Raw genomic sequence first — 56042 nt, 5'->3', positions numbered from 1 at the left:
AATGACAAGAGTGTGATGAATCATGATGAAGAAATTGGCAAGTACAGGACTAACTTTTGGATTGCTATTAGGTGGAGTACTGCGGCCATTGCTCAAGATGACACCACCACTGTAGACCTTAGCACGAAGCTCGACGCTGCGATTGAAAATAATGAAACCGTTACTTCAGGTGATTTGCAGCTTGGGCAAAAGCAAATCACTAGGAGATGTCAGATCTTCAAGCGTGGGCAAAAGCAAAAGGAATGACAGAAACTGAGATTCAAGATTGGGCAGAAGATAATGGTTGGAGTGATGAGGACAGAGCTTCCTAAGACTTGAACTTAGATTCCAGCCTGGATCTAGATACCATTCTGGATGGTAATGACCATAACCAATGGGAAGAAGATAAACATGATGACGAAGGAATCTTAGATGGTATCCTTGGTGATCTATTATAAAATAAAGAATAGAAAAAACCGTTCCCAATGGGAGCGGTTTTTTCACGACCAGAAAGTATACCTCGTTGCCTTTTTGAAATTTTTTTCATAGCAGCAAGTATAAGACGATTGCATAAGTACACCTAAGCTCCTATATCAACCAGTACAAATGAAGTTTCGAATTTGTGAGAATCCGTATCTTACACGCTGGCGGCGACCGCCGACCCAGATATAGCCGGTTACACTGTTTTGGCGAATGGCTACTGGGAAGAACCAAAAGTCACGGCCAAACTGACCTGGACTACGAAGACCTAAAAGGCCCCAGTTTCCTAAACAGTTGCACAATCTAGCGCGAATTTGTGGCGGTTGGAAAGTTTGTGTGAAAAAAGGTTGTGGAATCTGGCTTTGTGCAAATTGTTGGGGCGGTGGTGAAAATGGACCTGCTTCATCTTCTTGCATCTGACGCTCCGTATAATTTGATTCGTCAAGGGAGTACTGATGTTGATGATTATATGGATGATTGTTCATGGGATTATTGTTCATAAAGGCTTTTCCTCCTTCCGCAAAACAGTTTGTTCGATATATGAATATGATAGCCACTCCTTTATAGTAGCTTGTTCGTTGTACATAATAGTAAAATCATAAAGAAATGGGCGAAATGCTGGAGGTTTAATGAATCATATGAGAGCAATGATAATCGAACGCTATGGGAAGGACGTAACACTCCAAGAAACGGAAGTGGATAAACCCGAATTAGAAGAGCAGGATCTTTTAGTCCGAATACACGCTGCAAGTATTAATCCAATTGATTTTAAAATAAGAGATGGAAAAGTAAAGATGTTGTTATCCTACAAAATGCCATTAATTCTTGGAAATGATTTTTCAGGAACCGTTGAACAGGTAGGAAGTAAAGTGACTAAGTTTCAACCTGGAGACAAAGTGTTTGGAAGACCAAGAAAAAGCCGGATCGGAACATTTGCTGAATATATCTCTATACATGAAGATGATGTGGCTATCGCACCAAGTAACATTTCTTTAGTAGAAAGTGCTTCTCTTCCTTTGGTCGGATTAACTACTTGGCAAGCTTTTCATGATGTTATTTCTTTGAAAGAAGGACAGAAGATATTAATCCATGCCGGTGCGGGAGGGGTAGGTACGTTTGCCATCCAACTTGCCAAAGCAATGGGAGCTTATGTAGCTACTACAGCGAGTGATAAAGGATACGACCTTGTAAAATCTTTAGGAGCTGACGAAATCATCAATTACAAAGAACAAGATTTTGAGAAGGTTCTTAAAGGGTATGATGCCGTTTTTGATACGTTAGGTGGCGTTTCTTTAAAGAAGTCATTTGAAGTTTTAAAACCAGGTGGGAGGATCGTTTCTGTCTCAGCCGTTCCCAACAAAGCATTTGCAGAGGAAAATAACTTGGGGTTCTTCAAAAAAGTGATCTTTTCTATTGTGAGTAGCAAGTTAACAAAGCTAGAAAAAAAACATAACGTTCACTACCATTTCCTATTTATGAAGCCGAGCGGAGAACAGTTGAACAGGATTGCTGAATTGGTAGAAAAAGAAGACATATTACCCGTGATCGATAAAGTCTTTCCATTGATAGATGCACAAAAAGCAATCGAGTATGTAGAAACGGGAAGAGCGAAAGGAAAAGTAATCATTCAAGTGGAATCACCTCTGATTGCAAATGTTTAAAGGAACTCGTCCTTACTCTGTGGAAGTTAGTTAAACACAGAAAAATACAAGAAGTAGGATGATTTCAGATGATTAGATATCCAATTTTAAAAGAAAAAGCATCGATCGGAGTAACAGCTCCTTCATCAGGTGTTCAATCCGCTCTTCATGACATGTTCAAACAGGCCTGTCTACGAATGGAGAAGAGAGGTTATGAAATAACTTGTGGTGAGACGGTTTGGACGCAGAATAAGGCGAAGTCTGCACCAGCAAGAACACGCGCTGTTGAATTTAATGAGATGGTTAGAGATCCAAAGATAGATGTAATCATCCCTCCTTGGGGTGGTGAGCTATTAATCGAAATGTTAGAACATGTTGACTTCACGAATTTGCCGAACAAGTGGATTCTAGGTTATTCAGACACAAGTACTCTCTTACTTGCCATCACTTTGAAGACTGGAATTGCTACCGCACATGGAACCAATTTCGTCGATTTAAGAGGAGAGTACTCTGATGAAACAACAGCGATGTGGGATAAAGTTCTCTCAATAAGAGAAGGAGATACCATTCTTCAGAAGTCTTCTGGAAAATTTCAAAAAGAATGGAAACACGATGCACCATCACCTTATGTGTTTCATCTCACTGACGATACTGAGTGGAAAACGATTTCTGGTAAAAGCGAAAAGATTTCCGGGCGTCTGCTAGGCGGTTGTATTGATACGATTCGTCATCTGATCGGAACACCTTATGGGGACGTCGCACATTTTAATCAACAGACGATTAATGGTGAACCAATTTTATGGTACTTAGAAAACTGTGAAATGAACACTACGGATCTAAGAAGATCACTGGTTCAAATGAAGTTAGCAGGTTGGTTTGAAAATTGTTCCGGAATTCTGTTTGGCCGAAGCTCTGCAAATGAACCAGTTAATGATTACACAGTGGAAGACGTTTATAGAGAAATGGCTGAGGAATTGAATATTCCAGTCATCTACGATGTGGATTGTGGACATGTACCACCTCAGATCACATTTGTTAATGGGGCTTATGCTGAAGTTGAAGTCGATAGAGGCAAAGGGACGATTTTACAGTATTTTCGTTAATATTAATACCTTATATTTTTTAAGAAATCAGAAGTTGTCCCCTTACTGAAGGGGACAGCTTTTTTTCTGGCGAACAGGGCTAAACGCTAAATTGTAAATTTTTCAAAAATATGGTTTAAGCTTAAACCTTAAGTGGTACATAACCTATACAAACGCATTACATTTATTGTGCATCCGTTTGTATACCATTTGTGAGGAGAGATGAAATGAAAAAGTTTTTTGGGTCTGCACTTGCCGCGGTTATGATGTTTGCTATGATGGCAACGGGGGTTTTTGCTGAGTCTAATGATGCAATGGTTCGTATTGTACATGCTTCGCCTGATGCACCTGCAGTAGATGTTTATGTCGATGGAAAACCAGTAGTCGAGGGTGCGGAGTTTAAGGCAGCAACAGATTACATGCCATTGCCAGCTGGCGAACACAAAGTGGAAATCTTTGCAGCGGGTACTAAAGATAATGCTGTAATCTCACAAAATTTAACCGTTGAAGCAGGTAAAGCTTATACAGTAGCTGCAGCAAACATGCTAGAAATGATTGAGTTAGTAGTAGCAGAAGACTCCATGCAAGCAACTGAAGGAAAAGCGAAAGTTCGTATCGGTCATCTTTCTCCTGATGCACCGACTGTAGATGTCGGATTGATCGGTGGAGACGCTCTGTTTAGCGGTGCAACATTTAAAGCATTCACGGATTATAAAGAACTCGATCCAAATACGTATGATTTAGAGATTCGTACTCCTGACGGTAAGCAAGTGTTGGACCTTTCTGGAACAAAGCTCGAAGCAAATATGGTGTACAGCGTTTATGCGATCAATACTGCCGATAAAATCGAAGTACTTGTATTGCAAGACTCAATGGTTATGCCATCTGAAATGCCTAAAACAGGTATGGGTGGAGCATCTGAAGATTCATCAGCAAACTATACAGCTGGAATTATCACAGTAGCTGCATTGGGTGCACTAACGTTTATCCTATACCGCAAACGTACAGCACAATAAAAATGAGTAAACATCTATTATTATTTACAACTATATTCCTGCTGAGCAGCTGCTCAGCAGGAAATAACTATGAAAATGACAAAATACAAAAATACAGTCAGAATAAGATTCAAGTTTCATCTCAAGAAGAAACAGATACAAACTCAGCTCATCAAACGGATTCTACGAAGAAAATGAATAAAGATGATGAAAGAAGTAATCTTCCCGTTGAGACTCCACCCAGTGGTATTGTCCCAACCAAAATTGAAATCCCTGCTTTAAAAGTTAACGCTTCTGTAGATAAACAGGGACTAAACAAAAAAGGACAAATGGAAGTGCCAAATAACGGAGAAGATGTTGGTTGGTATAAGTTGGGTGCTAAGCCGGGAGCAAATGGGAATGCTGTCATCGCTGGTCACGTTGATGATTATAGGGGACCTGCTGTCTTTTTTTATTTAAAAAACTTGAAAGCAGGAGACCTCATTCATGTTTATGGAGAAGAAAATGAAAAAGTTTCTTTTCTAGTGGAAAAGGTCGTTGCCTATAAAAAGGACGAAGCACCTCTGCGTGTGATATTTGGACCTAGTCAGGAGCCTAGGTTGAATCTTATCACTTGTACAGGTGTATATAATAGGAAAAACAATGAACATGAGAAACGGTTGGTCGTTTATGCAAAACGAATCAAACTATAAAAAGAGCAGAGACCATCTACTGAAGATGATTCTGCTCTTTTTTTAACTATAACATCTGTTTAACGATCATTTTCTAAATCAATCTCCATTCAACATACCGAACACGCCCTTAGCAATGCTACCTTCATCACTAGATCCGCCACGGTGAGGAGCTGCCGCAAATACACGACTTGCTAAGCGGCTGAACGGAAGCGACTGAATCCAAACGGTTCCTGGACCTCTTAATGTGGCAAAGAATAAGCCTTCACCACCAAATAGTGCTGTTTTTACACCTTTTACCATCTCGATATTATAATCAACACCACTCGTCATCGCGACTAAACATCCTGTATCTACACGCAGTACTTCGCCAGGTGCCAATTCTCTTTTATGAATGGTTCCACCTGCATGAACGAATGCCATTCCATCGCCTTCAAGCTTCTGCATGATAAAGCCTTCACCACCGAAGAAGCCTGCTCCAACTTTACGTTGAAATTCTATGCCAACAGAAACCCCTTTTGCAGCGGCTAAAAACGCATCTTTTTGGCAGATTACTTTACCACCAAGTTCACTTAAGTCCATCGGAATGATTTTTCCAGGATAAGGAGAGGCGAATGAAACATGTTTCTTACCACGCTCTTCATTCGTAAATGTTGTCATGAATAGACTTTCACCTGTCAGAACGCGTTTACCTGCATTAAAGAGTTTACCCATTAACCCGCTTCCACCTGCTGAACCTGAACCATCTCCGAATATTGTCTCCATCTCAATGCCGTCTTCCATCATCATTAAAGCACCAGCTTCAGCAATCACGGTTTCTTTCGGATCTAATTCTACTTCAACAAACTGCATGTCATCGCCGTAAATTTTATAATCGATCTCGTGGTTATTCATTCGTAGTTCCCCCAATAGTAATTATTCGTGAAAGTGCTGTTTCATTAACCCACATTAAAATACGCATCACAATTATATTAAGTTTCAAAGGTTTAGAAATTTTTTACCGTTCTGCAGAAGTCCACAGGATCAAGCGATAAATAAGATAAACACCAAGATAAGAGCCTGCGACTAAAAAGAACGGATTTAATAAGACTCCATGGATGTTTGTCATGAAAACGGTGCTGTCTTTAATAGTTTGCTGAATTGCGTTCGCTACCAGATTACCAAATATAAGCGCGGCCATAACAGCAATTATATTAAATAGTAGAAGACTTTTGGGCCAAATCGTTTGAAGCCAAAACATGCAAACTGGGAATAACAGGCTCGCGACAAATATCAATAGTTTCATAAAAAGATCACCTCCGTAACAGTTTGTACAACATTAGAGGTGATTAAGCACAATCTTATTTGAGTAGTTTATTTAATATGCCTTTTTCAAGCCACTTCCAAGGCAAAACAGCTTTTAGAAACAAACTCAACGTTACGCCTTTTCCAATGGGATAACGTAGTTTAGGTGTTTTAGTTAAGGTTGCGACCTCCTTCACTAATTTCGCCACATCAAGCGGTTCACCATGCGTTCCTTTACTGCCTTCGATATTCTTTAATAAGGCATCCATATAAAAGTGATAAGGAGATTCGGAGTTAACAGTCATGTTGTCGATTGAAGACCAGATATTTGTCTGATAAGATCCAGGTTCAATAAGAACAACATCTATACCGAACGGCCGCAGTTCTAAACGCAAACTTTCACTGTACCCTTCCAATGCGTGCTTCGATGCTGTATAAGGTGAAAGACCTGGAAACCCAAACTTTCCAGAGATGCTGCTCATATTAATAATGCGTCCTCGCTTGTTTTTACGCATGAAAGGAAGAACGGTTTGCGTAATCGCCATAACACCAAACACATTTGTTTCAAACTGAAGACGATATTCATCGATTGAAAGTTCTTCCGAAAAACCGCCAAGTGCAAACCCTGCATTATTTACTAAAACATCAATGCTAGGAAACTCTTTGATGAAGTCTTTAAAAGTATGAATAGACTCTTTTGATGTCACGTCCAGAGCATGAAGATGAATGTGGTCACTTACTTTGCTTTCGTCTGCCAAATTTAATAGAGTTTCTGCACGACCGATATTTCGCATCGTACTTATTACGTAGAAACCGGCCTTGGCAAGTTCAATTGCACAATGCATACCAAAACCGCTAGAAGTGCCAGTCACAATGGCTGTTTTTCTGTTCATTTCATTCTCCTCATAAAAAAGTTCGTTAAGTTATGTACTAAACGTAAACGAACTTTTCCGAGCATTCAACTATTTATAAGGATTGTGGGGCTTCTTATCTCTATAGTTATAAATAACATAAACAAAGCTCGAGTATGATCCGACTGCAGCAACTCCATAGACGATTCCCATGACGATTCCAGTCCAAAGACTATGCGGATGCGCAATTAAAACAGATATGATTAAGCCCAGCAAACAGGCGGTCGTTGGTATACAAGCAGAGATGTAAGGAAAGAAGATCTTGAGGATTTCAATCATGATGATGATGGCGGGTATAGCAATCAATGCATCCCAAAAGTTAGTAAGAATGAACGGGAACTCCAAATAGATGCCTCCTTACCCTTATTTGCCCTTTATATACTCTATACAGAATACGGCTAATCTTTCCTTCTATTTGTCCACATTGCACAAAAATTTGCTTCCATCATTTTAGGCGTCATTATTTTTCAAATATTACAATGTGTAATTTATCATACATTCTGCTGAAAATTGTTAAACCGCTGTAATCCCCTTACAATGTCTTTGTCATGTCAGCCTGTTAGTATGGGACAGGTCAGATTAAATAAGAAAAAGAAAAGGGGATGTTACTTTGAAAAAAGCAGCAGCAGGATTAGCAATAGCAGGTGTCGTAGCGTTCAATCCGATTGTGGGTGAAGCCGCTCTTGGAGATCAAACGCTGAAACCTGGGACGCAGCATTCAGATGTACAAGACCTCCAACAAACATTAGACAAAAAAGGATATTTTTCATATAGCAAAACAACCGATTTTTATGGTGATTATACAACAGAGGCAGTAAAGAAATTCCAAGCTGATAAAGGAATCACAGTGGATGGGATCGCAGGTGATGAAACATTTAAATCGTTAGGAATTGATGCCTCAGAAAGTAATTCTTCAATCGTTGAAGTGGCTAAGAAATATGAAGGAACACCTTATCAGTGGGGTGGAGAATCACCAGACGGATTTGATTGCAGTGGATACTTACAATATATCTTTGATGAAGCAGAAAATGTTGAATTACCTCGAACAGTCGATGACATTTATGCACAAGGGACAAAAGTTGATTCACCAGCAGTTGGCGATATCGTATTCTTTAATCTAGAGGGAGACGGTCCGAGCCATGCTGGAGTCTATATCGGAAACGACCAATTCGTACATGCTTCGTCTTCAAAAGGGGTAACAACAGCTGAACTTAACAGCTCTTACTGGTCAGAAAACTACATTGGAGCTAAAAGTTACGAATAAAACGACACAAAAAAAACACCTCAATTTTTTGAGGTGTTTTTTTTGTGCTTCTGTTTACTCGTCTTCTTCAACCTCACCAGAACGATTTGTTTGCTGAGGAAGTGTATCCCAGAAACTAGCATCCGTGGTGTTGATTGAACCATCTGAAATGGCACGAACCGCAGCATCTAATGTTATAACGGTCTGTTTAATCAAATAGCCATTGCTCTTTTGTCCAAGAGCATAGTCTTCTCTATAATGGTCAGACATTCCACGCATTTCAAATAGAAGGGTAGAAATGTCATAACGAACAGCAGCACCATTGCGTCCGATGTTTTCACCAGAACCACCATCGTATTTTCCGATATGTCCCCATCCAGTATGATGAATGGCGTTAAATACAACAGCACCTAATCGTTTAGATTTTTCAACGACTTCTGGCTTCACTTTTGCATTAGTAGGATAAAGCATAGATCCTGAAACAAGTTGACCATCCGTTTCGCTTAGCGTTCCTTGGTGATGTAAATCTATCATATAATCAATGTTATATTTAGCGAACACATTTTCATGCAGTACACGTGCTTCAGGCTCCATTTCACTTGTAGGCTTATCATGTTCGCGGTTCAAGTCAACCTCATTCGCATTATAACGAGTAAGGTGGCGGTCACCATCAGCTAAGTAATCTTCAAGAGAAAAGTTTACATCGCCCATCGCGCCATCAGCATTAAGCATCGGTATGACTAAAACATTTACATTGTTCAACAAACCTTTTGTTTTATTCGTGCCGAGATGTTTCATGAACTCCAAAGCACCTTCTGTCGTAAGTTGCTCGTTACCATGTTGTTGAGTTAAAAAAAGAATGGTGGGATTACTTGGATTAGATATGTACTTGGCCATATAGATATCTCGCCCTTTTACCGTTTGACCAATCACTTCAAGCTTCATTGCATCTTGTTTAGCATCAAGTGTCTTTAAGGTATCAACAAGTTCTTCGTATGTATGTAGTATTGAAGTTTGTATAGAACCATTTCCTGTACCTGGTCCATTTCCAACAGCTTGTGCGGGTGAAGAAGCTGCATTTAAAACACTAAAAGCCATTAAGCCAGTCAACGTAACTGAAAGAACTTTTCTTTTTACTTTCAAAGTAATACCTCCATAGTTTGAATTTTCAAAAAGAATTATATATACGTTCAGTTTACAGCATGCTGGATTGGAAATTAATAGGGGATACTACCTATCATAAAGAATATGAATGGGGATATAGTTGTGGGATATTAGAGGTGCTGAAGGTAATAAGTAGGATATGGTACATGATCATACAAAAAAGGAGAGATTGTTTATCTCCCCGTAACTTGTTCCTTATTCCTATGTCTCTGGATGGGTTGGACTTTTTGTTTTTCTTGGCGGATTCCGCCGAACTTAAACACGAGGACCCCACCGATAATGACGAGGACTCCTAAAAGCTGTTGAGAGGTAAACGGAATTTTCTCTAGACCGAATAACCCGAGTGAATCCCACATGAGAGCCGAGCCGAGCTGTGACGTCAGAACGATAGAGATTGCGAATGTTGGACCGAGCAGTTTTGTGCCTTGAACTAAACAAACAACAACACCGACCCCGATCAATCCGCTGAACCAAAACCATGTCTCCATGTTCTTCAGCACGAACAATTCTTTCCCTTCAAAAACAACACCCAGTGTCATTGACGCTAGAAAGCCCAATCCCAGAACAAGGGCTGTAGTGGACCATGTTCCTGCATGGTCATTGACTCGTGTATTAAATATATTTTGCAGACCCACAAGTACGCCTGCCATTATCGTAAAGAGTAAACCGATAAGCATATTGAACGCTCCTTTTATTTTTCGTAAATATTTCGATGGTTGGCTAATTCACTTAAGCCTTCTCGATTCTTCACTTCTATAAAACCTTTATGGCGTTCCACAAGCCCTTGTTTAGAGAGTTGTTGGATGACACGGTTCAGGTGTCGATAACTTGTTCCGATTAAGTTTGCCGCATCTATAAGATGACTTGTGCTAAGTTTGCCACTATACAACGCATCTCCCTCATCAAAACAAACCGACAGAAGATAGCTCGCGAAACGCACTTCAACCGGATATAGAAGATTAAAGCTTAAAGAACTTGATTTTACATAAAATTTCTTGGTGATCACGTTCAACAGAAATTTTAAGAGCGGGGTGTGATCGCTCGCAAACTTTTTTAACCAGCGGTGATGAATCCCGATCATATGTACTTCAGAAACCGCCTCAACGGTATTGATAAAGTCCGTTCCTTGCACATATTCAATATCTCCGACAACATCAAGAGGTGTTTTAAATGAAAGAATGAGTGTCCTGCCTTCAGGTGAAGTGTTGAAGATCTTAAGTTTTCCTTTTACTAACAAGTATAGATGGTTATACGGATCACCTTGTGTACAGATCAATTCACCATGATCATAGCTGTATAAAGTTAGATGTGGTAGAAGTTCATCATTTAGTATAGGTTTGATTTCAAAGGTTTTTAAATAGTGCTGAAGCAGCTCAGAATCGTGAATTTCTCTCATTCTTCAATCACCTCATCTCATTCTTCTTTAAAATTTCAAAATGACAACTCCTGCGATCATCATCGCGATCCCAATAAATTGTGGAACTTTCATCTCTTTCTTCATAACACCAAACCAGCCTTTGCCATCGATCAAAAATGTAATCGCTAGCTGCGAAATTAAGATTACGGCAATTGTCAGCGTTACCCCTATAGAGTGGATTCCGTAAATATTGCCATAGATTACGACTGCAGCAAATGATCCACCTGTTAGATAGATTGGTGGCACTTTCTTAAATTGTTTCCATTTTTGATCTTTAACGATCACTACGATTAGAATGGCTGCGATAAAACCAGTCAATTGAGTAATCGTTGCTGCCTGCCATGAACCTATATTCTGACTGATGCGTGCGTTCGCCACTCCTTGCAAAGTGATAAAAGCCCCGGCCAAAAAAGCAAATATGATTCCTTTCATGTCATCACTTCCCAATTAAAAATTCTATAACCATTAAAGAATAGAAGTGGATCTATTGGGAAGGACATATGTCCTAAAACTTTAAAATGTATGTTACACACATGATAATTACATGATGAAATGTTCCTTTTCCTTTCCACTTTTACATATTTCGTTTAAAATAAAAAGCTGCACGACAATCTCTATGAAAGAGGTAAGATTATGAAACGATTAAAAAGTTTAACAAATAAAAATAAAAACAACGAACAATCAGCAGAATTTAAGAACCGTGAGAGTTGGTTAAAGATAATTATCATTGGTGCTTTCGCTTTATTGATTTTTTATAAGATTGCAACAGCGCCATTCGTATTCCGCTTTTCAGACTTTATCTCGGTATTCAGCTCGTTGTTTGCTATATCGATTTCACTTATTTATTTTAACAAAGTCAGCAAGTTAGAAAAGATGATCGAATCATTTACATCCAAAGAGCGAGTGAATCAAACGTATGAGACAACACCAGCGGTTGCTGTTGTAGAAGAAGAGCCAGATCAAAAGCAATTGGAACTTTTTGAAGAGAAAGAAGAAAGAATACTTGTATCTGAAGAGGTAGAAGAAGCAACTGAGGAAAACGAGGAAGAAATAGAAGAAGAGAAAGAAGAAGAGAAAGAAGAAGTCATAGATGAAGAAGAAATGTGGAAAACTCAGCGTATAAAGGAAGAAGAACTAGCAAAAATCGAGATGGATAAGACACAAATCTATAACGAACTGTTCTCTCGTGCGCAGTTAAGCAAAGAAGAGATGACATATTTTAACGAGAAGATCAGAGAGAAAGAAACAGAAAGCTTCAACACGAAACAAGAATTGAATCAATTTAAAGATCGCATTCAAAATGTGTTTAAGAAAACACCGCAATTTTTCCAAAAAAGAGATTCTCGAATTGAAGGAATCGTTCGTATGATGAATCCTGTCACGCTCAAAAACGCATCTCTTGAAGACCTAAACCAACGTATGGATCAAGTGATCGACGTCATTCCAGAAGAAACACTCAACTCCTTAATAAGAGACGGATTGTTAGATGACACATATCACCTGACACGCTCTGGTTATCGAGAATTCATGCATGTAAGCAAAACCTTTCAATAAAATATAAAATAAAAATGGTGTGCCTTTGGATAAGGGCACACCATTTTGTATACATGTAAGCTTTAGACGGACAGAAGTTACCATTTGTTCTTCCTGAACGGAACATAAGAAATAAGAATAAATAATTTCACGGTAATGCCAATTATTTTCACGGTAATCAACAATAATTTCACGGTAATCAACAATATATTCACGGATAAAATAATTTAAACGATTTTCGACAAAACTATCTATTCTTCAAGCCACCATATTTCTCAAACCATTATTTTGCAAAGAGATGGTTGCCGATTTTCGTAACAGAGGCTCTTGAGAAAATCCACGAGTCTGTTGCAAGTTCAGGGTTGTAATAATAAATAGATCCATACGTAGGGTCCCAACCTTTCATCGCATCAAGCACTGCACGATAAGCATAGCTGGAAGGCTGTAAATGATATTGTCCATCATGCACGGCTGTAAATGCGTTCGTTTGATGAATAACACCACTTACATTGTTGGGGAATGCAGGATCTTCTAGACGATTTAATATGACAGCCGCAACGGAAACTTTACCTATATAGGATTCGCCGCGCGCTTCACCATGAACGACACGAGCCATCTGTTCTACGTCTTGTAACATTAAAAAAGTAGCAGGACCCGCAACACCGTCTGCAGAAAGATTTGTTTCATACTGAAAGTTAGTAACGGCTCTCTCTGTAATTGGGCCATAATATCCTGTCACGGGTCCATAGAATAAACCAAGTGCTTTCAGTTTTTCTTGCAGCATAGATACCTCATAACCTTGACTTCCTGCAGTTAATAGTCCATGAGCTTGCACTTTTGTTGGAACGAATAGAAAAGTTACAACAACGAACAAGAGTACCAACTTGCTAAATAGATTTCTCATCGTATAACTCCCTCCCTATTGATTTCTATATATTATCAATAAAGGATGATTTAAACATGAAGCACATTCTCTATTTTTTAGTATGTAGACATACACCTCAAAAGTAGGGACTTATGACAATTCCTGTTACAAAATGACTAACTCGTTATCCGTTGCGTTTCATTGTAGAACGTAAGGGTATACAAATGGATTGGATAAGGTTCTTCCTTACAAAAATAAAACCCATTTAACACGTGTTAAACGGATGGAATCATTTACAATGAGAAGTATCAGGAAAAAAACCTGGATACTTGCTGTAGAGTTCTTTGTATTCATTTGGATATTGCATGCTGAGAAAATGGATATAACAGAGGATTCTATGGTTTTGGATGTATCGCCTGTTCTTAAAATTTAGTTGGTATTCCTCTCCGATAGGGAGGTTTAAAAGAGGCTTATTCTTAAAGAAAAGAGGAGTCATGCAATTTGAGATGGCATCGTGTACATTGACAACGCGAATGCTGTTCTTTACTTCCTCATAGAACTTTTTCGTAAAATCTTCATTAGCGATAGGTAAACTTGCAAAACTATAGAGAATAGGATTATGAAAATGTGTGTTCACAGCTGCATCTAATGTAAAGAGTGCAGCAAGACTGCCGCCAAGGCTATGACCTGTTACAAGGAGTTTTTTTTCATTAGAATAGAGCTGTCTGATATCAGCCAGAAGGGCATCTCGAAACGTACTGTAAATTTTAGTGATCCCACGGTGAGTTAACCCGCTATTTGAAACATAACTATAGGGAATTTGAGCAACATCGAGATAGGAACTTACATTATCCATGGTTTTCGTTCCCCTAAAAGCGACTACTAGGAAATCTTCTGACTCAGCAATAAAACCAAATGTCTCTCCTGACTCTGTGATGATTTCATGTTTCATCTCGTAATGCTTTGGTAATTCTATCGTACAAAATTCGTGAACGATATAAGCTTTGTAAGACATCACTGCTAAGAACAGAGCCATTTCTGCATCAAATACAAATAACTCTTTTATTTTTTTCATACACATCACATCCTTCATCCGATTTAATAGTATATGAGAGAAGGGGTGGACAAGTATAGACGTGTACACTGAGAGAACTAACTATTTTTCTTGGAAGATGTATTTTATTGTTTATTGAGCTGGAAGATGGATACATACTAGTTGAGTGTACGAATCCAAGAGGGAGAGGAGCTCCATGATGACCAAGATTGTACTTAGTTTCATATTTGCGATTGGATTTGCTCTTGTTCATTTAAGCTCAAAGTACTTGAGTTATATAAAAGAATCTCTTCAAAGTAAGTTTTTATCATTTGCGGGAGGAGTAGCGGTTTCTTATGTTTTCCTTCATCTTCTACCTGATTTGAGCCACTATCAACAAAAGGTAGGAGAAAGACTTGATCATGGAATCGGTCAATACTTAGAAGACCATATCTATTTAATTGCGGTGCTCGGTCTTGCTCTTTTTTATGGACTAGAGAGGTTGGTTAAGAATTCTAAGAAGAAACAAGGCGGACAATCAAACTCTGAAGATGTTGCTGTTTCTTCTGGTGTTTTCTGGGTACATATGGCATCATTCTTTTTTTACAATGCCGTTATTGGTTATTTGCTCATCAGAGAAGAGTACGAGACGAAATGGGGAATGTTTTTCTTCTTTTTGGCATTGAGCATTCACTTTGTCGCTAATGATCACGGCCTCAGGAAGGATCACAAACAAAAATATGACAAGTATGGACGAGTGCTGCTTACAGTTGCGATTTTAATTGGTTGGGGTATCGGGGCGATCACGGTAGTTCATGAACTGATCGTATCTATACTAGTTGCACTGTTAGCAGGAGGAATCATATTAAACGTTCTAAAAGAAGAACTGCCAGACGATCAGGAAAGCAGTTTTATAGCGTTTATTGCAGGTTTAGCTGGCTTTTCAGTACTTATGATGTTGGTATGAATTATTAGTCGTTCATTTTTTGAAAAAGCTCGTTTAAAGTTGCAAAGAGTAGCTTTTCTTTTGATGTTAATGGTGACAGCGATGTAGAAATGATTTCGTTTTTTTTAATCAACAACCTGTTAATTTCTTGAAATCCGGTCTCAGTCAATGATACATATACTTTTCTTCGATCTGTTTCTGTATATTGCCGATGCACCATTTCTTTTTTTGAAAGCCGATCAATAATAATAGAAGTTGAAGCTGGGGTAATATCTATTTTTTCAGCCAATTCTGTAACGGTTTGTGTATGGTTTTCAAGTAGATAGATCATGGTTTCAATTTGAAGATAATTTAGTTTTTCATCATGAAGAAATGACTCTTTAAAGTTTTTTACATATTTGATCAGTTCATCTATCTCATAGTTGTCGTTGTTAGTCATTATCATTCTCCTAAGTATTAAAGTAAAAGAAAAGACGACACTTCTTATTAAGTGCCGTCTCATTAAAATTGGTTTATTATCTATATCATTCTTCTTCACATTGTTTACTCATGTGCTTACTGTAACATAGGTGAATGCGTTGTTCAATTTGAAATAAATGGATACTCACTCTGAAAAGTTGTAACTAACGAACATTGGAGGACTTAGTTTCTCCATTTTTGTATTTTAAAAGAAGTAAGGAGATGCCAATCCCAATTAAGGTTAATAGGAGAGTCACTCCATAAATCGCATGAACCCCAGAAGCGATTATTTCTTGAAGTTGACCCAATTGGCTACTTGGAAGTTCACCACCATGTTCAAAAGAAGCATTGAGGTCAAGATTCTGTCCGGCTCTTTCAGCTTTAGAAATCGTGATTAAGTTAAAAATGGTACCGAACACAGCTGATCCGAGTGTTTGGCTGAATGTGTTGGTAAACGTATTGGATGCCACCGCTACTCCGCGTTTATTTGATGGTACAGAAGCTTGGATGATCAGCATGTATATCGGTGTGATTAGTCCCATCCCAAGTCCTAGAATACCCGATGCCACATAGATTAAGTAGGTTGGAGAATGAGCATCCAACAGATAGAAAAGGAGGGAGGCTGCACTTACGACGCTAATCCCAAGAGTAATAATCCAATTGTCCTTTAACCGTCCGACTAAATTCCCCGCAACGAGTGAACCTAGTGTCCACATTACTGGAAGTGGCATTAGGACAAAACCAGCTTGTGTAGCAGTTTTCCCCATCACACCTTGGCTCCAGATCGGTAAATAGATTGTGATACAGATGACAACTGCACCAGAGATCAATGTGAGTGAGTTGACGATCAGCACGCTTTTATTAGTGAACAGGTTAAGAGGGATGAGTGGTTCAGGTGATCTTTTTTCAATATAAGCAAACAGTGTATAAAGCAGGATGGCCGTTAGGAATAGCCCAATAATGATGGGATTGCTCCAATCTTGAGTTTGGCTTCCTGTTAAAAGGGCATAAAGAAAGGCGATCGTACCAAGAGAAAACGTGACAGCACCCCAATAATCAATGTATGGTTTACCTTTTGTAAGATTTTCTTTGTAGTTCGCTGCGAGCATAAAGAAAGCAAGAAGTCCGAACGGAATATTCAAGAAAAATATATATCGCCAGGACAGCGTGTCAACAAGAAAGCCACCAGCTAGAGGTCCTAACACACCAGCAACGCCCCATACGGCCGAGATCCAACCTTGTGCTTTCGCTCTTTCTTTTGCTTCAGCATACAGATCCCCGATAATTGTCATCGTGATCGGCATAACTGCACCAGCACCAAGACCTTGAATCGCACGATAGAAAATAAGTTGTTCCATAGTCATGGCAATTCCACAAAGAGCAGATCCGATTAAAAAAAGAACGATGCCCGCAAGAATTACCTTTTTCCGGCCGAATAAATCAGCCAGCTTTCCGTAGATCGGTGTCGAAACCGCCGTTGCAAGCATATACACCGCGTATACCCAACTAACAAGTTCAATGCCAGAAAGATCACTTGTTATACGCGGAATGGCAGTACTCACAATCGTACCTTCCATTGCAGCCAGAACAGTAACAAGCAATAAAGCGGTCATAATTTGTTTTCTCATATCGGTCCTCCTTGGCATAAAAATATATCAAAATCATAAGTAGTTTACTTAGTTAAATGATTAGTAAAAAAAGAGTATAACCAAGAAATTAGTTTATCATGTCATTGGAGGATTAGCCATCTTGAGGTATTGCTGGAAGGGGATGGATTAGGCACGGAGCTGTAATTGGACAGATTATTTCAGACATTGGACAGATAATCCTCTAGAACGGACAGATTATCGTCTAGATTGGACAGATTACAGATAACGAGTGTAATCGGGACGAATTATGACTGAAGACGGTAAACGGCTAATCGAGTTTGTTATACTTTTTAATAGGTGATGCTAATGTTTTTAAGAAGAATTAAGCTGTTGCGTGATGAAATTAAATCGTTTAAAGAATATCCATTCTCCATTCCTGCAATCAGCAAACTGGATGAGATACATCTCGAAAAGAACGTGACTTTTTTTGTGGGCGAGAATGGAACAGGGAAATCGACTCTGTTAGAAGGGATCGCGGACAAGTGTGACTTTCATACAGCGGGCGGTGGTCGCAACAATATGTATGACGTGTATGCTTCAGAATCAGAGCTAGGAAATTATATTCGGCTTTCGTGGTTGCCTAAAGTATCAAACGGGTTCTTTTTACGCGCAGAATCGTTCTACAGCTTTGCCACTCATCTTGAAGAAGTAGACGATACAGGATTCCGTGATTATGGAGGGCGGTCCCTTCACAAACAATCTCATGGTGAATCCTTTCTGTCTCTTTTTTTGAATCGTTTTAAAGGGAAAGCGATCTACTTGCTAGATGAACCTGAGGCGGCTCTTTCACCTTCGAGACAGCTCACCTTCTTGAAGATTATTCATGGTCTAACCACTCAAGGTGATACGCAGTTTATCATTGTCACTCATTCTCCGATCTTATTAGGTTATCCGAATGCGGATATACTAAGTTTCAATGATGGAAAGATATCTACCATAGACTATGAATCCACAGATCATTTTCAAGTAACCAAGTACTTTTTAAATAATAGAGAGAAGATGATGAAAGAGCTTCTTAAAGACGATGATTAATATATTTTGAAAAAGATAGCAATAAAGCAAGGAGAACTAGCATTTATGTATCTAGTTCTCTATTTGTCGTTAATTCAAACGGATCATAGATCATTACAAAAGTAGAGAAGGGGATCTGATCACTCGTAATCTCTTCAACGAGTGAGAAGCCTAAGTGTTTATAGATTCTCACATTTTGCAGTGTTTCTGTTTGAAGCAAACAAAAGGTTCTTTTTTGGTTGGTTTCTGCAACAGCGGCACTCATCATAGTGGTCATGTGACCTTGATGTCGGTGGTGTGGGTCTACGCACACTGAATCGACCAACAGAAAGTTTTCATAGTTTTTCTTATAATAGTTAAGTTTGCTGTTGGATGGTTGTAAACGACTCGCTTTTCTCAAAAAATCTACCATAGATAGTTGTATGAAAACACCGGGCAGACGAAATGCGCATGATAGAGCAGCAAGTATTAATTTTCCTACCTTTGTTTTCTCTCCGTGCTGAGATACACAAAAAAGTCCTTCTACTTCATCAGACGTTACATACAGTGAGCCGTTGGATTGTAGAATTCGAAGGACCATTGGAAAGACGGAACGTAAAATTTTTCTTCTTTTATGCGGGATAGGAAAAAAATACACAAACATCGGATTATCAATAAACGAATTTGTTAGAACTTCAGTTGCTTTTTTGAAGTGTTTTTTTTGTAGTGTCTTTAAGTGATCATACATGAAGTAAACTCCCTCCGGTGATGAAACCCGATATGTCAGCTAGACAAGCATTAAAAGAAATGGTATTACTGGGAAAAAACCAACTTCTATGTTAAGTTATGTGAATATTCTAAAAAGGTGGTTGGAAGATGGTTAATTATGACGGAAAAGTATTCGTGTCTGTTCAAAACTCTTCAAACGGTGAAGTATCCTCACAAACAGCGTTTTACTACAAACAAGACGGAAACATTGTAACGGCTTCATACGGGGGTGGAGAAATCTTAAAAGGAACATTAATTGGAATTGTGAATGAAGATAGCAGCTTAAACTTCAGGTACAATCATGTGAACACGTCTGATGAAATAAAAGGTGGAGCATGTACTTCCCAACCAGAGATATTAATAGATGGAAGAATAAGATTGTATGAAAAATGGAGATGGGCAGAGGGAAGTTCTGGAGAGTCCGTCATAGAGGAAGTGAAATAAATTAAAAAACGCTCACTATGGAGCGTTTTTTAGCCGTTTAACTTGCCGCTTCTTTTTTAATGTATAGCGTTTTTCTTCTCACCAAGTAAGTTGCAGTGATTAGGAAATAAATAAGTAATGTAACGATCGTAATCACAGGAGATGTTGTTAACACGATACCGATTAATATGGCAAGTAAAGATAGAATGGCAATCCATGTTGTATAAGGAAACCATTTTACATAATAGCCCGATAACTGTTCTTTCCTTTTTCTTGATTTCAAATGAGCAAAGGAAATGATCAACCATATGAACAATACGGTGTAGCCGAGTGATCCCATAAGATAGTTAAAGGTTTTGTCACCAGCAAAAATAGAAATTAGTACACCTGCATAAAGGGATGCTGTACACAGCAGAATTGCGACAAAAGGAACTTTTTTAGATGAAAGTCGAGCGAAAATCTGAGGAACACGTCCATCTACGGCTTGTGTATACAACACACGTGATGAACCATATAACCCTGAGTTCATGGATGAGATGATCGCAAGAAGAATCACACCATTCATCACATGATCTGCACCAGGAATTCCAATCATCTGAAAAACCATGACAAAAGGACTTTCATTCACGCCGTTTACTTTGTCCCAAGGAATTAAGCCAACGATGATAAAGAACGGAAACAAGTAAAAGGCTATGATTCGAGTTAATGTACTGCGAACAGCTTGTGGAACTACTTTTTCTGGATTCTTCGTTTCAGCTAAGGTTACACCGATAATCTCCGTTCCACCATACGAGTAGATCACCACTAACATAGCTGTCATAAGACCTGCTGAACCGTTCGGAAAGAATCCACCCTGCTCTGTTAAGTTCGTGAAGTTCGGTGCAACATGGTCACCAAACGATACGAATAAAAGCAAAAGTCCTGAAAGAATAAAAATGACGATTACACTGATCTTAATAAGTGCTAACCAGTATTCCGTCTCAGCAAATATTTTAACGGATAATAGATTTACGATCGTGACTGCGACTGAAACCAAAAAGGCTAGCATCCAAATCGGGGTATCAGGGAACCAATATTGAAGAAAAATTGCTGCCACTACAGCTTCGGCCGCAATGTTTAAAACCCACATCTTCCAATAGATCCAATCTAGAAAGTAAGCGGGAAACATACCTAAAGCAGATTGAACAAGATCCCGAAACGTTCGGGCACCACTGTTTTGAACGGCCATCTCTGCTAACCCTTGCATTACAAATAATAAGATGATTCCGCCGATTAAATAGGCTAGAACAACGGAAGGACCTGCTGTATCAATAGCGGCACTGCTTCCTTTAAAAAGTCCGGCTCCGATACTACCACCAAGAGCCATCATCATGATGTGACGAGAAGTCATCGTTCGTTGTAAGTTCTCTGTGCTTTTTTTCATCTTCATAACCTCTCCTAAAGTGATGTTAGAATCTATAAAACAAATAACAAAAAAGGCTTATCGTCTCTGATCTCGGTTGTGAGAAAAGAGACGATAAGCCTTTGGCTGACCGCGGTACCACTCTTGTTGATTCGTCATAGAATCCTGCTTGTAGAACCTGTTAACGAAGGTTAGTCGTCAAAACATAGAGAACGCGTTCTTTCTGTCTTGCTGCTCCAGGGCGAGTTCAAAGTTTTCATAGACTGCGTTCCACCAACCCGCAGCTCTCTATCCTACAAAATGACTTTTACTACTCCCGTTCGTTGCTTTTATCTAATGATTATTCAGAATAATATGGATTACTATAAAGGCTATATCTTGGGCTTGTCAACACAAAAATTTTTTAAGAACGATGATAGGTATGATGGAAACGGTATCATTAAATCAATTTTTAAATGATTACAAACTGTTATAAAGATGTATTAGGCAAAATAAAAAAGGTGCTGGAGGTTATGAAATCCCCCCAGCACCGCACTTTATTTCTTTATAGCTAGCTTTTGAAAGTAATATTTTCCTACATGGTTCACTTGTGCATTAAAGTCATTGCGTCCGTTTTCTTTAAAAGAAGGACCACAGCTAGAAGAAGTTACTTGAATAACAGAATATTTAATGTCTTCACCGTTTCTTCCTGTAAAACCACCGTTCGATCCAAGACTGATACATTGGTCGTTAATTTCTTTTCGTTTTCCGTTTTTATCCACGTAATAATATTTATCATTCACAACTCCATAAATCATATCTTTGGTTGACGTGAATGAAACGCCATACTGACTGATCTCTGTATCTTTTAAGACATCCAACGTCTTTTCTTTTACTGGAATAACCGTATAATCATCTTCTTTTTTTAACGCTGGTTCGTCTGGCATGTTATAGAACGTAAAGATAGAACCCTCGAATCCTTCGGGAATTAGAAAAATATTGTTCGTAGTCTCTTGTTTATTAAAGCTACATCCTGCTAAAAACAATATAGATATCGCAACCATTATATATTTTTTCAATAGCATTCACTCTTTCAATTCATTTTCTTTATTGTATCATTGTATCCAAAATTCCAATAACAACTAATAACCTTTCCACAGAATTGTAACGAGTTAAACAAATTTTTCCAAAATAAACCTTTATTATACCTTCTTTTTGTATAATGAAAATAATAGAACTACAAAATGGGGGTAGAAAGATCATGACAACATTGTTCCAAAACAACAAAACGATTGAAGGAAGCGAATTATTAACGCTTTTGACTTCAATAAATAACAAGGAGAAGACATGGGAAGATGTAAATCTAGAAGTTGTATTAGATGCAATGATTCTTCATATTGGCTCGCCAAATAGTGAACTACGAGAGATGGTTTATCGATCGTTTTATATGTCAATTATTCACGATCAGCTCGACTACGAGATAGTAAAGAAACTTCTAGATTATAGTTTAAAGCACCTTTTATTTAAAGGAATAGGCGAAAGTGGGACAGATTCTGTTTTCACACGTGCTTTCACAACGATATTGATAGCTGTGATCATCAGTAAAGATATCGAAGTGGACTTTCTTCCAAAAGAAACACTTACTGAAGTGAAAAATGAAGTCAAAAAATACATAAAGTTGGAACAGGATGTAAGAGGTTATGTACCAGTAAAAGGTTGGGCACACAGCATTGCTCATGTGGCAGATACGTGCGATGAACTGATTAAGAGTGAAAAAATTGATGAAGATGAATACTTTCCTATCATTGAAGTGCTTTTGAAAAAATATTGTACGACAGGGACTGGTTTTTTGCATGGAGAAGATGAACGCGTTGCTATAGCTGTTCTTGCTATGCTAAAAAAAGAGGCTGGGTTAGAAGAATTAAAGCTATTTGTAGAAGGCGTACCCGACCTTTTAAAATCTCAAAAAGAAGAGTTGTCATCTGAAAAGTACTGGTTTGTGATGGCTAACTGTAAATCCCTATTAAAAAGCCTTTACATAGGAGTTAGTGATGATTCGTTAAGTGGCTCACTCCAAGAAACAATTCGAAAGAGCTTATCACAAATTTAAAGAAGTTAAAGGAGGCTCGCTTATTGATAAGAGCACTCAGCCTCCTTTTATTATGCTAGATCTCCGTGCTCCGTTCCCCAATCATGCATTTGCTTTAAAATGGGAAGTAGGGTTGAGCCAAATGAAGTCAATGTATACTCAACCCTTGGTGGAACTGTGTTGTATGATTTCCGATCAACAAATCCCTCTTCCTCGAGCTCCTTTAATTGCTGCGAAAGTACTTTATGTGTCACTCCTGGCAACAGGTTTCTTATTTCGTTGTACCGCAGTGTGCCATCTACACTTAAGTGCCATAGAATAACCGTTTTCCATTTACCACCAATCTTTTGCAATGTATATTCAATCGAGCATTTTAATTTACCATCATCATGTGTTGATATCTTCATGACCCTCACAGTCCTTTCTTACCTCAAGGATAGTATGTCACTTAAAAGTGCGTTCTTACATACGAGAAGTATGTCTGGGTATAATGATTCCTGTAAACAACAATAAAAGGAGGAATACAATTATGCCAATCTATCCAAGAACATTTTCTCATATTGGTTTATCCGTGCCAAATTTAGAAGAAGCCATAAAATTTTATACAGAGGTATTCGGATGGTATGTTATCATGGAGCCTTCTGATGTGGAGAATGATGAAACACCGATCGGACAAATGTGCCGAGATGTATTCGGTGATGACTGGGAAACATTCCGAATTGCTCATCTGGCTACAGGTGACAAAATCGGAGTTGAACTGTTCGAGTTTCCTCATAACGAAAAGCCGGAAAACAATTTCGAGTACTGGAAGACAGGTTTGTTCCACTTTTGTATCCAAGACCCTGATATTGAAGGGATCGTTGAGAAAATTAAGGAATATGGCGGCAAGCAGCGCATGCCGATTCGTGAGTATTACCCGAACGAAAAACCTTACAAGATGGTGTATGTAGAGGATCCGTTCGGCAATATCTTTGAAATCTATACACATAGTTATGAGCTTACCTATTCTCAGGGAGCATACTAATAAACTTTTGAACCGCTGGCGATTTTGTTCAGCGGTTTTTTCTTTGCACAGATTTCGAAAGAAAAGAAAAGACTACTATTTGCATTTTTACTTCTGTAAGCTTGATTTAACATAATCACGTAAATGGAGTGAAGAAAATGATAAAGAAAATTAAAATAGATCTGCCTAAAATTCAAGGGAAATTAGAAGAAGCACGGTTTCGGGATCTGTATTTAGAGGAAGATCCATATCTTCACGATTGCTCGATCACGGGAGCATTTTTAGAGAATGAAGAGATCGATAAGCTGATTTTATCTAAAGTGAAATTCAATAATGTAACGCTCATTCATTCTAGTTTTTATAAAATAGACATGACAGATGTTGTATTTGAAAACTGTGATCTTTCAAATACAAATTTTAAAGAGGGTATTTTGTATCGCGTACATTTTAAAGATTGCAAACTGATGGGTGTTGATTTCGAAAAAGCGAATCTTAGAAATGTGACGTTTGAAAACTGCAAGTTAGACATGAGTGAGTTTGTAGAAACAGACTTTAAGCCCGTTTTGTTCGACCAATCCTCACTTAAACAGGCAAACTTTTATGAAACAAAGCTGAATGCAGTAAAATTTGAATCGTGTAATATCGAGGAGATCGATTTTACAGAAACATCCTTAAACGGGATCGATATTAGTACATGTAAATTCAATACCATTCACGTAAACCTCACAAGTTTAAAAGGATGTACCGTATCACGGGAGCAAGCCATCGTGTTTTCCACATTGTTGGGATTAAACGTAAAAGATGAGTGAGTTTTACAAACCCACTTAAAGAAAGCTCATTACCCATCTAGAGGGGAGTGAGCTTTTTGGGTTTGTTTTCTTTAACAAATGAAAAAGAGGGGCCGGATGGTATTTCCTTCAATGGCTTTATTTCTTGTTTAAAGCTTTTTTGTTTTGATAAAAGGTATGCCTTCTCTAATCCTGTAAGTATAAATGTACTAGCGATTATGGTTAACGTGAAAAAAAGAATTGGAACAAGTGGAATCCAGGGATGTGACATGAAAGAAGCATAATACATACCTAGTAATCCCGTCCATTCGTGTGTTACAGAATCAACTTCCCCCCCATAAAACACAATGGTTCCTCCAAAGAATACTTGAAGTACTCCCAAGTGTATTAAGATGACAAGAACTTGAATGAATTGCTGTAGAAACAAGATGATAAGTATTGGATTGAGGTGGGGGGCAATATGTTTTCTTAGAAGATGAGGATAACGGCCACCTAATATTTTTGCAGAACGAACAAATTCTTCATTGAGTAATAATTTCATTTCATTTCCTAAATAATAAGTAATTGTAGGAACGGCGAATATGATCAAAATCATTAGCTGGAAGCCGACTCTTAGAAAAAAGGGTTCTGGTGTAGTACCATTACCAAATGTTAGAGCGTGTTGCAAGACGAAATAGGAAATCATGGTCATTGGAATAACTGAAAAACTATCAAAAAAAGATTCAAAGCTTTGGAAAAGTGTTTTTTTAAATTTAGCAAGGATTATCCCTAGTAATAAACCAATTAGAATACGCATGAAAGTGATAAGTAGTCCAGCCCCTATTGTCCACTTTGCGCCTTCAATGATGAGATGAAGCAAATCATACCCTTTACGGTCCGTTCCTAATAAGAATTTGGCTGACGGTGCAAACGGGGCAGCACTCACTGTGCCATTTTCATCAAAAAGTAAGGATACACGTCTGATCTCACCATCATGGATAACTGAATTTCCAATACTTAATACCACAAGAGTTACTAAAAACAGAAGAGCAGTTACAGCTCTTTTTTGGCGTATGAAATAATACCACATATTAGACGACCTCTTTTAACAGATGTGAAGTGAATAGTCTGAATAGCTGGAAATAAATAAAAATAGGTAAATAGATGAGTAATAATGCTACTGTAAAAGTTTCGATACTGTTATAGTCTTTTACAAAAATAAATATCCCAATAGAGTTAAAAAAATATTCAATGATATAAAGATTGGATAACATAAGCCAAATGTTGGTTTTTGTAAAAAAGAAGAAGCGAAGTAAGACGTTTCTTAACACATGTTTGTAAAACACAGTAAAATGACTTAAACCTTTTCCACTTGCAAGTGATACATAAGGTTTTTCATATTCTTCTTCTGTAAGAAAAAGTAAAATTTTCGTAAACATTATGGTTGTAGGAATACTTAAACAGATGATCGGAAGTGCTCTTATCTTTTGATCCCCAGCCGCTGCAACTTCCACAACGAGTATTCCGGTGTTTTTAAACAACCAAACGATAGACAACTGTAAGATCATAATGATTAAAATATCTGGTAAAGCTTCAAGATACACAAGGCTCTGCTTAACTTTGTTTACAATTCTAGGATTAAGACAGGTAAGACAATAAACGATAAGTACCGCTAGTATTAATGAGACGATAAATGAGCTAGCGAATATAGTTATAGATTCTTTGTATCTGATTAAGATTTCAGGAAATAACGGACGTACAACTTTATAATAGGAATACGTTAAAGTAGAAGGTTCAAGTAAACTCGCAACTAGGTTTCCGAATGCTAGGAAATATTGTGTGATACTTAACGAAAGCCCGTTAAAAAGGGCCGGTGTAGCACCTAATGCTATAATCCCCACTAATGAAAGAAATAGATGAATACATGTGAATAATGAATGTTTGAACCCGCTAATTACTTTATTCATCTTCGGGAATGCTCCATTCAATATTGATTGATCCTGCAGGTTTGTGTGCAATCAGTAGGTAGTAATCTACATTCCTATTATCATTAGAGGTTGGGTGTTCTCTATAAGTCGAAAGATATACAGTCACATTTTTTATATCCCATATGTTCTTTCGATGTGGATAAAGCTTTTGATATAGTCTTGAGTATGTAGTTAACACTTCTTCTACATCCTTCTTATAATCACTTATTTCACCCTTTTCTGAAATCATCACTTCCATGGAGAAGGAATTTTCACTTTGTTTAAGGTTAAATATTTCCTCGGTCAACCCTTTTTGTTTTGCCAAATTTTCTGCTTTTGTTAAGTACGGAATGGACATATAACTAGTTGATGCTGTGCTTCCACTCTTTGAAACGAGAAATGGAATACTCGTTGTCATGAATAGTAATACGATCGCTGTAATCATAAGGTCTTTCACAAAATAGTACGACGGTTTAACAGTTTTGTTCTCTCTAATCCTTTGTAAGATATGTTCTTCCATTTGTGAGTTGAGTTTGATATATCTATATAGACGCTGGTCCATATGTTTCTTTAGATGTTGTAATTTATCTTCCAAATGTAGATCCCCCCTTTTTCTCCAATCTACTTTTAAGAAGTTGCCGTGCTTGATAGAGTCTCGATTTAACAGTTGAAGACTTAAGTTTAAGAACTAGTTCCATTTCCTGCAGTGATAGTTCCTCGTAATAAAAAAGAATAATTACCTCTCTATACTTCGGCTTTAGCTGCATGATCTCTTGAATAAGTTGCTCTGTTTCATCTTGGATAATTAACTTCAGCTCTATCGGTTTCTCATTAGAAGATGCTGTAAAAGTAAGCCTCTGAGACAATTTAAATTGCTTATAATGCCAGCTTTTTAAATAATCTTTGCATTTGTTTATTGCAATTCGATAGACCCAGCTTTTGATCGCTTGTTTCTCACGAAGGTCATCCATCTGCAAATAAACAGTTAACATCGTATCTTGAAGGATGTCCTCGGCCTTAGCTTGGTCTTTTACATAGGAATAACATAGGCGTAAGATACTTTCTCCATACTGTTTTATCATTCGTTTTAATCGTTCTTCTCGATCATTATGTGATTGATTCCTTAAAGGGTTTGGTTTCATCTGCATACCTCATAGAAAAAGTCATTTAACTATAGACGATTCAGCTTAATAAAGGTTGGATTTATTTCTAACCAATTACCATTTCTCATATTTAATCAAAAAACCTTTTTTATCCAATTGGAAGGTACAATTCCCTTTTAAGAGAAATAAGAAAAGAAGTTGAAAATAGGGAGCTGGTTTTTAATGAGTGGGATTTGAAGCTTTAAGGAAAATGTATAAAAAGAGGGATGAAGAACTACCATTACAACGGAAAAAATTAATGAGAACAATAGAACAAGACCTAGTGGCAGATAACAATGTTTTGGCTGTATTTTATGGAGGATCGATCGGAAAAGGAAACACAGATTTTTATTCAGATATTGATCTTCGTATTGTGGTGCAAGACGCAGATTTTGAAAAGTTTCGACAGAATAAAAAGCAAAGAGCAATGAATTGGGGGAATGTTCTTTTCTTTGAAGATTTTCCTTGGACAAACTATTCTATCGCTCATTATGACTCATTTATTAAGGTGGATACTTTTTATTACAAGAAGAAAGATCTTCATCCTTCTATATGGATGCAGCATTTAAAAATAGTTTACGATCCTGAAGGTCATGTAAACTCCATAAATCAACAATCCCTGCAACTATCCTACACACCATCAGTAGAAGAACTAGAAATCTGGCGTACTAAATTCTTTGCATACGTTCATGAGTTCTATAGGCGAATCATGCGAAGTGAATTCTCATACGCAAAACAATGCTTAGAGAACATGATCTATTCTATGGTGTCCGGATGGTATATGAACGCAGGTCTGCAACCGAATACATTTGGTGATTGGTCGAAGGTTGAAGGAAAGAGCAGTCCGTTAGCTGACTGGCAGCGGATGCTCCTTACTAATTGGCGCTACACTTCAAACGAAGAAGACATGTTAAGAGTTTTTAAGAATATCTTACCTGAATTCCAAAAGTTACATAAAAAGTTATGTGAAATCGTAGAAATTACGTATGAACAGAAATGGGAAGACGAAATTTTGAAGAAAGTTCTCATTGATTATTAACTGGCATGAGGTGGTGAGTGTATGGAATATGGGTCGTCAGGGTTGGCATTAATGGGGTTATTTACATTTTTAGTACCAATAGGAGTAGGAATCTTTGTGTTGGTCATGCTTTATCAAATGAACCGATCTCTAAAAAGAATAGCGGATCGACTAGATGAGAAATAATCATGAAACCAAAAGATAGCTGTCCCTGTGTGGACAGCTATCTTTTTTTATATTGCTTTTCTATGATTATCTTCTAAAGAAGTATGTTTTTTAAATTTAGGTATCTTTAAGTAGACGACCAAGCGTACAAGATATTCCATAGGACCGATGGGCAGGTATTTTAAATAAATCGAACTAAGGAATGCTTGAGATCCAAATATAATTACACCTATAACACCCGCCAGAATTACACCAAGATCACCAAACCAACCTAAACCATAGCCGTAAAAGAGAAATGTACAAATCATCGATTGCATTAAATAATTTGTTAATGATAGTTTTCCCATACTTTCAAAACCACTTAAGAAGCGTTTGAACTTCTGATGGTTGTACATGTAAACGAAAAGACTGATATAACCGATCGCAAGCATACTTCCCCCGATCATGCTCATATCTAAACGATAATCCCACTGCTTGCTGAGTAGAGGAGTAGCTTTTAGTAAGAGTCCGATTGGTATAAATAAACTGCCTAGGATTGTGAACTGTTTGATCTTAGAAGACGTGTTTTGCAGCCATTTTCGATGTGCTGCATACATACCAATTAGAAACATCGGACTAAGAACAAAAGGTGTTAAAAATAACATGAAGGCAGCTTCACCACCACTCATATCAAGCATCTCGTCATCAAGACTGTGTGCTCTTATTTCTGAGTATGTTCCTGATCCATAGATTTCTTGTGTTTGTTTCATGTATAAATCTATCTTGTCAGCACGGATCATTTTAATTTCTTCTGCCTCAAACAGGGAACCAATGAAGAGAAGAGAGAATAGTAGAATAGCCCAAATCAATAGTGTCTTTGGTTTGCGATTTACCATAACCAAAAGCAGAACACCCATAAGCCCATATACAAAAAGAATATCTCCTTCCCATAAATACGTACTATGCAAGATCCCAAGAGTCATCAGTAAAGCAAATCTTCTGAACAGATGCCACTTTACGCGTTTGTTTCTTTCCTTTAAGTTGTTACGCATAAGAATGAGCGAGTACCCAAAGATGAACATGAAGATGGGAAGAAATGCGCCTTCAATCACCACTTTTGTGAAGTAGTAAGCATATGTATCAACGGTTGATAATTGATAATAATGAATTTCGTCCTTTCCAAAGATTCCGAACTGGAAAATGAGTAGGTTTGCTAAAAGAATCCCTATTAAACTAAATCCCCTGATACCATCGATGATGTTAATTCTCTGTTTGACCAATGACATGTAATAATCCCCTTTATCTACATAATTACCAATACCTAACAAATTTGTCGACGACATAACTATAACAGCGTATTTTATAAAATTCAACAAATATTTATTGTTTTACGATAAAAAAATAATGATTATTGAGATTTTATCGTTCTTTTGTGGTATGTTAAATTCATGAAATTAAAGATGAGGAGCAGAAAGATGAAGTGGAAAATGTTTTATAAATATGGAGCGAAATTATGCACAGTTCTTTTTTATGTTATTAGTCTTTTTGGTATTTTTACATTGGTATATCATTTGTCCTATTTAATGAGTTCAACAGGAGAATTGGCAAAGTCTTTCGGTGCATTTGATCCTGTGTACAGCAACTTAACGTTAGTTTTTGATCAGCAACCTTTACTTTATAAGGATGAAGAATTCATCGTCCTCTCATTGGTGACCTCTATCATTATGTTTGTTTTTGCATTGATTTTCCTAAGACTCATGAGGAAATTGTTACAGAATTTACACCAAGAGAGTTTATTTATGATGGAGAACGTTAAGGTTTTATTCAAGATGGGTATCACCATTCTTGTACTTGGGTCAGCTTTTACCTTTATGGACGAGCTTTTAATGACAAAAGCACTTAAGGAAATTGATGTAACGAACGCTTCGGTAACATATACAGGACTAGCTTATGTTGATACGTTTTTCACAGGGATTTTCGTAATGATTCTAGCCTCTGCACTAAAGGTTGCCGTAGAGGCAGTAGAAGAAAATAAACACACAATCTAAAGGTGGAGTAGGGATTGCAATGATTCGAATAAAATTAGATGTTATGATGGCACAGCGAAAAATGTCATTGAACCGATTGTCTGAACTGGTTGATATCACCCCTGCTAATCTTTCTGTACTTAAAAATGAAAAAGGAAAAGCGATTCGTTTTTCAACACTTGATGCCTTGTGTAAAGTACTAGAATGTCAGCCAGGCGATCTGATTGAATATATCGATGACTAGTAGAAAAAGGGAGAGGGTTTGGTTACATGAAAAAAGTAGCTGTTAGCTGGAGCGGTGGGAAAGACAGTTGCTTAGCTCTATATCGATTGCTTCAAGAAAAGCATGAAGTGGTATGCTTGATATCCATGGTTTCTGAAGAGGATGTACGAAATCATGCCCATGGTATTCCATTGAAAATCTTACAATTACAAGCAGATGCGATCGACCTTCCTTTAATTATGGTGGATTCAGCTGGGGAGTATGAAGCTTCTTTAATAAGGTCTTTGACTTCTATAAAAAAACAGTTTGGGATAGATGCGATCGCATTCGGCAGTTTGTATATGGAAGAAGATCGGAAATGGAATGAACATGTTGCGGAACAAGCAGGATTAGAGGCTCTTTTTCCAGTATGGATTTTGGAAGAACATGCACCAAAATTATTAGAAGAATTTATCTCATTAGGTTTTCAGTCGATTGTTTGCCGAGCCTCAGCAGATATCTTGGACTCGACTTGGACAGGTCGTGAGTTGAATGAAAGTTTTTGTAAGGATATTAAAGCAACAAAGAGCTGCCCAATGGGTGAACATGGAGAATATCATACATTTGTTGTAGATGGACCAATCTTTCGAAAAAGGCTTGAGATTGTTCACTCAGATGTTATCTTAAATTCAGGATTATGGTCGCTTGACATACGTTCATGCAGGTTCATAGATAAGGATACGGAGGCTGTTATGACATGAACATTCACTTTAGAAAGATGTTAAAACCTGAAGAAAACGTATTAGAAGCTTTAAATCGTTGGGAGAACGACACAAAGCTTGTTCCATTAACACGACCGAACAAGGATAGAATAGAGCTTGAAAGTAAACGAATCATCACCATGGAAGACTTATATCAACGTTTAGAGTTTCACGAGATTTATTTGATCTTTGTAGACGATCAATTAGTAGGTGAGATGAATTATATGGTCGATCCTCCTCATCTTTTTAAAAGAACAGAAGGAACGGCATGGTTAGGTATTACGATAGGTGAATCGGTTGGAAGAGGTAAAGGCATTGGTTACCAAGCGTTGTCATACTTAGAGAATGAAATGAAAAGAAATGGTTTGAAACGCATCGAGCTTGGTGTGTTTGAATTTAATGCCAACGCACAAAAACTTTACCGAAAATTAGGATACTCAGAAATTGGTAGAGTCGAGGCTTTCACGTATTATCAAGATCGAATGTGGGCGGACATTCGAATGGAGAAATTAATCAAATAATAATGACTCATAACTGTCCATTCGGGCAGTTTTTTTGATTTAAAGGGATTTTTTGGATTTTTATTGAATTGAGATAGCACAAGAGATAGGTTGGTAACTCAAAGGACTCGTTTAAAAAAGAATAGTATGGAGCTGTTGTGATGAACATCAAACAAGAAAAACCACAAGGGGATGAGCTTGAAAAAGAAGGATCGCCAAGTAAAAATTGAAAACACTGCGATTCGCAGTGTTTTATTTATTATTAGCTTTTAATGTATAGTTTTCTGATACATTGACTTCCTCATCAATGAGTATATACGGATGTGTTCTCAGTAAGCTTTTTTGAAGATGCTCTGGCATCTTATCACCTTCATACGCACATATCAGCGGGAATGCAAGTTCATTCACTGCGCCATCCACGATTCTCTCAAGGTCTTCGATTAGATGGAGAGGATCTTCCATGGTCCCCCATTCAACATGTGCCCACGAACGAAAAGGCTTGTTGTTATCTACATAAGGTTTAACGGTTTTGAAGAAGTAATCAACAATTGCAGGCGGATGATAACTACCGCTTGAATAATAAAAGTCAAAATTATTTACATGATGAACAAGCTTCATTTGTTCAGGTTTTAATCTTATGGCCAGTTCTTGTTTAAGCATGCGATAGATTCTTTCATTTTCAATAACTACAACATACTCTCCTAATGAAGTACCATCTTGAATAAAATCCACAATTTTTTCAGTGTATTCTTTCATTCCATAATAAGAATAAAGTACATGAACATTCCTTTTTTGTTCGAACAACTCTTTCATATTCCCTATCAAAGTTATCACCATTCTCAAATATTAATTTATATTAGTTTACCTGTTTTAAAGAATAAAAGCTAAGAGAAAGAATATTCACGTTAACAAGTCTTTTGGATAGGTTACGGTAAGGTTTTACGCGTATCTTTTTAGGCAACTATAAGGGATAGAGCACAAATAGGTACAAAAATATTATATTATAAGGAATGATTTTATGAAAGCCGTTCAAGTGACAGGTTATGGAGATATAAATAAATTAGAAGTTGTTAATATAGACATACCGGAGCCAGGAGAAAATGAAGTTTTGATTCAGGTGAAAGCATGTGGTATCAATAATACGGAAATCTGGATGAGAGAAGGAGCATACGGTACAGGTTCTAAATCAGGTTGGCGACCAGAAGGGGTTCAATTTCCGAGAATACCAGGCTCAGATATTACAGGTACAGTTGTGAAAACAGGGAAACAAGTTGCATCTTCTATGATGGGAAAGAATGTTGTTCTGTTTCCTTTTACATCAAGTGGAGAAGAAGGATACGAACATATCTCTAATGATATGTCATTTATAGGGTCTGAGTATGACGGAGGGTATGCTGAATATGTGGTATGGCCAGCGGATCTTTGCTTTGATATGCCTTTAGAGAGTTTCACAGAAAGTGCGGTATTCTCTGTGAGCGGTTTAACCGCTTGGCACATGGTCGAACAGATCCAGGTTCAACCGAATGAAACCGTCCTCGTAACGGGTGCCAACGGTGGTGTGGGTTCACTGAATGTACAGATTGCCGCTAATGTATTTGGTGCTAAAGTTATCGCAGTGGTTGGTGACTTAACATTAGAAGGTAAACTAAAAGAACTCGGAGCAACACATGTTGTCTCATATAAATCAAGTGACCTTGCGCATGAAATCCAACAAATAAACGGGGGTCCGATTGACTCGGTTTTAGATGTGGTAGGTGACGCGTTGTTTCCAATCGCCCTTCAAGCCTTAAAAAACGGAGGCAAGTTCTGTATTTCAGGATCTGCCGGCGGACAAAAAACAGAGCTTGATTTTAGAACCTTATATTTAAAGCATATAACACTATACGGTTCTGTTTTAGGAACAAAGGCAGAATTTGCTCGAATGTTAGATGCAATTTCTCAAGGTAAAATTAAACCCGTTATAGATCGAACGTTTCCTCTTCAAGAGGCAAGAGAAGCTCAAACATATTTCAAGAAAGCAGGAAAGTTAGGAAAGATTGTATTAATTCCGTAGGAAGATGTGTTCATATTAAAAGTAAAGAAATGGCTACCAAATTTGGTAGCCATTTTTTCATTTAACTTGAGAGTTTAACTCGATCTTTCAAATCATGATCTTTATTTTGAATCAAGGTACAGATTAAGTAATACACTCCCGGCACTGCAATTATCACACCGATAAAAAAGTATGTCATACGAGTATCTATGTCTAAGTAACTGTTAGAAGCGAACAAGATTCCGAGTGGCATGGTGATACGAAGAAAAAGTAACCTTACTGCGCTTAATTGTGATAATCGATCTCGAGGAGCATTTCGTTGAAAAAGAGCAGCGCTTTGGGCATTGAACAGCGGAAATAAGAGTCCTCCTAAGAATTCGCATCCCCAAGCGATATAAACAGAAGGAGCGAAGTACAATGCGATAAAAGACAACCCTCCTCCTACAAGGCCGACATACATGGTTTTGTTGTTCTTAGGTAACTTTGTAAGAAGCAGCATGCCAAGCGCATATCCAATCGGAAACATTCCCGCAAAAATCGCATATTCCCAAGCTTCCCCGGTCAAATCTTCTCTAATAAAAGGCACGTTTATTACCAAAGTGGCTCCCACTGCAAATTGCACAGTTGATGATAACAGAGTTAGTCTTAGTAGCTGTGGAAATTGAAGGAAAGTACGATGCCCAATTTTTGTTTCTTCCCACCAGAACTTTTTTGACCATGTCGCTACTCTTTTTGTGCTTACTTGAGGAATTTGAGAAAGCGATATGGAACTCAATAAAAACATAAGGCTAGATAATCCGTAGATGGTATACAGAGGACTGACTAAAAGAAGTAGGGATGTAACGCCTGGTGCGATAAAACTCATGACGCGCATGGTTCCATCGAGTAAGCTGTTGGCAGAAACTAATTCTTTTTCTTCACAAAGATCCGGTAATAATGCGAAAGAAAGACTAGCGTATATCGGTTGCAAAAGTCCCAACACACATTGCAGCACAACTAGTCCAGCTATCGTACCAATTTCTGTACCACTTATATATCCAATCATAGGAAGGATATATGCAATTGAGCGGACCCGTTGAATATTTTTAAGCATTCGTTCTTTGATAACGTGATTTAAGAACGGGGCACTAATCCCTTGCAGAATTAAGGAAGGAAGAAAATAAAGAAGCCAAAGTGCTCCCATCCACTCTTTGGAACCTGTTATCTCGAACAAAAGAAGTCCGTTTATGATTCCACCAGCAACCCCTCCGAATTCGGAGATGATTTCACCAATCCAGAGGGCCTTAAATGGTTTAGAAAATGAGTTATTCTGCATTTGTGTTTTCTACCAAATAGTGATGAAGTTCGTTGGAGAACGAACGAATATAGTGTGTATTAGCGGAATAAATGCCCTTTTCAACTTTAACAAATTTAGCAGCTTTTAGAAGTGAAAGCTGGTGATGTAGCGTTGTTTTAGACACGTTGAACTGCAAGGTTAGTTCTTGAAGAGATAGTGGTCCACTTACTAGTTGGTAGAGGAGTTTTAAGCGAAGTTCGTCCCCTAGCGCTTTATGTCCCCGTACAAGCTCGTTAGAAGGAGAACCTGGCTCTAACAGCGCTTCATCACTTAATGGATAGAAGATGAGTTTTGTATCCGATGTTTTTTGTTCAAGGATCCAAGGTCTGTAAGAGATGTGTGGGATGAGTTTTATGTTCCAAACAGAAGGTTCTGGTACATATTTTGCTCCTTTTGTAATACGTTCAATTTCTTCTAATGGTTTTTGGTTATCAAGAAGACCATGCCGTTTCTTTTCAAATGAGAGAGCTTGCATCCATTTTTCCCAATCGATATCTTGACTCATCCAGTTGTACCACTCTGAAAGTGTATCTGCCAGTAAGGTATGTAACTCGTCACGGCTTAAATCACTGAGTGATCGAATGTAACCCTCTAGATAGTCGTGATCTTTAAAAAGTAACGCATAATGATAGAAAGCGTCAGGCTGCTCATACCTTTTTGATGTCTCAATTCTATGTGACTCATGAGAACGATTTTTATAAGGTAAGAGCGTTTTATAAAAAGAGTCTGGTGGCAATGTAGAGATTTTTTGCGAAAATTCTTTAATGGTAGAAGCTGAAACTTTGTTCTGTAACATAATTATTCCGAACCACAAGTTTGTTTTATTAATTTTGTCTAAGTTGTTTCTTAATGAAGCAGGCATGAGGGACATTCGCTGAGTCCACTGTTCATCTTGTTCGAACGTGTGTCGTAATTTTTCGTATGTATAACCTGCAATCCCTAATGCTAACTCCCATATCAGTGAACTTTCAATTGATATAGAAACAGTTTCCTGAGAGTGAGAAGAATATATATTTTTCATGTGTACCTCCCTAAATTTAATGAATGTAATTTTATTCTAAATTAACTGAATGACAAATTCAATATATTTAGAATTTTTATTCATCATTAATTTGAATAATCAAAAATCTCTAATTAACCTCATGCTATGTGCTAAAATTAGGAAAAAAGGGGTCTAAGGCTATGTTTGTTTATAAAATTGACGATGAGCTATCTCTTCGTATGTTTAATGAAAAAGATGCTACAGAGTTCTTCCAACTAACGATTGAATCTAAAGAGTATTTAAAGGAATGGTTAGGCTGGTTAGACTATACGAATGAAGAAGAAGACTCCTTAGCTTTCATAAAAGCGACCTTAAAAGGGGTAAGTGAAACAGGTGGGTATCCGAAAACAACGGCGATCATCTATAAAGGAGCAATTGCTGGAATTATCGGGTTTAATGAAATTAATCGATTACATAAGATCGGTGTTATGGGCTATTGGCTCGGTCAACAGTTTCAAGGAAAAGGAATTATGATGAGAGCGTGCCAAGCTTATATAGCATATGGCTTTAATGAACTTGATCTTAATCGAATTGAAATACGAGTAGCTGAAGAAAATAAAAAAAGCCGTGTGATTCCTGAGAAACTAGGGTTTAAGGAAGAGGGCAAGATTCGCCAAGCAGAATGGATTTATGATCATTATGTTGATCATGTGATATATGGTCTATTGGCTGAAGAATGGAAACAAAATAACTAGGATGTTTAGGTAAGCTGACACGAGAAGGTTTTACAGACCTTTTTGCTGTCGGCTTTTTTTACTATTACGTAATTGTTACTTGAAAGTGCCTATCGTACTTCAAAGTGCGTACTTTTATTTTTGGGTATAGAGCGTATGATTTTAACCATAAAGGAATCTTTTCACATAGGAGGACACGACCAACAATGAATCCATTTAAAAATCATCGTTCTTACAATCGAATGTATAAAGAGGGTGAATTAACACTTGGACTACACATCCCTCTTGAAAATTATAGATTTGCTACACCGACGATGGAACAGCAAGTTGAATTGTCGCAGTTAGCTGAAAAATTAGGTTTTACAAGTTTATGGTTTCGTGATGTTCTGTTGGAAGATCCGAATTTTGGAGATCCAGCGGTAGGTCAGATATACGATATGATGATCTATATGACATATTTAGCAAGTCAGACGAAGGAAATTGCACTAGGAACAGCAGCTGCTGTACTACCATTAAGGCATCCGTTGCGTGTTGCTAAAGAGATCGCAACTTTGGATCAATTGTTCCCAGAACGTGTGTTGCTTGGCGTATCATCAGGTGATAGACGTGCTGATTTTTCTGCTTTAGGCGTATCGCACGAAACACGAGGGCAAGCGTTTGTGGAGGCTTTTCAATATCTTAACCAGGTCCTTTATAACGAATACCCAGAAATCCGTTCATCCCGGGGAATTGTGCAGGGAGCTAATCTTGTACCTAAGCCAACAAAACGAATTCCGACATTTATTACGGGCTATGCACAACAGGAAATGGAGTGGTTTGCAGAGCATGGAGATGGGTGGATGTACTATCCTCGCAGTCCCAAATATCAAGAAGTAACGATCAAGAGATGGAGAGAATTAGTAGAGCGTTACCATTCTGATACGTTCAAACCGTTCACTCAGCCGATGCATCTTGATCTAGCAGAAGATCCTAACGAAGGTCCACAACCGATTCGTTTAGGATTTAGAATCGGTCGCAATTCATTGATCGAGCTGTTGCAAGTGTATAGAGAGTCTGGAGTAAACCACTTGTTCTTTGCACTCTTTGATAGTAAAAGACCAGCGAAGGAAGTTATACAAGAACTAGGTGAAGAAGTGATACCGCATTTTCCAGCTTTAAAACTTTAAATCGTCAACAAAAAAGCCAAGCTTGCTGCTAGACGCAGAAGCTTGGCTTTTGTTTAGTAAAGAACGTCTTGAAGAAACTTTTCTAAAGTGTCAACATTTGTAATTCTTTTATTGCACTCATGACTGTCCGTACAAATGTAATTTCCGATTGCTTTATAATAGTCGGAAGAAGCGTTTGCTGGTTTAGATTTTGTTATCGCTGAGAATAATGCAACATCTGTAATTCCGTTACACAAAAAACAGATCCCCTTGTTTGATGGTGTATATCTACCTTGCACACCAACTAGCTTACCGTCTAAGTGATACACGATGAACATTTTATTCGTACCATTATCAACCCAGCCCAGATAACTAATCTTTTGAAAGTCAATCGTATTCAAATCAGGTACTTTCAGCTTCTTCACTTTCGGAAACAATTTCATGATCTGCTTATTAGTAGGGGTTGAAAATTCCTCAAGAAATGGTTCTAAGGATTGCAAGTATTTCTGAAACTCTTCTGATTTCCGTAAAGGTTCTAACCCCGCTATTAAATCTTTTTGTGATTCTTCCAGATCAGAAAAGGATTCAAGAATTTTTGATTGAGCGCTGTGTTGAACAGCTTCAATTACTTTTGGATCAGCACCATTATTACATGCACGCTGTAGTTGTATAACTTGTTGTTTTATGAGGTTGTACTGATGATTTCTAATGAATGGTTTACTCATTTTGTTCAGCTCCTTATTTTTTGTGAAAAAAGAAAACAAGGGGCAAAGCCATCATTAGAAACGAAGTCATACGCTCGGGCGACTGACGTTACCGATGTCTGCCCATACAAAGAATCGCCCCTAATGTTAGGCTTTGCATGAGCTGCTTATGATTCCGGCAAAATGATTTGCCATTTTTACCGACCTCCATTCAACAATAGTATAAGAAGAGGACGTCATTTGTGCAAACATAAAAAGACTGATCCGAATCTAGACATCGGACAGCCTTTTTCTTTAACTCATATTTCTTAAATAGTACCAAACCAAGTTAGTAAACGTTTGCGCTTGAGAAGAGATTGGTGATTCTTCAAAACTTTTTTGAAATGGCTTCAATAATGGTTGAAGAACAATCTTACGAATACGTTCACGTTGAAGTTCGCTCATGACCGCATCAAAAAGGTCTTGCTGTTCTTCGTTAAATGTAAAATCCTGCTGCAGTTGATGTGCGTGTGATAAAATATCATCTATTTTAACGTGTTTTTTATTTGCATTTGTATGGAGTAAATCAATAGCTGAAAGAGGGATGAGAACTGATTCGTTCATCATCATCTTCGGTACGATCAACTCAATATAAGAAAGAAGGGTATCAACGACATGCTCTAATGAGTAAGTCGTATTTGTAATTCGCATCGTAAATAACATATGATGCATCATGCCGAAGAATAGGATAGTCGCTTCAAACACATGCTCCCGCACTTCATCCCCTAAGATCTCGATAAAACGATTAGATATCCATTCCATCTCGTAAAACCGATGCTGCATAACGAGTTTTTTTAGGTCAGCCTCATTGGAAGAAAGAATCGCTTCAAAAAGTGGCTGAAGATTTCTTTCCTGGTTCAGCCGCATGATGATCACAATTTGTTCGATGAAAACGTCCCGATCACCTGTATCCCTGCCTATTTGAACGGCGATTCGCTGTTGACTTGCGTCATAACGCAGAAATTCCAAAATGTCCGCGATACAGTCACTTTTAGATGAGAAATAGTTATAGAACGTACCTTTAGATATATTTGCTTTATCAATGATTTCCTGTATAGAAGTCTGCTGAATGCCTTTTTCTATAAAGAGCTTTAATGCGGTGTCAGCAACTTTTCTTTTCCTGTTATTCATGTGCTCCTCCTATGTCCAACCCTTACAACTAGTATAAATTTCTTGAGGTGGAAACACAATGCTTTTAGACTGATGGTATAAAAGAGTTGATATTTTTATACTTAGGGTATAAACTTAATAAAGTTAAGTAATTATTTTAATAAAGAGGAGAAATGACATGGGGAATACAGATTCCACTTTACAACATAAAAAACCGCCCTATTTGATGCTTGCGATCTTGTTCGTTGGAGCGTTCGTAGCTTTCCTTAACAATTCATTGCTAAACGTAGCATTGCCAACCATCATGGTGGATTTAAATGTTAAAGATTATTCGACTGTTCAATGGTTAGTTACTGGTTTCATGCTTGTGAGCGGTGTTTTGATACCAGCTTCAGCTTTTTTAATTACTCGATTTTCAAATCGAATGTTGTTTATTACTGCGATGGCCATCTTTACAATCGGTACAGCGCTATCGGCTTTTGCTCCTAACTTTGGTGTATTATTAACCGGACGTATGGTGCAAGCGGTTGGTTCATCTGTAATGGGGCCAATCTTAATGAACGTTATGCTCGTTAGTTTTCCACGCGAAAAACGAGGCATTGCAATGGGAATCTTTGGTTTGGTTATGATCACTGCTCCTGCGATCGGACCAACCTTGTCAGGGTATATCGTAGAATATTACGACTGGCGTCTTCTTTTTGAAATGATTCTACCCCTAGCTATCCTGAGTTTATTATTTGCAGTATGGAAGCTTGAAAACGTGATGAAGCAGAACAAAAATGTTTCACTAGATTATCTTTCTCTCGTGTTGTCTAGTATCGGTTTTGGAGGCATTCTATATGGATGTAGTACAGCAAGTTCGGACGGATGGACGGATACAGTTGTTCTATCAACACTGATTATTGGTGGAATCGCGTTAGTTATCTTTATCCTACGACAACTAAAGTTAGATGAACCGTTGTTGAACATTCGAGTGTATAAGTATCCAATGTTTGCTCTTGCTTCTGTCATTGCGATCGTTAATGCGGTTGCCATGTTCTCAGGGATGATTTTAACACCAGCTTACGTGCAAAGCGTGCGAGGCATATCGCCACTAGATTCTGGGCTGATGATGCTGCCTGGAGCTATTATTATGGGTATTATGTCTCCGATTACAGGTAAGCTTTTCGATAAATTTGGACCGCGTGCTTTAGCGGTAGTTGGTCTTTCAATCACAGCGGTTTCGACTTATATGCTCGCTCACTTGCAAGCTGATTCGGCTTACTCTTATATCATCATGATTTATTCTATGCGTATGTTTGGATTGTCGATGGTTATGATGCCGATAATGACAAATGGACTTAATCAGCTTCCAACGAGCCTAAATCCGCACGGTACTGCCGTTAATAATACTGCGCAGCAAGTATCCGGTTCTATCGGTACAGCAATCCTGGTTACAATTATGAACACTGTTACGAAAACAGAAGCAAAAAGCTTAATGAACGGAGTAGATCCAGCGACGATTACGGAAGCATCAACCGCTGCTTTAACACAGCAAGCGCTTCTGTCTGGTATTCAATACTCATTCTTTGTTGCGTTCGGAATCAACATTGTTGCGTTAGTGCTAGCCTTTTTCGTTAAACGCGTAGATACGAGTGCTGAAGCGGTAAATAAGATTGAAAAAGAAAACAAAACATCAACAAAATCAGTTACTGCATAAAATAATGAAAGTTAAAACCGATCCTTTGGGTATATTTTAGACCCAAAGGATCGGTTTTTTTCTATTTGATTAAGGTTTAAGTTCAGATCTTAGTCGGTGAACACTTATTCTCCCATGTTAAGTAAGGGTTCAGGTGGAAGTGCAGTGATCTCAGGTGGAAAGGGCGACTCTACCGGTGAAAGTGAAGTGTTTACCGGTGCTCACAATCAATACTTAGGTGATTACATTCCATTTATCGGTGAACGTGTAACAAATATAAAAACACGTACCGTAAAACACTTAAAATCCATAAATGATGTGTAGGATCTACAGTTAATTGGGTACAGTAATAAGCAGATTGATTTACATCGTCTAAAAATAGGAGTAAGGTCTTAACTAATCTTTTGTAAGTAAAAGGAGTGGAAATGAAGATGAATAAAATGAACACCGATTTTTCAAATATATATATTAACGGTGAATGGAGAAAAGGAAGCAGTGATAGCTTCATGAAAAACACAAATCCATTTACGGAAGAAGAACTTGTTACCATTCAAGCTGCAACGAAAGAAGACTTGGATGAAGCTTATGAGGCAGCGAGAATCGCTCAAGCTGAATGGGCAAACGAACTTCCACAAAACAAGCGAGCTGTTTTAGAAAATGTAGCTGCCGTTATGCAAGAGAATGAGGAATTTATCCTTGATTGGATCATTAAAGAATCAGGAAGCACGTATATGAAAGCAATCTCTGAATTTCGAGCTTCTATCAATATCTTAAAAGAATCAACAACATACCCTTATCGTATGGAAGGAAAAATACTTCCTTCTCAAACAGCAGGCAAGGAAAACAGAGTATACCGTAATCCGTTAGGGGTAATTGGAATCATTAGTCCTTGGAATTTCCCGTTCCATCTCGCTATTCGATCCATCGCTCCTGCCATTGCGACTGGAAATGCTGTAGTTATTAAACCAGCTACTGACACCCCGGTTACAGGTGGATTAATCTTTGCGAGCATCTTTGAAGCGGCTGGACTTCCAAAAGGGCTGATCAACGTTATCGTAGGACGCGGTTCAGAAATTGGAGATGAGATCGTCACACATCCAACTCCTCGTCTGATCTCGTTTACAGGTTCAACAGAAGTAGGTAGACATATCGGAGAACTTGCTGGTAAGAACTTAAAGAAATCTGCTCTTGAATTAGGCGGAAATAACGTATTTATTGCGTTAAAAGAAGCAGATATTGATCAAGCAGTAGATTCAGCCCTGTTTGGAAAGTTCTATCACCAAGGGCAAATTTGTATGGCGATCAATCGAATCTTTGTTCATCAAGACATTTATGAAGAATTCGCAGAAACTTTTGTTAAACGAGCAAAAAATCTTAAATTTGGCGACCCATCCAAAAAAGATACGAACGTTGGTCCATTAATTAACAGAGATCAAGTAGATCGAATTTTAAAGGATATTGAAGCAAGTGTTTCACAAGGTGCGAAGATTCGCGTTGGTGGAGATGCAGAAGGCAATGTTTTAGAACCAACCGTAATAACAGATGTGAACAATGAAATGCCATTAGCGAAGAATGAAATCTTTGGACCAGTAGCTATACTAATACCATTTGAAAAAGATGAAGACGTGGTTCAAATGGCAAATGCTTACCCGTACGGACTAAGTGGAGCCGTTCATTCTAAGGATATCGAACATGCAACAGATATAGCTCACGAAATTCATACTGGTATGATTCACATTAACGACCAATCTGTTAACGACGAACCTCACATGCCATTTGGAGGAGAAAAAGATTCAGGACTCGGCCGATTTAATGGCGAGTGGGTGTTAGAAGAATTCACTACCTTAAAGTGGTTATCTGTACAACGCACGCCAAGAAATTATGGGCCTTTCATTAGCCAATTAAAGTAATTAAGTACAAAAAGCATCCGGATGACTTCATTCGGATGCTTTCTTTTGTTAATGAATCAATCTTATGATGTTTTTAGAAATGAGTAAAAACTCAACTTATTTTTACCAGTGTTCTTGGAAATGTATAATGCCTCATCTGCATACTCAAGTATTGTTTGTGGTGAAACGTCCTTAGCTATCCATTCAGCTGATCCCATGCTGCACCCAATGTTTATAGAATGATCCTGAATATGAAATGGTTGGTTAAGAGTGTCTATGAGGAATTGTGAGATCTCGGTTATTTCATTCAGATAATTATCCTGAATGCGCAAAACGACTACAAATTCATCTCCACCTAAACGTGCTGCGAAATGTTCCTTCTTTATTAATGAATTAATGATCCGCTTACCTACCTCTATTAATAGTAGATCTCCCACATGATGTCCGTGTGTATCATTGATTGATTTAAAACCATCCAAATCGATATAAAGCACCCCATAGCTGCCATTAGAAGAATCGAAGCGAACTGAATTCATGTACTCTAAAAGAGCTAACCGATTCGGCATACTTGTCAGAAAGTCCGTATGTGCCATGTTCTCCATTTTGTCTAACTGTTTTTCTGTTTGCTTTAATGATGAGATTAAGCTTCTAAATGAAGAACTTAGAACTTCTATATCTTTGATTCCGCGCAACAAAGGAATCTCGACAATCTCACCATCTTTCAACTTATCAGCAGAGATAGCCAAGTCAAAAAGGGGACGAGAAACTCTCTTTGTGATAAACCATCCAATAACAGCCATAAAAAGAGAAATAACAATCCCACAGACTAAAATGAACGTTTGCAGATATTGAACAGATGCATACGCCGCTTGTTCTGATTGACGTATAACAACTGTCCAGCCTAGTCCGGGATAATTCTCATACCCGTCGCCATAAGCATAGCCTGTTACATAATTTTTTCCATCTGGCCAACGAACAAAATTCCACTCGTTTTTCTTTCCTTGATCATCAAGGTCACCTATCATTAGTTTTTTTCCTAAATCATTTTTATTACCTAGGAGTACTGTATCTTCTTTACTGATTATGTATACTTCAACATCTTTTTTCTTTTCTTTTATGGGCTTTAGAATAGCCGCTTCCACTTCTTTAGACCACTCCCAGCTGAGATGGGCGGCTAACACACCTTGGAAAACACCGTTTTTATCCCTTAATGGGGTACTGATATCAACTAATTGTAAGGGTGAACCATCCTTGGTTGGAATCAGTTTGGATAACAAAAGTGCATCATGAACATCACCGATAAAAGGCTGTTCAGTTGCATTTTGAAAAACAGGTCGAGCAGATATATCATGGTTTAAAAGCAGTTTCTTTGTTGAAGCTTGAATGAATCCCTTTTGATTCGTTATTCCCACCCATGAGAAGGAAGGGATTTTATTTTGAAGCTGATCGATCAGAAATTGTGCTTCATCTATTCTTCTTGGATCTTTGAGAACTTCCTGTTCACTTAAAACTTGTAGTTCCTGATATCTGGACCACATGAAAGAATCAAGGTTGTGAGATAGTTGAAAAGCTGAAGAAGCTAGAGAATTGCCTATTTCTTTTTCTAATAATTCACTGGATTTATCACTGATAAAGATGCTAAGAAATAAGGATGTGGCTAATATGATTAATGAGATGCTAACAGAAAGATACGTTTGAATTTTGATAGACATACAAAATGACTCCTACTACAATTAAATTTTCTTCTAAAAGAACCATTTGTTATATCGGAAACAAGTGTACAAATGATTAGGAATCAATTAGATAAACAATGACATAAAGTTTTCAAACGAGAATTATGGAAGCTGATTATGCTACACTACGAGAACAAGTCATATACATTAAAGGTGATGAAGAGATGTTAATTAATGATAAGATACGTCAAGACCTATTTGCTGAAGTAGGGGGAATCCATGATGAGAATCTCAATCAAAAACCTTCGGAAAATGAATGGTCTATTAAGCAAATACTAGAACACTTATATTTAATGGAAGGTGGCATTGCAAAGAACATTAAGCATCAACTCCAAAATGGCAAAGTGGTTAACGCAGATATGAAGCCAATTGAAGCAACAATCAACAGAGATATTAAAGTAGATGCTCCAGAATTTGCAGTCCCAACTTCGGAATTTGCTTCTATTGAAGAATTAAAGATGAAATTGGCTGCAACTCATCAACTTTTATTAGAAATCGAGAACACGGCTGATGAAAAGGATTTAGAAGCGAAAGGCTTTCCCCATCCTATTTTCGGTGATATTAGTTTAAAGCAATGGATTCCATTTGTGGCCTATCATGAACAACGACACATTCTTCAAATCAAAGAAGTGAAAGAAAAGTTAAGTCTTTAAAATCGAATTAAAAACATTCGTACATTCTTCATTAAGGAGAATGTATTTTTTTTGGAACGAAGCAGCAGTGTTTATTGCTTCTGATCGAGCTAGTGCCATAACAGGTGCGGTTATCAATGTTACGTGCGGTTCGATCATGGATTGAATCTTTTATTGGGTTTTTATGTTAAAATTAACTCTATAGGAATATGAAAGCTAAAGGAGCATACAAGAATGTCCCATACAAATTGTGTAACATGGTCTCATGAGTAAACAAAGATGTTTATTCATGAAGTAATGCTTTATTTTATTGATTCTCTATGAATGATATCTTTGTTTACTTCCTTCTAATTTGAAGAAAAATAGAATGGAGAGATAACATGATACATTTAATCCCTTTAACAGAGCAAGAATTTCAGGAGTATCTGGCATTCATGATTTCTGATTACGCAAATGAGATCACGAATAACTTCAACTTAACATTTCAATCAGCAAAAGAAGAGTCAGAAATGATGATGAATGATCTGTGGAAAGATGGGTTGTTGACAGAAGGTCAGTACTTATATAACATCTTAGATCCCAAAACTCATGAAAAAGTAGGCATAGTCTGGTATGGGTTGGTACCGGATCTTAATCAAGCTTATGTGTATCATATTTTCATAGATGCTATCTATAGAAGAAAAGGATACGGTAAGAGAACATTAGAAAAACTCCAAAGTGTTTTAAAACAAAGAGGTATAGCTTCTATCGGTTTGAGTGTCTTTGGAAAGAACGAAGCTGCTTATCAGTTGTATAAGAAGCTAGGGTATAAAAATACGAGACTTTCAATGGAATTAGTTCTATAAATTTTTATAAAAAACCAAACGAAAAGGTTAGGGTTAGATAACTCTAACCTTTTTTTGTATTTTTCAAAAGGACAGCTTCTTTAGAGAAGGAATTATATTCCAAAAGAGGAATATAGAAAAGTAAGAGGTGATTGTTATGAAAAAGATACTAAGCTTGTTACTATTAGTTATTTTGGCAGCTTGCAGTGATAAAGGAGCTGTAGAGAAGCTAAAAACGGACTATCCGAATGTAAAGAAAGAGATGGAGCAGTTGCCAACTGAGGTGCAAAAAAAGATGGCAGCTCCAGAAACTCTTCCTTTTCAGCCCAAGGACGTACAATTAACCTATGCCTCAGAACCGGTGGGAAATCCAAAGGGAGATATCTTACATACCGAATTCGTTTATGGTAATGAAGAAGGACTCGTTCTTCGTGTGACCACATTTCAGAACAAAAACACAAACTTTAATGATGAAGGTGAGAGGAAGACAACAAAATTAAAAGATGGAACTGAAGTTATCATAGAAAGAGAATCATCTGATGCTAAAGCCATTCGTTGGAGTAAAGATGATGTTAATTACGGGATGATGTTAATGGGTTCTAAGTTTGAGATGGAGGATCTGTTGAAATCAGCAAATTCGATGGACTATTAGGAGCTTATTTTGAAAGAAAAATATAGTTTAATATCATTATTCTTAAGTGCTTTGACAGTTACATTCTTTTTAATTATACAAATCTATGCCTATTCAATCGGATATTGGCGGTTGATCATGTGGGCAGGAGTACTAATGGCCATGTTTTTTGCATTTCTTTCTCCTAAGAACTTTGGTTTTCGAGGAATGGCGATTGCTGTCTCAATCATTCTTGCGGTCCCCCTTTTACTGTTGGAGATGGTGGGCTTTGCTTGGCGAAACGGTGGGTTTGGGAATTAACCGATTTTTATAGTTTGAGACTCCTATTTGCCGAAACTTTCCATCTCCTAATACGTAATTAACCGTATTACATAAAAATAGGGGTGGATAACATGGTTGAGATTAGTGTGAAAAAGATAGATAACAACTTTATTATTCGATGGCAACTATCGAGAGTGGAGATTCCAGCATCTGAGATCCTGAATGTGCACGTAGATGATACATATGGTGGAGAAAAAAAGGCAGCTATCCGTATCGGATTACCATATGGGACGACAGATCGGGTGGTCATTGAAACTAAAAAACAAACGTATATTTTGTTTACTTCAAATCCTTCAGCCATTATGAAAAAACTTGGTGCTTAAACAAGATAGGAATAAACAAAGCTCGGATATCTATGATCCGAGCTTTGTTTATTTCTTACATCTTAAATTTTTCTGTCAATTTCTTTAAGTTTTCTGTCATCTCATTTAACATTGTGATCGATTCTGACATTTTTGTAATTTGGCTATTTTGTCTAGCTGTTATGGAGGCTACATTTTGAGTGCCAGCAGCAGCTAATTCAGCAATTTTTGCGGTTTCTACTGCTGAGGCAGAGACTTCCTCAGATGAAGCAGACATTTCTTCAGTTGTAGTAGAGACCTCTTGGATTTGTGTAGCTACGCCTTCTATGGAGGATAAAATGACCGCGAATACTTCTTCAGTTTGTATCATTTCTTGCATGCCTTTATTTACTTCCTCTAAGACAACTGCCATCTCATCTGCCGTTTGATTGGTATCCTTATCAATTTGTTGAATGAACTTGCTAATCGTTTCTGTGGATTTTGTTGATTGGTCTGCTAACTTTCGAACTTCTTCAGCTACAACAGCAAAACCCTTACCCGCGTCTCCTGCATGAGCAGCCTCGATTGCGGCATTTAATGCAAGAAGGTTCGTTTGGGATGCGATTCCTGATATGATTTCAATAATCTTAGCAATTTCTACAGAATGTGATTTTAAAGTCATAATTGACGACGAAGACTGATTGACAGAAGCGGATATATTCTTCATCTGACTAATGGCTTTTTGCATAGATTCGTTTCCTTGCGTAGCTTTATCTAAAGTTAGTTGTGATAGGTTTGAAGAATTGGAAGCTGATGCAGCAATATGCTGAACACCCGAAGTCATTTCTTCTAGAACATTCACACTTTCTTGGAGTGTTACGTGCTGAGTCAGAGAATCATTTGAAACTTGGTCCATCATACTAGCAATTTCTTCACTCGCTGCTTTTGTTTCATTTGCACTAACGTTTAAAAAATGGGTTGTTTCATTTAATTTATTTCCCATTTGGTTGATGGAGTGAATGATGTCTCTTAAATTTTTAAGCATATGGTTAAACGATGAAGCGAGTCTTCCGATTTCGTCTTCTCGATCCAAATCAACAATTACACTTAAATCTCCGTTTCCAACTTGCTCAGACTTATCAGAAAGCAGTTGAATCGGTCTAGTAATAGAGACGGTCACATAATAGATGATCATCAATCCAAATAGTAAAATTCCAGCCACAATGGCAATCATCTTTATTTGATTTTCAGATATGGCTGTATAGACGCTCGTTACGTCTTGATCAGATCCGATAATTCCTATCACTTCACCAGAGTCAGATTTTATTGGGATGTAAATGGAGACCATTCCACCATATTCTTCTGTAAAGCTGATATCGGTAGTTGTTATTCCTTCATCCAGCGCTCTTTTCATTGCTGGATAATCGTCAACACCTTTCTCTACTTCTCCTAGATCTGATGCATCTTTAGATCCTTTTGGCATACCGTCCACTACATAAGAATAGATGTACTTCTCACCTTTTTTTTCTCTTTTCATCGTATACAGATATGCGAGTCCGTTCAACTCTCGCTGTTCGTTCAGTTTGTTGCGCAATGTCCAGTAATAGTCTGTTTTTCCTGAATTTAAGATGTTTTCATACTTTTCGGGTTCAATTAAGTCTGCAGAACGTTTTACCGTCTCAAGGACTTGTTTGCTAACCGTCTCTTCAATTAAACTTTTAGTGGAATCGATCGATAAATAACCGATTAAAATACCCATTAGAACAATTAAACCTGAGAAAATAATCAACATTTTTAACTTTATACTTTTTCTCAACATGTTCGCCCCTTATTTCTTCAAATTATTCTTTTTTGCAACAACGTGTATATCGGAATAAAATAGGGAATTTTTACTAAGGAATAGAGTGAGTCTAAATTATTTTTTTAGTTTAGAATTGAAATCTTGAAAACAAGGGAAGCTTTTCATATGTTAAGGTGGAATTAGAAAATGAGGATTTAATCAAATTAAAGTGGGTGTACTTCTCATGACAAAAGAAACAGTTTGGAATTTAGAAAACAGCTATGCTGAACTACCAGATAAATTTTTCTCGATAATAGATACAAACCCAGTAGAATCCCCAAAATTAGTTGTGCTCAATGAATCAGTGGCAATATCACTGGGATTAAAGGTAGATCTTCTTCGTCAGGAAGATGCTTTAGAAGTCTTTGCAGGAAACATGCTTCCAAAAGGCGGTTCTTCTTTAGCACAAGCTTATGCAGGGCATCAGTTCGGATATTTTAATATGTTGGGTGATGGGCGAGCATTAATGGTAGGGGAACATATTACACCTGAGGGGAAACGTTTTGACATTCAACTAAAAGGATCAGGAAGAACTCCATATTCTAGAGGAGGAGACGGACGAGCAGCATTAGGTCCGATGCTTCGAGAATATATAATAAGTGAAGCGATGCATGCTTTAGGCGTTCCAACGACTCGAAGTCTTGCGGTTGTTACGACTGGTGAATCAATCATGCGTGAAACCGCACTTCCAGGTGCTATCATGACAAGGGTAGCTTCAAGCCATCTACGGGTAGGAACGTTTGAGTTCGCATCAAAATGGGGAACTCTCGATGAATTAAGAGCGTTAGCAGATTATAGCTTGAAGCGTCACTATCCTGAGGTGAAGTTTGACGGAAATCAATATTTAAATCTACTCAAAAAAGTGATTGAGCAACAGGCTTATTTAATTTCAAAATGGCAGCTCGTTGGTTTTATTCATGGCGTGATGAATACCGATAATATGACAATCAGCGGAGAAACGATTGATTATGGCCCGTGTGCGTTCATGGACAAATATGATCCACTGACTGTTTTTAGTTCAATCGATAGAGAAGGGCGATATGCATACGCCAATCAGCCTCGAATTGCTGGGTGGAACCTTGCGCGATTTGCTGAAACACTTTTGCCGCTGTTAGATGATGAACAGGAAAAAGCGGTTGAATTGGCACAAGAAGTTCTATATGGCTTTTCTGATCTGTATCATGCAAATTATTTTAGAGGAATGCGTTCAAAGCTTGGTTTATATAATGAAGAGAAAGAAGATCAATCTCTAATAGAAGAACTACTTTCACTCATGGCTCATCATAAAGCAGACTATACGAATACATTCCGTTCCTTAACGCTTGGCAACAAAGATTGTTCGGATCTTTTTGAAGCGGAAGATTTTAAGACTTGGCTCCAAAAGTGGGAAGAAAGAAAAACGAGACAACCAAAGTCCAAGGAAGAAACATTGCAGTTGATGCGAAACAACAATCCATCCATCATTCCGAGAAATCATAGAGTGGAAGAGGCTATTCAAGCGGCTGAAAATGGTGATTACAGCGTGCTAAAAAGACTTCATCATGTCTTATCGATGCCTTACGATTACCTACCAGAACAAGAAGAATACACGCAATTACCACCTGAAAAAGAAGGACCGTATCGAACCTTTTGTGGTACGTGAGCACATAAAAATAGATAAAGAACATATAGATAAAAAGCTGCTCAGAAAGAGTAGCTTTTTCTGATATCCATAATATCCCATGGAAAAAGAGGAAGGTATATTTCGTTGACTTTTTAGTTAATAAGGTGTACTATTTTTTATATTGTTTTCCACGATTGTATTGAAAAAGAAGTGAAAATAAACTAGAATAATAGATTGGTTACTGAAATTTTTGAGGTGAGAGAATGATTAACCGAAAACAATTATTGAACAAACATATGGGATTTTTCCTGCTTACAGTTGTTTTAGTTTGGATTAAATCTTATGCCGCGTATAAAACAGAATTTAATCTGGGAGTCGAAGGTGGATTTCAAGAATTCATCCTGTTTATCAACCCAATTGGCTCTGCACTCTTATTTGTAGGATTTGCCTTATTTGCAAAAGGTAGAAAATCGTACGTTTGGATGATTATGATCAATACTGCGATGACCTTAATGTTATTTGCAAATATGCTTTATTATCGCTTTTTCACAGACTTTATCACGCTACCAACTTTAACGCAGACAAAAAATGCTGGTACAATCGGAAACAGTATTGGAGCACTTTTCAATCCATATGACATTCTGTTCTTTCTAGATATCGTTGTACTCTTAGTATTAGTTTTAACAAAGAAAATTAATCCAGAACCAATCAAAGTAAAACGTAAAAGTATCTTAACGGTTGGTCTAGCTGCAGTTATTGCATTATCTGCCAACTTATTGTTAGCGGAAATGGATCGCCCACAATTGTTGACTAGAACGTTTGATCGAAACTATATTGTAAAATATTTAGGAATGTATAACTACACGCTCTATGATGCGGTACTAAGCTCGAAATCTTCCGCACAGCGTGCACTTGCAGATACAGATGATGTTACAGAAGTAGAGAACTATGTGAAGGCTAATTATGCTGAACCAAATCCAGAGTATTTCGGAAAAGCAAAGGGCATGAACGTTATCTACCTTCACTTAGAGTCACTGCAAAACTTTGCGATCAATTATAAATTGAACGGACAAGAAGTAACGCCGTTCTTAAACTCGTTAACACGAGATAAGAACACGTTGTATTTCAATAATTTCTACCACCAAACATCACAAGGAAAGACGGCAGATGCTGAGTTTATGATTGAAAATTCCTTGTATGGTTTACCACAAGGAACAGCCTTTACAACAAAAGGCGAGAACACTTACCAAGCAGCACCAGCCATCATGGAACAACAAGGTTATTCGACAGCTGTATTCCATGGTAACTACAAGTCGTTCTGGAATCGAGATGTGATCTATAAGCGCTTTGGTTATCAAAAATTCTTTGATGCAGAACATTATGATATGAACGAAGAAGATGTAGAGAATTATGGTCTAAAAGATAAACCGTTTTTTGAAGAATCAATGCCGATGTTAAAATCGTTAAAGCAGCCGTTCTATTCTAAATTCATTACTTTATCAAACCATTTCCCTTATCCGATTACAGAAGAGGAAGCAACGATTGAGCCCCATACAACAGGAGATGGAACGGTAGACCGTTATTTCCAAACGGCAAGATATATGGACGAAGCTCTTCAACAGTTCTTTACTGATTTGAAAGAAGCAGGACTATATGATAACACGATGGTCGTTATGTATGGTGACCATTATGGAATTGCTGAAACGCGTAATAAATCAATGGCAAAAGTACTCGGAAAAGAGATCACTCCTTTTGAGAACACACAACTTCAAAAGGTACCATTATTTATTCATGCACCAGGACTAAAAGGTGGAACGATTGACAAAGTTGGAGGTCAGATCGACATTCGTCCAACGCTTATGCATTTGTTAGGATTGGATACGAAAGAGTACATTCAATTCGGTACTGACTTGTTATCTAAAAATCATGATCAAGTACTTCCGTTACGTAACGGTGATTTTGTATCCCCTACTGTAACCGGAATTGATGGTAAATATTACGATTCTAAAACAGGGGAGCCTGTTAAGGAAACAAAAGAAATTAAAGCCATCGAAAAAGAAGCAGAGACGAAGTTGGATCTATCTGACCGTACCGTGTATGGTGACTTGCTACGTTTCCATAAGGTAAAAGGATTCAAGCCAGTTGATCCTTCTAAATATGATTACAACATCAAAGAAGAAGAAAAACCGAAGAGTGAAACAAACGAGTAATACAGAAAAGCCGTCCAGATCATTTGGACGGCTTTTTGTTAATTAAGATACAAAAAAACTCAACATGTATGGAATTTAGGATATTGAGGTTCATTGCTTAATCGTCTTAAATTTCTTCGAGTTTTTCACCCAATAGCTGAATATCGCGTACTAACTTTTTTTTATGCTTTTCACATTTGCAGTATTTATATTCTTCAAACAATCGGCCTAATTTTTTTATAATCTTTATCGCGATTTGGTCATCACACATCTTTTAAAACATCCTAATCTAGTTATATTATCCTATATAAGAGCGTAGCACATGATGATTAGCTAGGAAACCGTATGTTGTAAACTTTTTATTACATTTGATTAATAATTTAAAAAGTCATATGAAAAAAGGTGATGCAGGGAATTGAATGGAAATCAGATTCATCTTCATGTATTCAAATTAATCTTCTATTGAGATGCCATCTAATAAATAATCCCACGTTTCGTTATCAGTTATAGGATCCAACTGTATCAGAACATAGATAACACATACATGTTTCATGCCCCAATCTACTTCTGTAATTTGTTCCACCTTATTTGTAGGATAGATCATCAAAATATTGAATTCACCACTCACACATGTAGACAAAACCGTCTCTAATTGAAAGGATTCTGTTTTCAGTTGATCTTCGTCTATATCAATAACGGACCATTCATAAATAATAGGGCTAAACCACTCATACATTCTCTCTACACGTTGCTTGGTCGTACGTTTAAAGCTAAGATAGTTTAACATCAATGGTTGACCAGAAACAATAGGGAAATCATGAACGGAAATAACGTTAGAGCAAACTCAATCAAAGGGTAAAGCAGTCTTTCTTAGGGAATGTCTTCTAAGATGAATGCCAGGACCGCATTCACTTCCAAGACTAATGACTGCACTGTACGATTTTTTTATGTTTTGTAACCTCATATGTCCACCTCTTGTTTCAATAAATATCACTCTCTAAAAAAAACAACCCTCATCAAGAAGGTTGTTTCTTTTATTAATCGCTTACCGCAACCCCGGAGAAACTTTCTGGTCCTACACGGACAACGCCCACTAAACTGACGGAAACATAAGCTGAATATGTTTGTTGAATATCTGCAGGAGGATTAAAGTCAAGCGCGTTAAATGCGAAAGTCTGAGGCCCTAAGATGTTTAGGTCCATATTTTCACTCGCGGAATAAACGAGAGGAGAGTTAGGGCTTGTACCTCTTACGACTTGAATCGTTATGGTTGTTACAGCAGGAAGTAGAGGAAGCTGTAATGAAACCGCACCTTGTAAGAGTACTCTGATATTGGGGCCGGCACCAACAGTACCTAGACCAATTCTTCCAAACAATTGAGGTGCATTCGCCACAGTAAATGTTTGTGCAATTGAATTAGAATAACTTGCATTTTGACTTGTTCTTAAATCAAGAAATTTAGCCAAGAAATCACCTCCTGTCTTACAATATATGATTTTTGGTTAAAGTGGCTTGTACAACAGTACAAAAAAACAAAAAAATGAACGTCAAGTTGAAAATTTTTAAGTGGTGGTGAAAGGAATTCAATCCTTAATCGTCTAATACATGAGAGGCTCTAGAAGAGGGAGTGAAGCGATGAAAAAGGAAGAACGAATTAAAGATTGGTTTACTTTGTATCACAATGATATCTATAACTTTCTTATTTATTATTTAGGCACAAAAGACGTTGAAGATATGGTTCAAGAAGTATTTGTTAAAGGATTTATATGTATCGATCAATTCGAACAGCGTTCTGATCCGAAAACA

General features: G+C 37.6%; 65 protein-coding genes and 1 other annotated feature (1 of these 66 only partly in view). Of the genes, 33 read left to right on the top strand and 32 right to left on the bottom strand.

The annotated features are described in order from the left end of the window. Positions 1-314: 314 nt before the first annotated feature. The gene (locus ACFS5O_RS18470; protein WP_318300169.1) at positions 315-437 is read left to right on the top strand and encodes a hypothetical protein; all 123 of its coding nucleotides are present in this window, start codon (positions 315-317) and stop codon (positions 435-437) included. Between the two features lie 135 nt (positions 438-572). On the opposite strand, the gene ACFS5O_RS18465 is transcribed toward ACFS5O_RS18470, so the two are convergent. Continuing rightward, complete coding sequence (locus ACFS5O_RS18465; RefSeq protein ID WP_318300170.1) at positions 573-959, bottom strand: hypothetical protein; 387 nt, start codon at positions 957-959, stop codon at positions 573-575. Between the two features lie 138 nt (positions 960-1097). Between ACFS5O_RS18465 and ACFS5O_RS18460 the strand changes: the two genes are divergently transcribed. The 4 genes from ACFS5O_RS18460 to ACFS5O_RS18445 all read left to right on the top strand — a co-directional run bounded on the left by ACFS5O_RS18460 (position 1098) and on the right by ACFS5O_RS18445 (position 4868). Beyond that, positions 1098-2120 carry an NADP-dependent oxidoreductase gene (locus ACFS5O_RS18460; protein ID WP_205725650.1) on the top strand — a complete coding sequence of 341 codons (1023 nt, stop codon included), beginning with the start codon at positions 1098-1100 and terminating at the stop codon, positions 2118-2120. Between the two features lie 68 nt (positions 2121-2188). Further along, positions 2189-3202 (top strand): S66 family peptidase, encoded by a 1014-nt coding sequence (locus ACFS5O_RS18455; RefSeq protein ID WP_205725651.1) that lies wholly within the window; start codon positions 2189-2191, stop codon positions 3200-3202. Positions 3203-3408: 206 nt separating this feature from the next. Then, complete coding sequence (locus ACFS5O_RS18450; protein ID WP_205725652.1) at positions 3409-4197, top strand: DUF4397 domain-containing protein; 789 nt, start codon at positions 3409-3411, stop codon at positions 4195-4197. 2 nt (positions 4198-4199) lie between these two features. Beyond that, positions 4200-4868 carry a class F sortase gene (locus tag ACFS5O_RS18445; protein ID WP_205725653.1) on the top strand — a complete coding sequence of 223 codons (669 nt, stop codon included), beginning with the start codon at positions 4200-4202 and terminating at the stop codon, positions 4866-4868. Positions 4869-4946: 78 nt separating this feature from the next. Here the strand turns inward: ACFS5O_RS18445 and ACFS5O_RS18440 are convergent, their stop codons facing one another. The 4 genes from ACFS5O_RS18440 to ACFS5O_RS18425 all read right to left on the bottom strand — a co-directional run bounded on the left by ACFS5O_RS18440 (position 4947) and on the right by ACFS5O_RS18425 (position 7387). After that, on the bottom strand, positions 4947-5741 hold the full coding sequence (locus ACFS5O_RS18440; protein ID WP_205725654.1) for a TIGR00266 family protein: 795 nt from the start codon (positions 5739-5741) through the stop codon (positions 4947-4949). Between the two features lie 103 nt (positions 5742-5844). Beyond that, positions 5845-6132 (bottom strand): transposase, encoded by a 288-nt coding sequence (locus ACFS5O_RS18435; RefSeq protein ID WP_205725655.1) that lies wholly within the window; start codon positions 6130-6132, stop codon positions 5845-5847. 55 nt (positions 6133-6187) lie between these two features. After that, on the bottom strand, positions 6188-7024 hold the full coding sequence (locus ACFS5O_RS18430; RefSeq protein WP_205725656.1) for an oxidoreductase: 837 nt from the start codon (positions 7022-7024) through the stop codon (positions 6188-6190). Positions 7025-7093: 69 nt separating this feature from the next. Further along, positions 7094-7387: a hypothetical protein gene (locus tag ACFS5O_RS18425; protein ID WP_205725657.1), complete on the bottom strand. Its 294-nt coding sequence runs from the start codon at positions 7385-7387 to the stop codon at positions 7094-7096. Positions 7388-7652: 265 nt separating this feature from the next. On the opposite strand from ACFS5O_RS18425, the gene ACFS5O_RS18420 reads away from it, so the two are divergent. Next, on the top strand, positions 7653-8306 hold the full coding sequence (locus ACFS5O_RS18420; RefSeq protein WP_205725658.1) for a C40 family peptidase: 654 nt from the start codon (positions 7653-7655) through the stop codon (positions 8304-8306). A gap of 54 nt (positions 8307-8360) precedes the next feature. Here ACFS5O_RS18420 and ACFS5O_RS18415 read toward each other — a convergent pair whose 3' ends face one another. The 4 genes from ACFS5O_RS18415 to ACFS5O_RS18400 form a co-directional block, all read right to left on the bottom strand. Further along, the gene (locus tag ACFS5O_RS18415; RefSeq protein WP_205727224.1) at positions 8361-9383 is read right to left on the bottom strand and encodes a M14 family zinc carboxypeptidase; all 1023 of its coding nucleotides are present in this window, start codon (positions 9381-9383) and stop codon (positions 8361-8363) included. A gap of 239 nt (positions 9384-9622) precedes the next feature. Continuing rightward, positions 9623-10126 (bottom strand): DMT family transporter, encoded by a 504-nt coding sequence (locus ACFS5O_RS18410; protein WP_205725659.1) that lies wholly within the window; start codon positions 10124-10126, stop codon positions 9623-9625. Between the two features lie 14 nt (positions 10127-10140). Next, on the bottom strand, positions 10141-10845 hold the full coding sequence (locus ACFS5O_RS18405) for a Crp/Fnr family transcriptional regulator (RefSeq protein WP_205725660.1): 705 nt from the start codon (positions 10843-10845) through the stop codon (positions 10141-10143). Between the two features lie 27 nt (positions 10846-10872). Continuing rightward, positions 10873-11298 carry a DMT family transporter gene (locus ACFS5O_RS18400; protein ID WP_153238943.1) on the bottom strand — a complete coding sequence of 142 codons (426 nt, stop codon included), beginning with the start codon at positions 11296-11298 and terminating at the stop codon, positions 10873-10875. A 201-nt stretch (positions 11299-11499) separates the two neighbouring features. Between ACFS5O_RS18400 and ACFS5O_RS18395 the strand changes: the two genes are divergently transcribed. Continuing rightward, entirely contained in the window at positions 11500-12420 is a 921-nt protein-coding gene (locus tag ACFS5O_RS18395) for a hypothetical protein (protein WP_205725661.1), read from the top strand. Between the two features lie 262 nt (positions 12421-12682). Here ACFS5O_RS18395 and ACFS5O_RS18390 read toward each other — a convergent pair whose 3' ends face one another. Beyond that, positions 12683-13303 carry a cell wall hydrolase gene (locus tag ACFS5O_RS18390; RefSeq protein WP_205725662.1) on the bottom strand — a complete coding sequence of 207 codons (621 nt, stop codon included), beginning with the start codon at positions 13301-13303 and terminating at the stop codon, positions 12683-12685. Positions 13304-13553: 250 nt separating this feature from the next. Continuing rightward, positions 13554-14339 carry a lipase family protein gene (locus ACFS5O_RS18385; protein WP_205725663.1) on the bottom strand — a complete coding sequence of 262 codons (786 nt, stop codon included), beginning with the start codon at positions 14337-14339 and terminating at the stop codon, positions 13554-13556. A gap of 175 nt (positions 14340-14514) precedes the next feature. Between ACFS5O_RS18385 and ACFS5O_RS18380 the strand changes: the two genes are divergently transcribed. Then, the gene (locus ACFS5O_RS18380) at positions 14515-15264 is read left to right on the top strand and encodes a ZIP family metal transporter (RefSeq protein ID WP_318300172.1); all 750 of its coding nucleotides are present in this window, start codon (positions 14515-14517) and stop codon (positions 15262-15264) included. A 4-nt stretch (positions 15265-15268) separates the two neighbouring features. On the opposite strand, the gene ACFS5O_RS18375 is transcribed toward ACFS5O_RS18380, so the two are convergent. Both ACFS5O_RS18375 and ACFS5O_RS18370 read right to left on the bottom strand, forming a co-directional pair. Continuing rightward, on the bottom strand, positions 15269-15682 hold the full coding sequence (locus tag ACFS5O_RS18375) for a MarR family winged helix-turn-helix transcriptional regulator (protein ID WP_205725664.1): 414 nt from the start codon (positions 15680-15682) through the stop codon (positions 15269-15271). 184 nt (positions 15683-15866) lie between these two features. Beyond that, complete coding sequence (locus ACFS5O_RS18370) at positions 15867-17330, bottom strand: MDR family MFS transporter (RefSeq protein WP_205725665.1); 1464 nt, start codon at positions 17328-17330, stop codon at positions 15867-15869. Positions 17331-17657: 327 nt separating this feature from the next. Here ACFS5O_RS18370 and ACFS5O_RS18365 point away from each other — a divergent pair, with 327 nt between their 5' ends. Further along, entirely contained in the window at positions 17658-18383 is a 726-nt protein-coding gene (locus tag ACFS5O_RS18365) for an AAA family ATPase (protein ID WP_205725666.1), read from the top strand. Between the two features lie 43 nt (positions 18384-18426). Here ACFS5O_RS18365 and ACFS5O_RS18360 read toward each other — a convergent pair whose 3' ends face one another. Further along, entirely contained in the window at positions 18427-19089 is a 663-nt protein-coding gene (locus tag ACFS5O_RS18360) for a GNAT family N-acetyltransferase (protein ID WP_205725667.1), read from the bottom strand. A gap of 128 nt (positions 19090-19217) precedes the next feature. Between ACFS5O_RS18360 and ACFS5O_RS18355 the strand changes: the two genes are divergently transcribed. Then, the gene (locus ACFS5O_RS18355; RefSeq protein ID WP_205725668.1) at positions 19218-19553 is read left to right on the top strand and encodes an avidin-fold protein; all 336 of its coding nucleotides are present in this window, start codon (positions 19218-19220) and stop codon (positions 19551-19553) included. 37 nt (positions 19554-19590) lie between these two features. Here ACFS5O_RS18355 and ACFS5O_RS18350 read toward each other — a convergent pair whose 3' ends face one another. Both ACFS5O_RS18350 and ACFS5O_RS18345 read right to left on the bottom strand, forming a co-directional pair. After that, complete coding sequence (locus ACFS5O_RS18350) at positions 19591-20955, bottom strand: amino acid permease (protein ID WP_205725669.1); 1365 nt, start codon at positions 20953-20955, stop codon at positions 19591-19593. Between the two features lie 83 nt (positions 20956-21038). Then, positions 21039-21267 (bottom strand) — a binding site (T-box leader). Positions 21268-21470: 203 nt separating this feature from the next. Then, positions 21471-21992 carry a DUF6843 domain-containing protein gene (locus tag ACFS5O_RS18345; protein ID WP_205725670.1) on the bottom strand — a complete coding sequence of 174 codons (522 nt, stop codon included), beginning with the start codon at positions 21990-21992 and terminating at the stop codon, positions 21471-21473. 182 nt (positions 21993-22174) lie between these two features. Here ACFS5O_RS18345 and ACFS5O_RS18340 point away from each other — a divergent pair, with 182 nt between their 5' ends. After that, positions 22175-23023: a DUF2785 domain-containing protein gene (locus tag ACFS5O_RS18340; RefSeq protein WP_205725671.1), complete on the top strand. Its 849-nt coding sequence runs from the start codon at positions 22175-22177 to the stop codon at positions 23021-23023. A 50-nt stretch (positions 23024-23073) separates the two neighbouring features. Here ACFS5O_RS18340 and ACFS5O_RS18335 read toward each other — a convergent pair whose 3' ends face one another. Further along, entirely contained in the window at positions 23074-23409 is a 336-nt protein-coding gene (locus ACFS5O_RS18335) for a winged helix-turn-helix transcriptional regulator (RefSeq protein WP_205725672.1), read from the bottom strand. A 122-nt stretch (positions 23410-23531) separates the two neighbouring features. Between ACFS5O_RS18335 and ACFS5O_RS18330 the strand changes: the two genes are divergently transcribed. Further along, positions 23532-24026: a lactoylglutathione lyase family protein gene (locus ACFS5O_RS18330; RefSeq protein WP_205725673.1), complete on the top strand. Its 495-nt coding sequence runs from the start codon at positions 23532-23534 to the stop codon at positions 24024-24026. A 137-nt stretch (positions 24027-24163) separates the two neighbouring features. Further along, on the top strand, positions 24164-24814 hold the full coding sequence (locus tag ACFS5O_RS18325; RefSeq protein ID WP_205725674.1) for a pentapeptide repeat-containing protein: 651 nt from the start codon (positions 24164-24166) through the stop codon (positions 24812-24814). A 37-nt stretch (positions 24815-24851) separates the two neighbouring features. Here ACFS5O_RS18325 and ACFS5O_RS18320 read toward each other — a convergent pair whose 3' ends face one another. From ACFS5O_RS18320 to ACFS5O_RS18305, 4 genes are read right to left on the bottom strand one after another with little or no spacing between them, the layout of a single operon-like run. Beyond that, complete coding sequence (locus tag ACFS5O_RS18320; RefSeq protein WP_205725675.1) at positions 24852-25862, bottom strand: peptide ABC transporter permease; 1011 nt, start codon at positions 25860-25862, stop codon at positions 24852-24854. Position 25863: 1 nt separating this feature from the next. Then, on the bottom strand, positions 25864-26739 hold the full coding sequence (locus tag ACFS5O_RS18315) for an ABC transporter permease subunit (RefSeq protein WP_205725676.1): 876 nt from the start codon (positions 26737-26739) through the stop codon (positions 25864-25866). After that, on the bottom strand, positions 26732-27334 hold the full coding sequence (locus ACFS5O_RS18310) for a hypothetical protein (protein ID WP_205725677.1): 603 nt from the start codon (positions 27332-27334) through the stop codon (positions 26732-26734). The genes ACFS5O_RS18315 and ACFS5O_RS18310 overlap by 8 nt, the downstream gene beginning before the upstream one ends. Further along, positions 27324-27881, bottom strand: coding sequence for a sigma-70 family RNA polymerase sigma factor (locus ACFS5O_RS18305; protein ID WP_205725678.1), 558 nt, complete (start codon positions 27879-27881; stop codon positions 27324-27326). The genes ACFS5O_RS18310 and ACFS5O_RS18305 overlap by 11 nt, the downstream gene beginning before the upstream one ends. A gap of 259 nt (positions 27882-28140) precedes the next feature. Here ACFS5O_RS18305 and ACFS5O_RS18300 point away from each other — a divergent pair, with 259 nt between their 5' ends. Both ACFS5O_RS18300 and ACFS5O_RS18295 read left to right on the top strand, forming a co-directional pair. After that, positions 28141-28920: a hypothetical protein gene (locus tag ACFS5O_RS18300; protein WP_318300173.1), complete on the top strand. Its 780-nt coding sequence runs from the start codon at positions 28141-28143 to the stop codon at positions 28918-28920. Positions 28921-28941: 21 nt separating this feature from the next. Next, on the top strand, positions 28942-29085 hold the full coding sequence (locus ACFS5O_RS18295; RefSeq protein WP_156499128.1) for a hypothetical protein: 144 nt from the start codon (positions 28942-28944) through the stop codon (positions 29083-29085). A gap of 47 nt (positions 29086-29132) precedes the next feature. Here ACFS5O_RS18295 and ACFS5O_RS18290 read toward each other — a convergent pair whose 3' ends face one another. After that, positions 29133-30329 (bottom strand): DUF418 domain-containing protein, encoded by a 1197-nt coding sequence (locus ACFS5O_RS18290; protein WP_205725680.1) that lies wholly within the window; start codon positions 30327-30329, stop codon positions 29133-29135. A 189-nt stretch (positions 30330-30518) separates the two neighbouring features. On the opposite strand from ACFS5O_RS18290, the gene ACFS5O_RS18285 reads away from it, so the two are divergent. From ACFS5O_RS18285 to ACFS5O_RS18270, 4 genes are read left to right on the top strand one after another with little or no spacing between them, the layout of a single operon-like run. Then, on the top strand, positions 30519-31091 hold the full coding sequence (locus ACFS5O_RS18285) for a DUF2975 domain-containing protein (RefSeq protein WP_205725681.1): 573 nt from the start codon (positions 30519-30521) through the stop codon (positions 31089-31091). A 19-nt stretch (positions 31092-31110) separates the two neighbouring features. Then, complete coding sequence (locus ACFS5O_RS18280) at positions 31111-31314, top strand: helix-turn-helix domain-containing protein (RefSeq protein ID WP_205725682.1); 204 nt, start codon at positions 31111-31113, stop codon at positions 31312-31314. 26 nt (positions 31315-31340) lie between these two features. Further along, positions 31341-32033 carry a Dph6-related ATP pyrophosphatase gene (locus tag ACFS5O_RS18275; protein ID WP_205725683.1) on the top strand — a complete coding sequence of 231 codons (693 nt, stop codon included), beginning with the start codon at positions 31341-31343 and terminating at the stop codon, positions 32031-32033. Further along, positions 32030-32554 carry a GNAT family N-acetyltransferase gene (locus tag ACFS5O_RS18270; protein WP_205725684.1) on the top strand — a complete coding sequence of 175 codons (525 nt, stop codon included), beginning with the start codon at positions 32030-32032 and terminating at the stop codon, positions 32552-32554. The genes ACFS5O_RS18275 and ACFS5O_RS18270 overlap by 4 nt, the downstream gene beginning before the upstream one ends. Before the next feature lie 231 nt (positions 32555-32785). Here ACFS5O_RS18270 and ACFS5O_RS18265 read toward each other — a convergent pair whose 3' ends face one another. Continuing rightward, a complete protein-coding gene (locus ACFS5O_RS18265; RefSeq protein WP_379839671.1) occupies positions 32786-33367 on the bottom strand; it encodes an MEDS domain-containing protein in 582 nt (193 codons plus the stop codon). Between the two features lie 184 nt (positions 33368-33551). Here ACFS5O_RS18265 and ACFS5O_RS18260 point away from each other — a divergent pair, with 184 nt between their 5' ends. Continuing rightward, positions 33552-34586, top strand: a complete 1035-nt coding sequence (locus tag ACFS5O_RS18260; protein WP_205725686.1) for a zinc-binding dehydrogenase — start codon at positions 33552-33554, stop codon at positions 34584-34586. Between the two features lie 61 nt (positions 34587-34647). Here the strand turns inward: ACFS5O_RS18260 and ACFS5O_RS18255 are convergent, their stop codons facing one another. Both ACFS5O_RS18255 and ACFS5O_RS18250 read right to left on the bottom strand, forming a co-directional pair. Continuing rightward, positions 34648-35880, bottom strand: coding sequence for an MFS transporter (locus ACFS5O_RS18255; RefSeq protein ID WP_205725687.1), 1233 nt, complete (start codon positions 35878-35880; stop codon positions 34648-34650). After that, positions 35870-36922, bottom strand: coding sequence for an ArsR/SmtB family transcription factor (locus ACFS5O_RS18250; protein ID WP_205725688.1), 1053 nt, complete (start codon positions 36920-36922; stop codon positions 35870-35872). Before ACFS5O_RS18250 ends, ACFS5O_RS18255 begins: the two co-directional genes overlap by 11 nt. Positions 36923-37083: 161 nt before the next feature. Here ACFS5O_RS18250 and ACFS5O_RS18245 point away from each other — a divergent pair, with 161 nt between their 5' ends. Both ACFS5O_RS18245 and ACFS5O_RS18240 read left to right on the top strand, forming a co-directional pair. Then, positions 37084-37638, top strand: a complete 555-nt coding sequence (locus tag ACFS5O_RS18245; RefSeq protein ID WP_205725689.1) for a GNAT family N-acetyltransferase — start codon at positions 37084-37086, stop codon at positions 37636-37638. A gap of 185 nt (positions 37639-37823) precedes the next feature. Beyond that, a complete protein-coding gene (locus tag ACFS5O_RS18240; RefSeq protein ID WP_205725690.1) occupies positions 37824-38783 on the top strand; it encodes an LLM class oxidoreductase in 960 nt (319 codons plus the stop codon). A gap of 53 nt (positions 38784-38836) precedes the next feature. Here ACFS5O_RS18240 and ACFS5O_RS18235 read toward each other — a convergent pair whose 3' ends face one another. Both ACFS5O_RS18235 and ACFS5O_RS18230 read right to left on the bottom strand, forming a co-directional pair. Next, positions 38837-39487 (bottom strand): FusB/FusC family EF-G-binding protein, encoded by a 651-nt coding sequence (locus ACFS5O_RS18235; protein WP_205725691.1) that lies wholly within the window; start codon positions 39485-39487, stop codon positions 38837-38839. Between the two features lie 273 nt (positions 39488-39760). Further along, positions 39761-40636 (bottom strand): TetR/AcrR family transcriptional regulator, encoded by an 876-nt coding sequence (locus tag ACFS5O_RS18230; RefSeq protein WP_205725692.1) that lies wholly within the window; start codon positions 40634-40636, stop codon positions 39761-39763. Positions 40637-40793: 157 nt separating this feature from the next. Between ACFS5O_RS18230 and ACFS5O_RS18225 the strand changes: the two genes are divergently transcribed. From ACFS5O_RS18225 to ACFS5O_RS18215, 3 genes are all read left to right on the top strand, one after another. Continuing rightward, complete coding sequence (locus ACFS5O_RS18225) at positions 40794-42314, top strand: DHA2 family efflux MFS transporter permease subunit (protein ID WP_205725693.1); 1521 nt, start codon at positions 40794-40796, stop codon at positions 42312-42314. A gap of 144 nt (positions 42315-42458) precedes the next feature. Next, positions 42459-42617, top strand: a complete 159-nt coding sequence (locus ACFS5O_RS18220) for a hypothetical protein (protein WP_205725694.1) — start codon at positions 42459-42461, stop codon at positions 42615-42617. A gap of 116 nt (positions 42618-42733) precedes the next feature. Beyond that, positions 42734-44203, top strand: a complete 1470-nt coding sequence (locus ACFS5O_RS18215) for an aldehyde dehydrogenase family protein (protein WP_205727226.1) — start codon at positions 42734-42736, stop codon at positions 44201-44203. A gap of 62 nt (positions 44204-44265) precedes the next feature. On the opposite strand, the gene ACFS5O_RS18210 is transcribed toward ACFS5O_RS18215, so the two are convergent. Then, the gene (locus ACFS5O_RS18210; protein ID WP_205725695.1) at positions 44266-45894 is read right to left on the bottom strand and encodes a sensor domain-containing diguanylate cyclase; all 1629 of its coding nucleotides are present in this window, start codon (positions 45892-45894) and stop codon (positions 44266-44268) included. A 185-nt stretch (positions 45895-46079) separates the two neighbouring features. On the opposite strand from ACFS5O_RS18210, the gene ACFS5O_RS18205 reads away from it, so the two are divergent. The 5 genes from ACFS5O_RS18205 (at position 46080) to ACFS5O_RS18185 (ending at position 48646) form a co-directional block, all read left to right on the top strand. Then, positions 46080-46568, top strand: a complete 489-nt coding sequence (locus tag ACFS5O_RS18205; protein WP_205725696.1) for a DinB family protein — start codon at positions 46080-46082, stop codon at positions 46566-46568. A 359-nt stretch (positions 46569-46927) separates the two neighbouring features. Continuing rightward, a complete protein-coding gene (locus ACFS5O_RS18200) occupies positions 46928-47392 on the top strand; it encodes a GNAT family N-acetyltransferase (protein WP_205725697.1) in 465 nt (154 codons plus the stop codon). 136 nt (positions 47393-47528) lie between these two features. Next, complete coding sequence (locus tag ACFS5O_RS18195; protein WP_205725698.1) at positions 47529-48023, top strand: hypothetical protein; 495 nt, start codon at positions 47529-47531, stop codon at positions 48021-48023. A gap of 9 nt (positions 48024-48032) precedes the next feature. Next, on the top strand, positions 48033-48302 hold the full coding sequence (locus tag ACFS5O_RS18190) for a hypothetical protein (protein ID WP_205725699.1): 270 nt from the start codon (positions 48033-48035) through the stop codon (positions 48300-48302). Positions 48303-48394: 92 nt separating this feature from the next. Beyond that, positions 48395-48646 (top strand): SunI/YnzG family protein, encoded by a 252-nt coding sequence (locus ACFS5O_RS18185; protein WP_205725700.1) that lies wholly within the window; start codon positions 48395-48397, stop codon positions 48644-48646. 55 nt (positions 48647-48701) lie between these two features. Here the strand turns inward: ACFS5O_RS18185 and ACFS5O_RS18180 are convergent, their stop codons facing one another. Next, the gene (locus tag ACFS5O_RS18180; protein WP_379839541.1) at positions 48702-50423 is read right to left on the bottom strand and encodes a methyl-accepting chemotaxis protein; all 1722 of its coding nucleotides are present in this window, start codon (positions 50421-50423) and stop codon (positions 48702-48704) included. Between the two features lie 205 nt (positions 50424-50628). Between ACFS5O_RS18180 and ACFS5O_RS18175 the strand changes: the two genes are divergently transcribed. Further along, positions 50629-52086, top strand: a complete 1458-nt coding sequence (locus ACFS5O_RS18175; RefSeq protein ID WP_205725702.1) for a protein adenylyltransferase SelO — start codon at positions 50629-50631, stop codon at positions 52084-52086. A 224-nt stretch (positions 52087-52310) separates the two neighbouring features. Beyond that, a complete protein-coding gene (ltaS, locus tag ACFS5O_RS18170; protein ID WP_205725703.1) occupies positions 52311-54257 on the top strand; it encodes a lipoteichoic acid synthase in 1947 nt (648 codons plus the stop codon). A gap of 430 nt (positions 54258-54687) precedes the next feature. Here the strand turns inward: ltaS and ACFS5O_RS18165 are convergent, their stop codons facing one another. From ACFS5O_RS18165 to ACFS5O_RS18155, 3 genes are all read right to left on the bottom strand, one after another. Continuing rightward, complete coding sequence (locus ACFS5O_RS18165; protein ID WP_205725704.1) at positions 54688-55023, bottom strand: hypothetical protein; 336 nt, start codon at positions 55021-55023, stop codon at positions 54688-54690. Between the two features lie 57 nt (positions 55024-55080). Next, entirely contained in the window at positions 55081-55200 is a 120-nt protein-coding gene (locus ACFS5O_RS18160) for a DUF1796 family putative cysteine peptidase (RefSeq protein WP_205725705.1), read from the bottom strand. 73 nt (positions 55201-55273) lie between these two features. Further along, the gene (locus ACFS5O_RS18155) at positions 55274-55702 is read right to left on the bottom strand and encodes a hypothetical protein (protein ID WP_205725706.1); all 429 of its coding nucleotides are present in this window, start codon (positions 55700-55702) and stop codon (positions 55274-55276) included. A gap of 169 nt (positions 55703-55871) precedes the next feature. Here ACFS5O_RS18155 and ACFS5O_RS18150 point away from each other — a divergent pair, with 169 nt between their 5' ends. Then, on the top strand, positions 55872-56042 hold the start of the coding sequence (locus ACFS5O_RS18150) for an RNA polymerase sigma factor (RefSeq protein ID WP_205725707.1). 360 nt of this gene lie beyond the right edge of the window; 171 of the gene's 531 nt are visible here — the first part of the coding sequence; it begins with the start codon at positions 55872-55874; the stop codon falls past the right edge of the window.

It is taken from the genome of Fictibacillus nanhaiensis, assembly GCF_042686385.1.
In the GTDB taxonomy this organism is placed as follows: Bacteria; Bacillota; Bacilli; order Bacillales; family Fictibacillaceae; genus Fictibacillus; species Fictibacillus nanhaiensis.
Note: the sequence above shows the minus strand (reverse complement) of the source record. Positions and strands in the feature narration are given on the sequence as shown.

Bases quoted from the DNA above. Each gene is read 5' to 3' on its own strand.
- ACFS5O_RS18210 (WP_205725695.1), bottom strand. From the start codon at position 45,894: ATGTCTATCAAAATTCAAACGTATCTTTCTGTTAGCATCTCATTAATC.
- ACFS5O_RS18185 (WP_205725700.1), top strand. From the start codon at position 48,395: ATGGTTGAGATTAGTGTGAAAAAGATAGATAACAACTTTATTATTCGA.
- ACFS5O_RS18175 (WP_205725702.1), top strand. From the start codon at position 50,629: ATGACAAAAGAAACAGTTTGGAATTTAGAAAACAGCTATGCTGAACTA.
- ACFS5O_RS18300 (WP_318300173.1), top strand. From the start codon at position 28,141: ATGAGAACAATAGAACAAGACCTAGTGGCAGATAACAATGTTTTGGCT.
- ACFS5O_RS18160 (WP_205725705.1), bottom strand. From the start codon at position 55,200: ATGAGGTTACAAAACATAAAAAAATCGTACAGTGCAGTCATTAGTCTT.
- ACFS5O_RS18255 (WP_205725687.1), bottom strand. From the start codon at position 35,880: ATGCAGAATAACTCATTTTCTAAACCATTTAAGGCCCTCTGGATTGGT.
- ACFS5O_RS18165 (WP_205725704.1), bottom strand. From the start codon at position 55,023: ATGTTAAACTATCTTAGCTTTAAACGTACGACCAAGCAACGTGTAGAG.
- ACFS5O_RS18245 (WP_205725689.1), top strand. From the start codon at position 37,084: ATGTTTGTTTATAAAATTGACGATGAGCTATCTCTTCGTATGTTTAAT.
- ACFS5O_RS18430 (WP_205725656.1), bottom strand. From the start codon at position 7,024: ATGAACAGAAAAACAGCCATTGTGACTGGCACTTCTAGCGGTTTTGGT.
- ACFS5O_RS18285 (WP_205725681.1), top strand. From the start codon at position 30,519: ATGAAGTGGAAAATGTTTTATAAATATGGAGCGAAATTATGCACAGTT.
- ACFS5O_RS18445 (WP_205725653.1), top strand. From the start codon at position 4,200: ATGAGTAAACATCTATTATTATTTACAACTATATTCCTGCTGAGCAGC.
- ACFS5O_RS18250 (WP_205725688.1), bottom strand. From the start codon at position 36,922: ATGAAAAATATATATTCTTCTCACTCTCAGGAAACTGTTTCTATATCA.
- ACFS5O_RS18280 (WP_205725682.1), top strand. From the start codon at position 31,111: ATGATTCGAATAAAATTAGATGTTATGATGGCACAGCGAAAAATGTCA.
- ACFS5O_RS18355 (WP_205725668.1), top strand. From the start codon at position 19,218: ATGGTTAATTATGACGGAAAAGTATTCGTGTCTGTTCAAAACTCTTCA.
- ACFS5O_RS18460 (WP_205725650.1), top strand. From the start codon at position 1,098: ATGAGAGCAATGATAATCGAACGCTATGGGAAGGACGTAACACTCCAA.
- ACFS5O_RS18410 (WP_205725659.1), bottom strand. From the start codon at position 10,126: ATGCTTATCGGTTTACTCTTTACGATAATGGCAGGCGTACTTGTGGGT.
- ACFS5O_RS18350 (WP_205725669.1), bottom strand. From the start codon at position 20,955: ATGAAAAAAAGCACAGAGAACTTACAACGAACGATGACTTCTCGTCAC.
- ACFS5O_RS18360 (WP_205725667.1), bottom strand. From the start codon at position 19,089: ATGTATGATCACTTAAAGACACTACAAAAAAAACACTTCAAAAAAGCA.
- ACFS5O_RS18205 (WP_205725696.1), top strand. From the start codon at position 46,080: ATGTTAATTAATGATAAGATACGTCAAGACCTATTTGCTGAAGTAGGG.
- ACFS5O_RS18365 (WP_205725666.1), top strand. From the start codon at position 17,658: ATGTTTTTAAGAAGAATTAAGCTGTTGCGTGATGAAATTAAATCGTTT.
- ACFS5O_RS18455 (WP_205725651.1), top strand. From the start codon at position 2,189: ATGATTAGATATCCAATTTTAAAAGAAAAAGCATCGATCGGAGTAACA.
- ACFS5O_RS18215 (WP_205727226.1), top strand. From the start codon at position 42,734: ATGAACACCGATTTTTCAAATATATATATTAACGGTGAATGGAGAAAA.
- ACFS5O_RS18395 (WP_205725661.1), top strand. From the start codon at position 11,500: ATGAAACGATTAAAAAGTTTAACAAATAAAAATAAAAACAACGAACAA.
- ACFS5O_RS18450 (WP_205725652.1), top strand. From the start codon at position 3,409: ATGAAAAAGTTTTTTGGGTCTGCACTTGCCGCGGTTATGATGTTTGCT.
- ACFS5O_RS18320 (WP_205725675.1), bottom strand. From the start codon at position 25,862: ATGTGGTATTATTTCATACGCCAAAAAAGAGCTGTAACTGCTCTTCTG.
- ACFS5O_RS18375 (WP_205725664.1), bottom strand. From the start codon at position 15,682: ATGACTAACAACGACAACTATGAGATAGATGAACTGATCAAATATGTA.
- ACFS5O_RS18180 (WP_379839541.1), bottom strand. From the start codon at position 50,423: ATGTTGAGAAAAAGTATAAAGTTAAAAATGTTGATTATTTTCTCAGGT.
- ACFS5O_RS18290 (WP_205725680.1), bottom strand. From the start codon at position 30,329: ATGTCATTGGTCAAACAGAGAATTAACATCATCGATGGTATCAGGGGA.
- ACFS5O_RS18385 (WP_205725663.1), bottom strand. From the start codon at position 14,339: ATGAAAAAAATAAAAGAGTTATTTGTATTTGATGCAGAAATGGCTCTG.
- ACFS5O_RS18400 (WP_153238943.1), bottom strand. From the start codon at position 11,298: ATGAAAGGAATCATATTTGCTTTTTTGGCCGGGGCTTTTATCACTTTG.
- ACFS5O_RS18270 (WP_205725684.1), top strand. From the start codon at position 32,030: ATGAACATTCACTTTAGAAAGATGTTAAAACCTGAAGAAAACGTATTA.
- ACFS5O_RS18340 (WP_205725671.1), top strand. From the start codon at position 22,175: ATGACAACATTGTTCCAAAACAACAAAACGATTGAAGGAAGCGAATTA.
- ACFS5O_RS18370 (WP_205725665.1), bottom strand. From the start codon at position 17,330: ATGAGAAAACAAATTATGACCGCTTTATTGCTTGTTACTGTTCTGGCT.
- ACFS5O_RS18440 (WP_205725654.1), bottom strand. From the start codon at position 5,741: ATGAATAACCACGAGATCGATTATAAAATTTACGGCGATGACATGCAG.
- ltaS (WP_205725703.1), top strand. From the start codon at position 52,311: ATGATTAACCGAAAACAATTATTGAACAAACATATGGGATTTTTCCTG.
- ACFS5O_RS18325 (WP_205725674.1), top strand. From the start codon at position 24,164: ATGATAAAGAAAATTAAAATAGATCTGCCTAAAATTCAAGGGAAATTA.
- ACFS5O_RS18200 (WP_205725697.1), top strand. From the start codon at position 46,928: ATGATACATTTAATCCCTTTAACAGAGCAAGAATTTCAGGAGTATCTG.
- ACFS5O_RS18305 (WP_205725678.1), bottom strand. From the start codon at position 27,881: ATGAAACCAAACCCTTTAAGGAATCAATCACATAATGATCGAGAAGAA.
- ACFS5O_RS18335 (WP_205725672.1), bottom strand. From the start codon at position 23,409: ATGAAGATATCAACACATGATGATGGTAAATTAAAATGCTCGATTGAA.
- ACFS5O_RS18240 (WP_205725690.1), top strand. From the start codon at position 37,824: ATGAATCCATTTAAAAATCATCGTTCTTACAATCGAATGTATAAAGAG.
- ACFS5O_RS18275 (WP_205725683.1), top strand. From the start codon at position 31,341: ATGAAAAAAGTAGCTGTTAGCTGGAGCGGTGGGAAAGACAGTTGCTTA.
- ACFS5O_RS18235 (WP_205725691.1), bottom strand. From the start codon at position 39,487: ATGAGTAAACCATTCATTAGAAATCATCAGTACAACCTCATAAAACAA.
- ACFS5O_RS18315 (WP_205725676.1), bottom strand. From the start codon at position 26,739: ATGAATAAAGTAATTAGCGGGTTCAAACATTCATTATTCACATGTATT.
- ACFS5O_RS18405 (WP_205725660.1), bottom strand. From the start codon at position 10,845: ATGAGAGAAATTCACGATTCTGAGCTGCTTCAGCACTATTTAAAAACC.
- ACFS5O_RS18415 (WP_205727224.1), bottom strand. From the start codon at position 9,383: ATGGCTTTTAGTGTTTTAAATGCAGCTTCTTCACCCGCACAAGCTGTT.
- ACFS5O_RS18435 (WP_205725655.1), bottom strand. From the start codon at position 6,132: ATGAAACTATTGATATTTGTCGCGAGCCTGTTATTCCCAGTTTGCATG.
- ACFS5O_RS18330 (WP_205725673.1), top strand. From the start codon at position 23,532: ATGCCAATCTATCCAAGAACATTTTCTCATATTGGTTTATCCGTGCCA.
- ACFS5O_RS18230 (WP_205725692.1), bottom strand. From the start codon at position 40,636: ATGAATAACAGGAAAAGAAAAGTTGCTGACACCGCATTAAAGCTCTTT.
- ACFS5O_RS18195 (WP_205725698.1), top strand. From the start codon at position 47,529: ATGAAAAAGATACTAAGCTTGTTACTATTAGTTATTTTGGCAGCTTGC.
- ACFS5O_RS18295 (WP_156499128.1), top strand. From the start codon at position 28,942: ATGGAATATGGGTCGTCAGGGTTGGCATTAATGGGGTTATTTACATTT.
- ACFS5O_RS18380 (WP_318300172.1), top strand. From the start codon at position 14,515: ATGATGACCAAGATTGTACTTAGTTTCATATTTGCGATTGGATTTGCT.
- ACFS5O_RS18260 (WP_205725686.1), top strand. From the start codon at position 33,552: ATGAAAGCCGTTCAAGTGACAGGTTATGGAGATATAAATAAATTAGAA.
- ACFS5O_RS18225 (WP_205725693.1), top strand. From the start codon at position 40,794: ATGGGGAATACAGATTCCACTTTACAACATAAAAAACCGCCCTATTTG.
- ACFS5O_RS18465 (WP_318300170.1), bottom strand. From the start codon at position 959: ATGAACAATAATCCCATGAACAATCATCCATATAATCATCAACATCAG.
- ACFS5O_RS18390 (WP_205725662.1), bottom strand. From the start codon at position 13,303: ATGAGAAATCTATTTAGCAAGTTGGTACTCTTGTTCGTTGTTGTAACT.